Origin of the sequence: Nonomuraea sp. ATR24 (assembly GCF_041950485.1) — a bacterium.
Taxonomy (GTDB): Bacteria; Actinomycetota; Actinomycetes; order Streptosporangiales; family Streptosporangiaceae; genus Nonomuraea; species Nonomuraea ceibae.
In genome coordinates this window covers 1-56404 of sequence record NZ_JBGNUU010000010.1, presented here as the reverse complement: position 1 = coordinate 56404, position 56404 = coordinate 1, and the positions used below count along the sequence as shown (strand labels likewise).

The following is a 56404-nucleotide window of genomic DNA, read 5'->3' as shown; positions in this document are numbered from 1 at the left end:
CAGGTGCTCGTTGTCGCCGTCGATGAGGGTCAGGAAGATGCGGTATTCGTCGTAGAGCCGCCGCATCTCGCCGGCGTCGAGCGTTTCGCCGCTCAGCCGGCACATCGCCACCGTCGACTCGAAGAGCGTGGCGGCGACCCAGGCGCGGGCCTCGGGGTCGGTCGCGTCGTAGGGGCGGCCCTGGGCGTCGGTGCCGGACATGCGGGCGTGGAGGCGGTTGAGCCGGGCCACCTCGCGGTCGCGTACGCGCGGGTCGGGGCTGAGGATGCGCCGCGAGCTGGTCGCGGTGTTGCGCAGCCGCCGCCAGGGGTGGGTGAGGAACGTCGAGTTCTCCATCAGTGCCGCGCCGATCTGCGGATGTGCGGCTTCGAGCAGCGTGGCGCGGGTGACCGCGAGGCCCCAGCGCGCCTCGCCGACCAGGCGGCGCAGGATGGAGTCGGCGCCGAAGACGTCCGTCGTCTCCGCTGTGGTGGTGCGGCTCATCGGTGACCCTCCCCGGTCAAGGTGGTGGACTGGCGTACGTCGCCGAAACGGCGCTGGCGCCGCCGGTAGGTGTCGAGGCATTCCCAGAAGTGGGTGGCGCGGAAGTCGGGCCAGAGCACCTGCGGGAAGACCCATTCGGCGTAGGCGACCTGCCAGAGCATGAAGTTGGAGATGCGCTGCTCCCCGGACGTGCGGATGACGAGGTCGACGTCGGGGGTGTCGGAGTAGGGCAGGTGCTGGGCGAAGCTGTCCTCGGTGACCTGGTCGGCGGGCGTGGCGGAGCGGATCAGCGAGCGGGCCGCGGCCACGATGTCGCGGCGTCCGCCGTGGTCGAAGGCCACGGTCAGCGTCATGCGCCTGTTGTCGCCGGTGAGCGTCATCAGGTCGGTGATGTCGCGGACCAGGGGCTGCGGGATGCGCGGGTCGGCCATGCCGAGGAAGCGGCAGCGGACGCCCCGGGCGTGCAGGGCGGGGGCGTGCTTGCGGATGGCGCGGCGGACGAGCCGCATGAGGATGTCGACCTCGGCGGCCGGGCGCCGCCAGTTCTCCGTGGAGAAGGCGTACAGGCTCAGCCAGGTGACCCCGGCGCTGCGCGCCGCCTCGATGACGTCCATCACGGCGGCCTCGGCGGCCTCGTGGCCGGCGGTGCGCGGCAGTGATCGCTGCGCGGCCCACCGGCCGTTTCCGTCCATCACGCAGGCGACGTGCCGCGGCAAGAGCATGACCACCCCCATGACTCAGGGTAACTGTAGCTTTACCTTACGTGGTGTCAAGGTGGGCCGGTGGGGAGGATTACCTTGGGGACATGCGCCTGACCGCCTTCACCGACATCTCCCTGCGGATCGTGATGCGCCTGGCCGTCGTGAGCGGTGACGAGCTGCTGACCACGCGGGCCGCCGCCGACGTGCTGGCGATCCCCTATACGCACGCGGCCAAGGCGGTCTCGCGGCTGAGCGAGATGGGGCTGGTGGAGACCCGGCGCGGGCGTGGCGGCGGCCTGCAGCTCACGGCGGCGGGGCGGCGGGCGACGGTGGGCTCGATCGTGCGCCGGCTGGAGGGCGAGCACGAGGTGGTGGGGTGCGAGGACGCGCTGCTGCCGTGCCCGCTGCGGGCGGCCTGCCGGTTGCGCGGGGCGCTGCGCCAGGCGCAGGAGGCCTTCTATGCGTCGCTCGACACGCTGACGGTCGATGCGCTGGTCACGGGGCCGACCAGGCCGGTGCTGCTCGGGCTGAGCGTCCCACCCAGATCGGGGACCGGCGAACCGGCTCTTTAATATGCATTCCAGATACCAATTATCTGGAGGTCCCCCATGCTGTCCGCGGAAAGCGCCGCGACTGTCCGCGCCACCCTCCCCGTCGTGGGCGCGTCGCTCGACACGATCACCGCCCGCTTCTACGAGACGATGTTCGCCGAGCGGCCGGAGCTGCTCGACGGCCTGTTCAACCGGGGCAACCAGCGCAGCGGCGAGCAGCGCAGGGCGCTGGCCGGGTCCATCGCCGCGTTCGCCGGCGCCCTGCTCGACAACCCGGACGAGCGGCCCGACGCGCTGCTCACCCGCATCGCGCACAAGCACGCCGCCGTCGGCATCACCGACGACCAGTACGTGATCGTGCACAAGTACCTGTTCGCGGCCATCGCCGAGGTGCTGGGCGAGGCCGTCACGCCCGAGGTGGCCGCCGCCTGGGACGAGGTCTACTGGCTGATGGCCGGCGCCCTGATCGCGATGGAGGCCCGCATCTACGCGCAGGCCGGCGCGAGCGAGGGCCGCACCTGGCGCCCGTGGCGGGTCGTCGAGCGCCGCGAGGAGACCGCCGACGTCATGTCGCTCGTGCTCGCGCCCGTCGGCGACGAGCCGGTCCCGCCCGCGCTGCCCGGTCAGTACGTCAGCGTCCGGGTGCGGATGCCCGACGGGGTGCACCAGCTCCGGCAGTACACGCTGTCCGGCCACGGCGCCGACGGGCTGCGGCGGATCACCGTCAAGCGGGTGCGCGGCGAGGGCGCCCCCGAGGGCGAGGTGTCCAACCTGCTGCACGCCACTGTCGAGCCGGGCGACGAGCTGACGCTGTCGGCCCCGTTCGGCGACGTGACGCTGGCGGGCGGCGACGCGCCGCTCGTGCTGGCCTCCGCCGGCATCGGCTGCACCCCGATCACCGCGATGCTCCAGCACCTGGCCGAGACCGGCAGCGACCGCCGCGTCCTGCTGCTGCACGCCGACCGCTCCGAGCCCGAGCACGCGCTGCGCGAGGACATGGAGGCGCTGACCGCCGTGCTGCCCCGGGGCGAGAGGATCTTCTGGTACGAGGACGGCCGGCGGGGCAGGGCGGGCCGGATCGACCTGGCCGGGGTCGACATCCCGGCGGGCTCGGTGGCCTACCTGTGCGGGCCGCTGCCGTTCATGCGGGAGGCCAGGGCCCAGCTCATCGGCGCGGGCGTGGCGCCCAAGGACATCCACTACGAGGTGTTCGGCCCCGATCTGTGGATCGCCGCGGCCTGAGCGGAGCCGAGAGCGCAGTGGGATCCCCGTACCTGATTTAAGTGCACTTATGTGCCGTTTGGGGGCCACCTGTCATCATGGGGACCATGTTGGAGGCTGCCGGGCTCGACGAGGTGACGGAACGGGCGTACCGCTTACTCGTCCGCGCGGGCGAGGCGGAGGCGGCCGACCTCGCCGAGGAGCTGGGGATCACGGCCGAGGCGGCGGCCGGCGCGCTCGCCACGATGCGGGACCTGGGGCTGGTCCGCGACGCGGGTGGGCGCGGGTTCGCGCCGGTGGCCCCGGACGTCGCGCTCGGGCCGCTGCTGATGCGGCGGCAGGAGAGCATCGACTGGGCCCGCCAGGCGGTCGAGCAGCTCGCCGAGGAATACCGCACCAGCCTGCGCCGCCGCGACGCCGACCGGCTGATCGAGGTGCTGCCGAGCCGCGCCGCGCTGCGTGAGCAGGTGCGCCATCTGCAGAACAGCGCCCGCGAGGAGGTCATGTACTTCTGCCGCGCCGGGCACGTGGTGATGCCGTCCCAGGACAACACCGAGGAGCTGGACGCGCTCGGCCGGGGCGTCGACTACCGGGTGATCTACGAGCGGGCCCTGCTGGAGGAGCCCGGGATGGTGGCCAACGTCGCCTACGGCATCAAGCTCGGCGAGCGCGCCCGCGCCGTGCGGTCCCTGCCGGTGCGGATGATGATCGCGGACCGGGCGACCGCGCTGCTGCCGCTGGTGCAGCACGCGGGCGGGCGGACCGAGACCACCGCCGCGCTGGTACGCGGCAGCAGCCTGCTGGACGCGCTGATCGCGCTGTTCGAGGCCCAGTGGGACCGGGCCACGCCGATCCGGTCGCTGGACGACGGGCAGGTCATCGACGCGGCGGCCGGCTGCCCGCTGGACGCCGACGAGCTCTACCTGCTCTCGCTGCTGGTCGCCGGCGTCCCCGACAAGTCGATCGCGAGCCAGCTCGGGCTCAGCCTGCGTACCGTGCAGCGCCGCGTCTACCACCTCATGCGGCGCGCGGGCGCGCAGACCAGGATGCAGCTTGCCTGGCATGCGGCCCGCGAGCGCTGGCTGTGACTACCGGACCCCGTACGCGCGGGTGACGGTCTGCTCGAACCGCTCTCCGGCGGCGCCCGTCGCGGTCACCCGCAGCGACACCCCGAGGTCGGTCCTGCGGTGCGAGACCAGGGCGACGTGCTGCCCCCGGCCCGCGGGGATCAGCGGCAGCCGCCGCCAGGTCCTGCCGTCGTCGTACGACAGCTCCGCGCTGAGCTTCCTGGCGGCGGGCGCGGTGAAGCCGAGCTTGACCGGGAGCGTCCGGTGGACCCGGCCCTCCAGGTCGGCCGGGATGTCGTAGTCGACGCCGAGCATCGGCAGCGGCCGGGTGTCCTCCGTCCTGGCGGACCTGAACGTCCACGACGTCCGCGTGGCCGTGGCGTGCAGCCACTCGTCGCCGGTGCGTGTGGTGTCCAGCTCCAGCCGGTACTCGGCGTCCTCCGGCACGGCGGGGAAGGCGCCGCGCAGCGTGCTGCGCTCCTCCACCAGCTGCCCGTCCCGGTAGAAGCGGGCCGCGGTGGTGTCCTTGTCGGCGCTGTCCCGCGCGTAGCCCTGGTGCCCGTCGGCGTCCACGAACTCGGGCACCTGCACGGTCAGCACGTCACCCGTCCGGGTCGCCGCCTGGACGGCCGGGCGCACGACCGGGGCGAACCAGTCCTCCTTGACGCGCTCGCCCGGCCGGTAGGTCCGCGGCCGGTCGGTCAGCCCGCCGCGCAGCCGGCTCATCGACTCCCAGGTGAGCGCGTGCTGCACGACGTGCTGCCACTGGGTGTCGCCGGCGCTGACGTACTCGGCCCGGCGCAGCGGCGTGTTGACGATGCGCTGCGTCTCCATCTGCGAGCCCAGGTCGTACGTCTGCCACGGGCGCCAGCCGAAGCGCTGGTCCTTGCCGTAGCGGTCGCCGCCGGACTCGTGGTAGCCGGCCTCGACCAGGGCGGTGTTGCGCCAGTTCACGTCGTGCACGACCCGCTCGGGCACGTGGCCGGAGGAGACCTGCATGACCTCGTACAGGTACGGCGGGGCGAACTGCCCGGTCACCTCGATCACGCCGCCCGAGCGCGCCTTCTCCAGCAGCGCCTGGCCGCGGTCGTGGGTGATCAGCAGGGTGGGCAGCGGGTCGCGCTCGCCCTCCGGCTTCCACGGCTGCCACATGGCCCGGCCGTCGGGGCCGACGACGATCACCGCGGCGGCTCCGGCGTCGGCGATTCCCTGCAGCTTGCTCGTCCAGTCGCCGAACTGCTCGCTGACCAGGACGACCGCCTTGCCCTTCACGTCACCGGCGTCGGCGGTGGCCAGGGGCCAGCGCTTCTTGCCGGCGAACTCCGGTGACCTGATGGCGGGGCGCACCACCAGCGGGTCGCGGCCCAGCTCGGCGGTCACGCGGGGCGCGGCGAGCTGCCAGCGCGAGGCGAACTCGAACGTGCCGTTCGTGACGGGCTTGGTCGGCGTGACCGAGAGCCCGTCGACCGACGGGAAGTTCATGGAGCCCAGGCTGATCTTGCGCGACCCGTACGTGCGGTGGGTGAAGTAGGTGGAGATGCCCTCCTGGATCACCGGCTGCGAGGTTCTGATCTCGACGGGCACGGCGGTCCTGGGGTCGAGCACGATCTCCATGTCACCGGTCACCGGCAGCTCCGGGTTCACCACGAGCGTGTCGACGGGCGTCTCGGAGCTCGTCTCGCCCAGGATCGCCTGCATGTGGTAGGTGCCCTCGGCGACCTCGGCCGTCCAGCCGGACTGCTCGTCGAGGATGTAGCCGTAGACGTCGTCCCTGCTGGAGGCCCCGTACATGGAGATGAAGGGCACGCGGGCGGGGGAGCCGTCGGCGTGCACGGCGGTGAAGCGGACCTTGTGGATCTTGCCCCGGCGGGTGAGGGCGATCGTGGTGTGCGCGACGGCGTCGCCCGCGGTGGCGGTGACGTAGCCCGCGTGCCGGCCGTGCTGGAGCTTGGCCGGGTCCACGGTGACGCGCACGCTCGCGCTCGCGCCCGGCTCGACGGTGAGCGTGGTCGCCGACAGGGTGACCGCGCCCTCGGCCGGGGCCTGGCCGTCGAGGTTGGTGACGGAGGGGGTGAGGGCGAGCGTGACGGGCGCCTGTCCCGTGTTCGTGTAGGTGATCTCGCCGCCGGGGACGCCGGTGTCGCCGTCCTCGTGCACGCCCAGGCTCAGCGTCCCCGTCGCGGTGAGGGTCTGACGGAGGGCGCGCGTCACGTCCAGCCGCCCGCCGCCCTGCTCGTACGGGGTCTGCCCGGCGATGGTCCTCGACGTGGACACCAGCGCGTTCTTGAGCTGCGCGGCGGTCCAGCCGGGGTGGCGCTGGGCCAGGATCGCCGCCGCGCCGGCCACGTGCGGCGTGGCCATCGAGGTGCCGGAGAGCTTGGTGTGGAGCTCGTCGACCGGCGTGCCCAGGCCGGTGCCCGCGGCCCGCGCGGCGACGATGCCGACGCCCGGTGCGGTGATGTCCGGCTTGACGGCCTCGTCCAGGCGGGGGCCGCGGCTGGAGAAGGGAGCGAGGGCGTCGTTGGCGTCCACCGCGCCCACGGTCAGGGCCGAGGTGGCGGCGCCGGGCGAGCCGACGCTGTACTCGCTGCCGTCGTTGCCCGCGGCGATCACGAACAGCGTGCCGGTCTGCTCGGTCAGCACGTCCACGGCGGTGCTGAGCGGGTCGGTGCCGTCGGTGGCGCCGCCGCCGAGGCTCATGTTGACGACGTCGGCGCCGCTCTCCCTGGCCGCCCACTCCATGCCGGCGAGCACCTGCGACTCCGTGCCGCTGCCTCTCGCGTTCAACACCTTGCCGATCACCAGCTCGGCGCCGGGCGCGACGCCCTTGCGCAGGCCGCCCGAGGCCGCGCCGACGCCGGCGACGGTCGCGGCGACGTGGGTCCCGTGCCCGTGCTCGTCCTTGGCCGACGGGTCGTCGGTGAAGTTGCGGGCCTCGACGACCCTGTCCTTGACGTCGGGGTGCGTCTCGTCGATCCCGGTGTCGAGGACCGCGACCTTCACGCCCTTGCCGTCGAAGCCGTCCTGCCACGCCTGCGGCGCGCCCACCTGCGGCACGCTGTGCTCCAGCGTCGCGGTGACCTTGCCGTCCAGCCAGACCTTGGCCAGGCCGTCCCGCAGCTTCGGCTCGCCGCCCGCGCGCTCGGCGGCCCACAGCACGGGCAGTTCGTCCTTGTCGGCCCGCATCGTCCGCGCGTTGACGCTGCGCAGCGTGACGGCCTTCGCGTCGCTGTCGCGGTAGGACAGGATGAGCGGCAGGACCTCGCTGCTCTCGTCGTCGTACCCCTGCTCGATGAGGTCGCTCACGGCGAACAGCCGCTCGTCGACCAGGCCCCGGGACACGTAGGGGACCATGTCGGCGGGAGTGACGGTGAGCTCGCCGTCCTCCTCCTCGGTGAAGAACCTGACGTCCTCCCGGCCCTTGCCCGGCCGCACGGTCGCGGCGCGCTTGCCGCCGGCGACCTCCCTCACGGTGACCACGTCACCGGTGATCAGCGTGACCTCGTGCAGGTCACCGCCGCCGGAGGCGGGCTCCGGCGGCGTCGCCTGCGCCTGCGTGGGCACGGCGAGCATCGCCAGGCCCGCGCCGACGGCGGTGAAGCGGGTGATCCATCCCATGAACGAACCCGATCTGTCGTGCAATGACACATTGCTTTACTCGTTCATGAGGATGCGGGATAAGGACCGGTCAATGGGGGGTATGCGGCTGACCGGATGGCGACATGTCGTGAAAATGCCAGCGGCGGCCTCTCACCCGGCCGCGCAGACCGTGCCGTTGAGCCTGAACACGGACGGAAGCACGTTCGGCCCCGAGTAGTTGCCCACGAAGCCGATCGTGGCCGACGCCCCGGTGGCCAGGGCGCGGTTGCCGGGCTCGCTGACGGCCTTGACCGCCCGCCCGTCCTGCGTCCAGACCGCGCTCCAGCCGCTCCCCAGACTCTGCCAGCTTCTCGGCCAGGCGAAGTCGAGGGTCCACCCGTCGATCGGCGCGCCGGTGTTGGTGACGTCGATCGACCCGACGTAGCCGCTCGACCAGTCGGACTGGACGCTCAGCCGTACCGAGCACGAGCTGGTGGCGGGGGCCTTCGTGGTGAACGTCAGCGGCGGCGAGGCCCAGGAGAGGCCGCCGCCGGCGTCGCGGGCGATCACGTTGACCGTGTAGCGGGTGCCCGGCCGCAGGTTGCCTGCCGTGAACGAGGTGCCCGAGGTCTCGCCGAGCTGCTCGGTGACCGCGCCGTGCTGGCGGTGGATCTCGTACTTGGCGATGGGCCGGTCGCCGGCCGTGGCGCGCGGCCAGGTGATCGTGGCCTTGGTGTCCGTGACGGCCGACGCGACAGGCTGGGCGGGGGCGGCGGGGCTGGACCGGTCGGCGGCCGGCTTGAGGACGATCGTCGTCAGCGACAGCGGCGGCAGCGTCTGGCTGGTGGCGCTGCCGCTGGTCGCGGTGGTGATGGAGGTCGCGCCGTTGGTGTGGGTGAGCACCGTCGGCGCGCCGGCCGCCGGGGTGTAGCCCGCGTAGTCGATCGCCGCCGCGTACGAGGTGTCGCGCGAGGTGTTGATCATCATGACCGCCAGGTCGCCGTTCGGGCGGCGGGCGGCGTGTGCGCTGACGGCGGGCGTGTCGCTCGCCGCCCGGACGAACTGGTCACCCGGCCGGGCGAACCTGCCGACCATCTGCAGCGCGTAGTAGGGCGCGAACGGCGTGTTGAACGCCGGCTCGCAGACCGACCCGTCGGCGGTGCACGTCCCGCTCGACAGCAGGCCGAAGTCGCCGTAGTCGGTGTGCCCCTCGACCTCGGTTACCGTGCCGATGCCGTTGTGGACGTTCCACCACTCGACCGTGAACACGCCGTTCGCCAGCAGCGTCGCGTACGCGTCGGCGGCGGCCAGCGCGCCCGGCTGGGTATTGGTGCCGTTGCTGCTGGAACCGGTGTTGAACTCGGTCATCGCGATGCCGATCCGCTCCGCGCCCGGCCCGGCGAGCCTGGCGATCTGCTCGCGGGTGAGCTGGATCATGTCCGGTACGTGTCCCGTGCGGTCCAGGGCGCCCGGGTACCAGTGCAGGACCACGAAGTCGATCTTCGAGCCGGCGGTGGACAGGACGACCTCGTTCCAGCTTCCCGCGTCGCCCTCCGCCCTGATCGCGTCGGGCCAGTTCGCGGGCGTGGTCAGCACCGCGCCGATCTTGATCGTGGGGTCGACCGCCTTCATCGCGTCCGCGTAGGCGACGACGTGCCTGGCGTACTCGGCCGGGCTCTTGTCCGCGTGGTTGTCGGCCTCCCACGCCGCGCCGTAGTGGCCGTTGCCGTAGTTCTCGTTGCCGATCTCCCAGTACTTCACGCCGTAGCCCTTGGTGACGTTGGCGTAGCGGACCCAGGCGGCGGCCTCCTCGGCCGTGCCCGTGCCGTAGTTGGCGGTCACCATCGGCTGCGCGCCGGTGCGGCGGGCCCCGGCCATGAAGGTGTCGAAGTCGGTGTTCGGCGCGACATAGCCGCCGGGGGCGGTGTGGTCGGCCCAGTGGTAGATGTCGGAGTACGAGCCGCCCGGGTAACGCAGCAGCCGCACGCCCGCGTCCTTGAGCAGGTCCGCGGTCTGGTCGCTGCCCAGTTGCGCATCCCAGATGGCGTGGTTGGTCCCGATGCCGGTCTCGGGCACGCCGGCCAGCGCGGCACGGGTGTTGACGGTGATCTCGACGGGGACGCCGTCGTCGGCATGGGCGGTAGGGGCGTTCAGGGCGGTCAGCGCCAGCAGGATCGCGGACGCGGAGCGCAGCAGGGTTCTCGGCATCGGTGCACCTCGCCGTGGCAGTGGTTCCTCACTCGACGCCTCCTCCTGACCAGGAGACGACATGATCATGAGTGGCGCGCGGCGCACCCGTCAAACGACGCTGAAACTTTCACCCAGGGTTCGGTCCGCTGCTCAGCGCCACAGTTTCCCGGTGGACAGGTCGAGGTTGTAGACCCGTTCGGACCAGGCGGCGCGGACCTGGAAGGCGCCCTTGGCCGACCAGCCGAGCCCGGAGCCGAGGCTGTCGTCGCCGCGGAACACCGGGGTGACCGCGCCCAGGCGCTCGCCGGTCTTCACGTCGTAGGTCGTGACCCGCCCCTCGTCGTCGATGACGACCAGGCGGTGGCCCTTCGGGTGCAGGTGGTAGGCGTCCCCGGCGGGCAGGCTCATGCGGGGCTTCCCCTGGTGGTCGAGGACGAGGGCCCGCGCGGCGGTGGCGGCCACGATGCCGCTCTTGCCGAGGTCGTGGACGCGCCGGACGTCGGGGAGCTCCAGCGTGCGCCAGGTCCGGGTGTCGATGATCCGCGCGCCGTCCCGGACCAGGGCGAGGTACCTGTTCTGGCCGGCGAACGTGACCTTGGGCAGCTCGGTGTCGGCCAGCGCGCCGGTGAGCGGGCGCGCGCCCGCCTCGTCCTCGTACACCAGGCGGCGGTCGTGCCGGTGCAGGTAGACCAGGGCCCTCTTGTCGGGGCTGCGGGTGAACGGGGCCGGCCGGGGCGCCTTGCCGGGGATGACGACGTACGGCGCGGCCTGCGGGAACGGCTGACCGTTGACCAGCCAGCCTCTGCAGTCGGCCGCCACCTGCGTGGTCCACGCGCAGGAGGGCGCCTTGTACGTGCGCACCGTCTCGAAGCTCGGGCGGCTGTCGGAGAACGTCAGGGGCGGCGTGTACGCGGGCGGCTCGGGGAGCACCGGCAGGCCGGGGGTGAGCAGCGCGGCCGACAGCACGATCGCGGTCCCCGCCAGATAGAGGCCGCGCGTGGACCAGCGGCCGATGGCCAGCTCGGCCGGGGCGCTCGCCGGTTCGCGCCGGGCGGCGAACGTCACCGCCACGGCCACGGCGATCAGGATTCCGGTGTGCGCGATCCGGGCCGCGGTGACGTCTCGCAGGAGAAAGGCGGTCGCCGAAACGGCGCCGGCCAATCCGAGGAGCCATGCGCCACGATAAATGCGCGCCTCGTCGTACGCGTTGGAGGCCCTCCGAGAGAACACCACGGAAACCGCGCACCAGCCGAGCACCAAAGAGAACGGGTCATTGGTGAGCCCCGCCACGGGAACGGCGACGACGAGCGCGATCAGACGCCATCGGCGCACGGCCCGGAAATGGCCGACGACCTGTTCGGCGTCGGCCGCGGTGACGGTGAATCCGGTCTGCGCGGCGAACCTGTCGAGCCGTTCCCGGCTGACCGGCGAGGCGGCCGCCAGCACGGTGAGCAGGGCGGCCACCCAGAGAATCAGCGGGGGTATTGTCACGAGATGCCACCATATATGGTTTCACCTCATGGCTTCCGATGAAATTTGGCAGCAATACGGCGTCACCTCTTGGCGTGCCGAACCGGTCCGATTACGGGTGGTGATCTGGACGTCGTTTTCGCTCGTCATGGTGACCGCGTTTCTTTGGGGGACCGGGGCGGTGAGCCCGCATATCAGCTGGAACATCAACTCCTTCTTCGCCGGCGCCTGGGTGGACGAGAAAAGCGGCGCCCTGTCCACCAGGCTTTTCGTGGAAATCGAGAACGAGGGGTCCACCACCTTCACCGTCTCCGGCCTCTCGATGAACATCCCCGGCCTGCGGCTGCTGCCGGCCGAGAACCCCGGGGCGGAGAAGGTCACCGTCGAAGGAGGCGACATGGAGGTGATGGAAAGGCACGTCGCCATCACCGACTGCGCGGCCGTGCCTCACACGCCGCAGCCGGTGCGGTTCACGTACGAGACCTATCTGGGGGCACGGACGGCGGAGGTCACCTGGGACTCCTGGCAGCTGACCGGGCCCGACGGCGCGACGGTCCCGGTCGCCTGGCAGCGCGGCCTGTCCGACAAGGTGTGCAGCGAAGCGGTGAGCGACGAATGGTCCTGACGAACCCCCACCCGCGCGCCGCGTCCGGCGGTCTCATGCCGCCCGTCGCGCTGATCGCCACCGGTCTCGTCATCGTCTACGCCGCCCTCCGGCTCGACGGCTTCGACCTGCTCCTCGACCCGGTCGGCTGGGCCATGTGCGCGGTCGGGCTGTCCCGGCTGCGAGATGCCTCCCTCCACCCGGCCGACCCGGCGGGGGCTGCCGCCACCACGTCGATGGTCTTCCTGTCGATCGTCGACCTCCTGATAATCGGCCCGGCCGCGCCGGACACGTCCCTGGAGCAGGCGCTCGACCTCGCCGAGAAGGCCGGCTCCCTGCTCGCCATCTGGCTGATCGGCGAGATCGTGGCCGGGCGGCTCCGCCTCGGCGGGCACGCGTCCCGCGCCGCGCTCCTCGACGTGCTGCGCTGGACGGTCGCCGCGCTGGGCGTCGCCGGCATGCTGGCCCCGTACGGCTACGCCGGGCTGCCCCTGGCCGTGACCGTCGCCTGGTTCGCGGCGCTGGTGGTGCTCGTCGTCGTCCTCTACCGCTCGGCCAACCTGTCCTGCCTGAACCAGCCGTAAGGCACGCCGGCGTAGCCGCGCCCCCGCCGGGATGTCACGGCCTGCTGTCGGCCCAGCCCGCTTCCAGCACCGTCGTCGTGCCCACCACGGTGCCCGGCTCGTGCCCGGCGTGCGCGTCGCCCGGCTCGATCACCACGCTCTCGCTGGCCAGGCCCCGCCCGGTCTCCTGGTCGAAGATCAGCCGGGTCTCCATGACGCTGTCCCTGACCTTCTCCTCGACCGCCACCGCCGCGCCCTGGCGGCCCTCGGCGTCGGTCACGTTCTCGATGACCTTGACCGAGTCCAGGTCGGCGAGCATCCGGAAGGCGGCGGCCCGCACCTCAGGCGTGACCGGCATGTCCAGGATGAGCCCGGTGCTCACCCGGTACAGCCACGGGTCGGAGGCCATCGGCACGCTCTCCGACTCGGTGTCGTGCCCCTTGTACGAGCGCAGCAGCCACGCCTTGAGCCTGCCCGGATCGGACGGCAGCGCGCGCAGCTCCTTCATGGTCACGTTGCGGCCCAGCCAGAACACCTTGTCACCGTCGACCAGCGGGCTGAAGCCGCCCCACGGCTTGCGCGGCGAGGTGGACAGCGTGATCGCGCGCGGCTTGCCGGGCACCTTGACCTCGAACTCGCGGGGGGAGCCCGCTCGCCGCCAGGCCGCCTCGTCCTCGGGCGTGGCCGGTCGCGCGCCGAGCGACTGGTAGGTGCCGCCCTGCTCGCCGCCGGTCGCGCTGGACGTCCAGCCCTCGCTCCGCTGCCGCTCCACGACCGTGTAGCCGCCCTCGGCGACCTGGTGCAGGGTGCGCTGCATGGTGGACGTGTGCCACCACGCGCCCATCTCGTCGGGCTGGCTGCCGGCCTTCTCGGCGGCGGCCAGCAGCACCTCGCGCGCCGACAGCCGCACCTTCGTGGCGGTCGCGGTGGCGGTGGCGGTGGCGGCGGGCTGGGCGACGGAGTCGGGGGCGCTCGGCGGCGCGCCGCCCGTCCCGGTCACGACGACGGCCGCCGCCGCGACCGCGGCCGTGGCCCCGGCCAGGCTGATGCCCCACACCGGCCGGACGGCCTTCCGGCCGCGCCGCGCCTTGCGCGGGTGGGACATGGCGTACGTGAGCTCCCTGGCCCGGGTGCCCTCGTCCACCGGGGCGTCGCCGAGGTGTGCGGGCCGAGCGGCACGCAGCTCGTCCATCGGGTTCATGACCACTCCTCGCTGAGGTTGTTGCGCACTCGGGGACGGGACGGCCCGGCGGGCTCCATGGCCTGCTTGAGCCGTTTGCGGGCGCGGTGCAGCCGGACCCGGAACGCGGCGGTCGAGCAGCCGACGACCCGCGCGGCCTCCTTCGGCGACAGCCCCTGCCATGCCACCAGGACGAGGATCTCCCGGTCGTCGTCGCCGAGCGCGGCCAGCGCCTGGAGCACGCCGATCCGCTCGGTCACCTGGTCGGCCACGTCCCCTTCGGTCCAGGCGCGCAGCTCCTGCGCGAGCGCCTCGCGCCTGGCCTCGGCGCGGATGGTGTCGCGCAGCACGTTGCGCGCCACGCCGAGCAGCCAGGGCAGCGCCGGGTCGGGCACGTCCTCCAGCCGCCGCCAGGCGATCGCGAACGTCTCGCTCACGACCTCGTCCGCCACCTGACGTCCCGAGCGACTGACCACGTACGCCCACACGCGTTGCCGGCATTCGTCGTACACGCCGGTGAACCGGTGCTGATCATCCGTCACCGCCCCGCCCCTTCGTTCCGGATGTTTCTGACACCCGGTAGTGGTCCGAGCAGTCCCGTTGTTACCGCATGATCGGAAAAATCAGCCCACCAGGCCCAGCAGGTACGCCACCGGCACCAGGCCGACGGTCAGCGCCACGGCCCACCAGCGGGGCGCCGGTCCCGTACGCAACGTGGTGACGCCGAGCGGGACGAGCGCGACGGCCAGCCCGGCGAGGGCGACCAGCGAGACCGGGTCGCTGCTGCCCTTCAGCACGCCCAGCGGCAGCGCGGCCGTCAGGCCCAGCGCCACGCACTGGGCCGCCCCGAGCGCCCGCGCCCGGTACGCGCCCACGGCCAGCACGATCCAGCCCGCCATGATGCACACGTTGACCGCCTTGAACACGTGGAAGGCTTCGTACGTGCCGGCCACCACGCGCTGGGCGGCCTCCAGCCCGAGCACGTCCACGAGCTGGAACGCCAGATGGCTCACCCCGGCGTGGAACACCCGCCCGAACAGCCCGAGCACCACCAGCGTGACGCCCCAGCGCCCCCAGCCGGGCTCCAGCCGACGGGCCAGCCCCGTCACCGCCGGCCACAGCAGCACCACCCCGGCTGCGAACAGCCCGTAGGACAGCGTCATCTCGCCGGGCCGGGCGGCGTGGGCGGCGAGCTGCCCGGTGAAGAAGTCGTCCGCGCCGATCCGGGTCAGCACCCCGGCCAGGAGGAGCAGCGGGCCGAGGATCATGCCGACGCCCTCGACCCAGCGGCCTGGCAGCTCTGTTGATGTCATGCCCGCCATTCAAGTGACGCGGGCGGCCGTTCTCACTGGTGCGCGGAGGAGAGGTGAGGGTAGTCCTGGCACCACCTGGACCCGCCGGCGCCAGGCAGCTTCACCCGCCCCCCGGACTGCTCCGCCGCGCGTTTGACGATCCCGTGGATCGAGCGGCGATCCGTCGTCCCAGGCGCTGCGCCGGAGCCTCCACGAGCCGGTACGTGAGCGCCGAGCAGCCCAGCAGCACCGCCACGACCAGCGCCCCCAGCCCCACCCGGTACGGCCAGGCGACGGCGGCCGGGTCGTCGAGGAAGCCGTCGACGATCTCCAGCAGGATCGGGTGGATCAGGTAGACCGAGTAGCTCACCATCCCCAGCCACGCCCACCACGCGGGCACCCGCCGGTCGGCCAGCAGCATCCCCGCCCCGAACGTCGCCCACGCCGCCAGGACCGCCGCCACCCACGGCAGCGGGTCGCCGTCGTGCCACAGCAGCGCCGCCCCGGTGGCCGCCACCGGCACCCCGCCCGCGACGGCCCAGCCCCGGCCCCGGGAGATCTGCCCCGCCTGCCACCGGTACAGCGCCGTGCCCGCGAACATCGTGGCCAGGATCGTCAGGCTCTGCCAGGCCGGGATGCGGCTGTTGACCGCGATCAGCCCCAGCGGCAGCACCGCCAGCGCCACCGCCCCGGCCCGCCGCAGCGCCGGGCGTGAGCTGAGCACGCCCGCCAGCCCGCCGCCGCCCAGCACGACCGCCGCCAGCGTCGTGACGAGCGTCGGCCCCCGGTGCGTGAGCAGGATCGTCGGCAGCACCCCGCCGGCGACCACGGCCAGCACGCCGAACCCGGCCGCCACCTCCGCGCTGCGCCGGTGCCACCGAGCCACGAACAGCGCCGTGACCAGCAGGTAGAAGGCCATCTCGTACGAGAGCGTCCACAGCACGTTGACGACGTTGGGCGCGTTCAGGAGGTCCTGGAGCATCGTCAGGTGGGCGAGCGTGGCCGTGACCGGATTGTCGGTCAGGTATACGTGGATGCCGTCGATCCCCGTCACCACCAGCAGCAGCGCGGCGCACACCACCACCGCCCACAGCGGGTAGAGCCGGAAGCCCCGGCCGATCCAGAACCCGGCCACGCTGCCCCGCCGCTCCAGCGATGCCGGGATCACGTAGCCGCTGACCAGGAAGAACACGATGACGCCGTACCAGCCGGCGTCGAACCACGGGCCTGTGACGCCGCGCAGCTCGGGGTAGAGCGGGTTCAGCGCGTGCTCGTACACGACCACCAGGGCGGCCAGCCCGCGCAGGGCGTCGAGCCAGCCGAGCCGGGGGCGCACGGGGGCGGCCGTGCTGGGGGAAATCTCGGTGTTTGTCATCGGAAGATCGACAATATCGCTTAGTTGACACTGACTATCCTGTGGCTAATAGTTGATGTCAACTATCAGGAGGGTTTCATGGACACAGGACACGTCACCTCCGCGGACGGCACCGTCATCGGGTTCCACCGGCTCGGCGCCGGGCCCGGCCTGGTCGTGCTGCACGGCCAGATGGAGTCGGCCCGCAGCCACCTGGAGCTCGCCGAGGCGCTGGCCGGCACGTACACGGTCTATCTGCCGGACCGCCGGGGCCGCGGGCTCAGCGGACCCTACGGCCCGCACCACGTGGCGGACCGCGAAGCCGAAGACCTGGAAGCGCTCCTCGCGCACACGGGGGCCTCGCGCGTCTTCGCCGTCAGCGTCGGCGCCCTCGTCGCCCTCCACACCGCCGCTCGCCACCGCGCGGGGAGCACGGGCTCACCGAAAGAGCACGCGGGCGGCTTACGGACGGCGGGCGCGGGACTGATCCGGGAGCTGGCCCTCTACGAGCCCGCGCTGTTCGTGGACGGACCGGCGCCCACGGCGTGGCTGGAGCGGTACGAGCGGGAACTGGCCGCCGGGCGGGACGCGGCGGCGCTGATCACGGCGATGAAGGCCGCCAGGCTCGGCCCGGCGATCTTCGACCTGATGCCGCGCCGGCTGCTCGACGCCCTGTCGGCGCGCATGCTGGCCGCCCAGGACCGCAAGGCGGGCGACGGCGACGTCACGATGCGGATGCTCGCCCCGACCCTGCGTCACGAGACGCGCGTGGTGGCCGAGCTGGCCCGCTCCCAGGCGGCCTACGGCGCGGTCGGCGCGCGGACGCTCCTGCTCGGCGGCAGCCGCAGCCCCGCCTACTTCAAGGCCGCCCTCGACGCCCTGGAGCGGGTCGTCCCCGGCGCCGCCCGCGTCGAGCTCGCCGGGGTCGGCCACAGCGGCTCCGGGAACGCCGACACCGGCGGCAGGCCGGAGCGCGTGGCCGCCGAGCTGCGCCGCTTCTTCGGCTAGCGGCCACGACGGCGCCGATCGCCGGGCAGGCCGTCGGGCTCACATGTTGATCATGTGACCGGACAGGCCGTGGATCGCCTCCTTGACCGCCTCGCCGAGGGTCGGGTGGGCGTGCACGTTGCGGGCGACCTCGTGCACCGTGAGGTCCCACTGCTGGGCCAGCGTGAGCTCCGGAAGCAGCTCGGTGACCTCGGGGCCGATCAGGTGGGCGCCGAGCAGCTCGCCGTACTTCTCGTCGCTGATGATCTTGACGAAGCCGGCCGAGTCGCCCAGGCCGTGCGCCTTGCCGTTCGCGGTGAACGGGAACTTGGCCACCTTGACGTCATAGCCCAGGTCACGGGCCTGCGTCTCGGTGTAGCCGAAGCTGGCCACCTGCGGCTGGCAGTAGGTGGCGCGCGGGATCATCACGTAGTCGAGCTCCATGGTCTCGACCCCGCCGATCGTCTCCGCGGCGATGATGCCCATCGACTCGGCGGCGTGCGCGAGCATGAGCTTGGCCGTGACGTCGCCGATCGCGAAGATGTGCGGCACGCTCGTGCGGCAGCGGCCGTCGACCGCGATGGCGCCCCGGTCGGTGAGCTGCACGCCGGTCTTCTCCAGGCCGTAGCCGTCGACGCGCGGCTGGAAGCCGATCGCCTGGAGCACCTTGTCGGCCTCCAGCACCTGCTGCTGCCCGTCACGCGACACGGTGACCTTGACGGCGGAGCCGGTGTCCTCGATGTTGTCGACGCGGGTGGAGGTGAGCACCTCGATGCCGAGCCGCTTGTAGCGTTTGGCCAGCTCGGCGGAGACCTCTTCGTCCTCCAGCGGCACGATCCGGTCGAGGAACTCGACGATGGTGACCTTGACGCCGTAGTTGTGCAGCACGTACGCGAACTCGACGCCGATGGCGCCCGCGCCCGCGATGATGATGCTGGACGGCAGGTCCTCGGAGAGGATCTGCTCCTCGTACGTCACCACGCGCTCGGAGAGCTGGGTGCCGGGGATCAGCCGGGTGGTGGCGCCGGCGGCGACGATGCAGTGGCGGAAGGTGATGGTCTCGCCGTTGACCTGCAGCGTGTTGGCGTCGAGGAAGGTGCCCCGGCCGTCGTACTCCGTGATGGAGTTCTTCTTCATCAGGTAGTGGACGCCCTTGACCCGGCCGTCGGCCACCTTGCGGCTGCGGGTGAACGCCGCGCCGTAGTCGAAGCTGACCTCGCCGCTGATGCCGAAGGTCTTGGCCTCTTTGGTGAAGATGTGGGCCAGCTCCGCGTTGCGCAGCAGCGCCTTGGACGGGATGCAGCCCACGTTCAGGCAGACGCCTCCCCAGTATTTCTCCTCGACGACCGCGGTGCGGAGCCCGAGCTGGGCGGCTCGGACGGCGGCCGTGTATCCTCCCGGACCGGCGCCGAGAACGACGACGTCATAGTCTGTGCTCATGACTCGGACCATACCGCCCGCCCGCGCACGGTCCTGACGCGCTATACCTCGACCCGGTAGGACAGCGTCAACTCGTCCGCCGGAACGCCCCGGATGCCCCAGTTGACCTGCGGCATCTCGATGATGGTGATCTCCACGTCCTGCTTCGGATACGGCAACGTGTCGTAGATCTCGCGGATCAGCGCGCGCTTGGCCTCGTCACTGCGGCCGGTGAAGCAGACGATCTCGATGATCAGATAACCGTCGCCGCGCTGCGGGCAGATGAAGTCGTCGGCGTCGAGCAGCAGGAACCGGTGGAACCTCTTGTCCTCGGGCAGCCCCCACGCCTTGACCACGCACTGGTGGAGCAGGTCGGAGACCTCCTTCTGGTGTCCGCCCCACACGTCCCTGCGCCCGTAAACCTTCACCTGTGCCATGTCGGCCAATATAGAGCGTGTGATTCGCATACTGCTGGCCGACGACGAGGCCATGATCCGCGCCGGAGTGCGGGCCATCCTCGCCTCCGACCCGGACCTGGAGGTGGTGGCGGAGGCCGGCGACGGCCGCGAGGCGGTGGACCTGGCCATCAGCCACCATCCGGACGTGGCGCTGCTCGACATCCGCATGCCGAGGCTCGACGGGCTCGCGGCGGCGGCGGAGATCCGCAGGGCGGCGCCGGGCACGGCGGTGGTGATGCTCACCACGTTCGGCGAGGACGACTACATCGCCAAGGCGCTGGACGTGGGCGCGAACGGGTTCCTGCTGAAGTCCGGCGACCCGCGCGAGCTGATCGCCGGGGTGCACGCCGTCGCCGACGGCGCCGCGTACCTGTCGCCGAAGGTCGCCCAGCGGGTCATCGAGCAGCTGGCCGGCGGCCGGATGGCGCGCGGCGCCGCCGCCCGCGACCGCATCGCCGGGCTGACCGACCGCGAGCGCGAGGTGCTGGCCCTGCTGGGCGCGGGCCTGTCCAACGCGGAGATCGCCCGCACGCTGCACATCGTGGAGGGCACGGTCAAGGCGTACGTGAGCGCCATCCTCACCCGGCTCGACGTGCGCAACCGCGTACAGGCCGCGATCATCGCCCACGAGGCTGGATTGGTAGCCTGACCCGTGATGTATCGCCTCGTGTTCACGCAGGTCTTGCGGCGGTTCGACGCCGAGGCCGTGCACCATCAGACCGTCAGGGCCCTCGCGATCCTCGCCAGGCTGCCCCTGCTCAAGCGATCCCTGCACCGGGCTCTCGCACCGCACGACCCGGCTCTGCGGGTGAGCGCCTTCGGCGTGCACTTCCCGGGGCCGCTCGGGCTCGCCGCCGGCTTCGACAAGGACGCGGCGTGCGCGGAGGCGGTGGCGGCGCTCGGCTTCTCGCATGTCGAGGTCGGCACCATCACCGCCCACGGCCAGCCGGGCAACCCGCGTCCGCGCCTGTTCCGGCTGGTGCCGGAGCACGCGGTCGTCAACCGGATGGGGTTCAACAACGCGGGCGCCCGCGCCGCCGCCCGCCGCCTGCGCCGCACCCGCGGGGTGCCGGTCGTGGTGGGGGTCAACATCGGCAAGACCAAGGTGGTGCCCGAGTCGGGCGCGGTCGCCGACTACGTGACCAGCGCCAGGACGCTGGCGCCGCTGGCCGACTACCTGGTGGTCAACGTCAGCTCGCCCAACACGCCGGGACTGCGCGACCTTCAGGCCGTCGAGCTGCTGCGTCCGCTGCTCAAGGCGGTCAAGGAGGTGGCCGACGGCACGCCCAGGCGCACCCCGCTGCTCGTCAAGATCGCGCCCGACCTGGCCGACGAGGACGTCGACTCCGTCGCCGATCTCGCGGTCGAGCTGGGCCTCGACGGCATCATCGCGACCAACACCACGATCCGCCACGCGGGCGAGACGGGCGGCCTGTCCGGCCGCCCGCTCAAGGAACGCTCGCTGGAGGTGCTGCGCCGCCTGCGCGCCCGCGTGGGCGACCGCCTGACGCTCGTGTCGGTGGGCGGCGTGGAGGACGCCGACGACGTGTGGGAACGCCTGCTGGCCGGCGCCACGCTGGTGCAGGGCTACACGGGCTGGATCTACGGCGGCCCGCTGTGGGCCTCCCGCATCCACCGCCAGCTCTCCAGACGCGTACGCCGCCACGGCCTGAAGTCGATCACCGAGATCATCGGCCGCACGGCATGACCGGCGTCCCGGGGACGCCCTCGACTGTCGTAGCCGCGGGTTAGTCTCCGGGCGTGAAGGTAGAGGCCTCCGTCGAGCAGCTCGTCTTCGTCGACGACGACCACTACACCGTGGCCCGGATGAGCTCCGACGACGCCGGCTCCTTCGTCGCCGCGGGCCGGCCGCTGGCCGGGGTCCAGCCGGGGGAGCGGCTCCAGCTCGCCGGCGCGTGGGAGTCGCACCCGCGCTTCGGCCGCCGCCTGGCCGTCAAGCAGTGCGAGCGCGTCGCGCCGTCCACCGTCCGCGCCATCACCCTCTACCTGGGCTCCGGCCTGATCCGCGGCGTCGGCCCGCGCCTGGCCCACGCCATCGTCAGCCACTTCGGCGAGCAGACGCTCAAGGTCATCGACACCGAGCCCGAGCGGCTGCGCGAGGTCGTCAACATCGGCGCGATCCGCCAGGCGCAGATCGTCGAGGCGTGGGCCGAGCAGAAGGCCGTGGCCGAGCTCATGGTCGCCCTCCAGGGGTTCGGCGTCAGCCCGCTGCTCGCCGCCAAGCTCTACCAGGCGTACGGGCACGACGCCCTCCACGTGCTGACCAAGGACCCCTACCAGCTCGTCGGCCGGGTGCGCGGCATCGCCTTCCACACGGCCGACCGCATCGCGCTGCGCTCCGGCGTGCCCGAGAGCAGCCCGGCGCGGCTGCGGGCGGCGGTCCTCGACCGGCTGGAGGCGGCGGCCGCGGGCGGTGGCCACTGCTTCCTGTCGCTGCACGCGCTGGTCACCCAGGTGGTGGCGCTGGTCGAGCAGGACGAGCGGCCGGTCAGGCGGGCCGTCGACGCGCTCAGCGCCGAACGGCGCGTCGTCGTCGAGCCGTCGCCGTCCGACCCGGGCCGGCTCGTCGTCTACGGCAAGCAGGAGCACAGCCGCGAGGTGGCGCTGGCCGGACACCTGGCCAGGCTGCTGCGGGCCCGCTCGACGCTGCGGATGCGCCCCTACTCCGAGGACGAGCGGCTGCACGAGGACCAGCGCGCCGCCGTCAACCTGGTGCTGACCAGCACCGTCTCCGTGCTGACCGGCGGGCCGGGCTGCGGCAAGAGCCACACCGTGGCGGCGATCGCCTCGACCGTGCGGGCGATGGGCGGCTCGGTGACGCTGTGCGCGCCGACCGGCAAGGCCGCCAAACGGCTGTCGGAGCTGACCGGGCTGCCCGCGATGACCGTGCACCGGCTGCTGTCCGCCCGCGCCGAGCCCGACGACGGCGCGCTGTTCGCCGACGACCCCGCGCAGGCCGACCTGATCGTGGTGGACGAGGCGTCGATGCTCGACCTGCACCTGGCCACCCGGCTGGCCGCCGCCGTGCCGTCGGGCAGCCACCTGCTGTTCGTCGGCGACAGCGACCAGCTGCCCAGCATCGGCCCCGGCAGGGTGCTGGCCGACCTGCTCGGCGTGCCGGAGGTGCCGCGCGTGCGGCTCACCCACGTGTTCCGGCAGGCTCACGACAGCGGCATCGTCCGGGCCGCCCACCGCATCCGCGCTGGCGAGCTGCCCGACCTGCCCGGCGGGGGCGGCTTCTGGTTCGAGGAGCTGGACGACCCGGTCAAGGTGGCCGATCGGGTCATCGAGCTGGCCACCGAGGCGATCCCCCGCAAACAGGGCGTCGAGCCCGGCCAGGTGCAGGTGCTGTGCCCGATGCGCCGGGGCGAGACCGGCGCCACCGAGCTCGGCCGCCGCCTCCAGGACCGGCTCAACCCGGCCCGCGAGGGCGTCGCCGAACACTGGGCGGGCCCGTCGGTCTTCCGGCCCGGCGACCGGGTGATGCCCATCCGCAACAACTACGACAAGGGCGTCTTCAACGGCGAGACCGCCACCGTGACCGCCGTCGACCCGCGCGAACGGCTCGTCGAGCTGCGCACCGACGACGGCCGCGCCGTCCCCTACACCTTCGACGAGCTCGACGAGCTCACCCACGCCTACGCGATCAGCGTCCACCGGGCCCAGGGCAGCGAATACCCGTTCGTGGTGGCGCCGGTGGTGGCCGAGGCGGGCGGCGTCATGCTCCGCCGCAACCTGCTCTACACGCTGGTCACCCGGGCCAAGGCATGGGTGGTGCTGGTCGGCGGGCGCGACGCGCTGGAGCTGGCCGTGCACCGGCTGGGCGGGCGGCGCAACACCGCCCTGTCCCACCGGCTGGCGCTCCAGCTCGCCGCGCCGTGACCGTCAGACGCTGGGGCGGGTCGACTCCGCGTCGTGCGTCATGCCGTCGATGCGCGCCAGCACCGCCGTCACGTCGACGACGCCCGGCCGGTGCGGGCGGCGGCGCTGCCACGGGCGCGGCCCCGCCTGCGGCCTGTATTCGACGCCGAGCGCGTCCAGCCTGCCCAGGTGCGCCTCCAGCCGCTCGGTGAAGCCCTCGCCGCCGCCCCAGGCGACGTCGGCCAGCGCGCACGTACGGGGCCACAGCCGGTAGTCGAGCACCCGGCCGTCGGGCACCCGCTCGCTCCAGAGCTGCGCCTGCACGCCGATGACGCGCGCCCGCTCCTCCTCCGGCCACTCGGCCGGCGCCGGCTCGAACGCGGCCACGTCCGCGACCGTGATCGTCTCGCCGATCGCCATCGGCTCCTCCGCCGAGGCGGCCTCCGCGTAGTCGAAGTAGAGCGGGAACACCGGCGTGGCCACCACGTCGTGGCCCGCGGCGGCGGCGCGGCGGCCGACGTTCATGCCGCGCCACGGCATCACCACCGTGTCCTGGCGCAGCCGCCCGCTGACGAACGCCTCGTCCCACACCACGGCCCGCGCCCCGCGCTCGGCCAGCGCGTCGGCGAGCTGCCGCAGGAACCACGCCTGAAGGTCGTTGGCGCCCGCCAGGCCCAGCGACTCGCCGTAGGCGGTGATCTCCGCCGAGGCGGCCCACTGGTCGAGCACCACCTCGTCGCCGCCGATGTGCACGTACGGCGTCTCGCCGAGCGCGCCGAGCAGCTCGTCGAAGATCGTCGTCAGGAACTCGACCGTCGGCGGCAGCGGCGACAGGATCGCGGGGGAGATGCCCCACCGGTCCAGCACCTCGTGCGGCTCCCCGGTCGCGCCGAGCTGCGGGTAGGCCGCCAGGATCGCCGAGGCGTGCCCCGGCACGTCGATCTCCGGCACGATCGTGACCGCCCGGGAGCGCGCGTACGCGGCCAGCTCCGCCAGGTCGGCCAGCGTGTAGTAGCCGCCGTGCGGGATGTCGTCGTACGCCTCGGGCTCGCGGTAGAAGTGGGTCGCGGTGCGCGGCCGGTGCGAGGCGACCTCGTGCAGCAGGGGATAGGCCCGGCTCTCCACCCGCCAGCCCTGGTCGTCGGCCAGGTGCAGGTGCAGCCGGTTCAGCTTGTGCACGGCCATCAGGTCCAGCAGCCGCATGACCTCCCGCTTGGGGAAGAAGTGCCGGGCCACGTCCAGGTGCAGGCCGCGCCAGGCGAACCGGGGCGCGTCCTCGATCCGCACGCCGGGCACGTTCCACACCTGGCCGGCGCCGAACCGGTAGGCGTCGGCGGGCAGGAGCTGGCGCAGCGACTGGGCGGCGTAGAAGGCCCCCTCCCGGCCGCCCGCGGCGATCTCGACGCCGCGCGAGCCGACCGACAGCCGGTACGCCTCGGCGCCCAGCGCGGGGTCGAGCCGGGTGGCGACGGCGCCGTCGTCACCGGGCAGCAGGTCCAGTCCGGGAAGCGCGGTCCGTACGGGCTCGATCAGCGGGCCGGAGACGGTGGCCCCGGCGGCGAGCTCATAGGAGCCGGAGAGCGGGTTGTGCAGCGATGGGCGAGGAATCATGTAGTGAGATAGTGCTGCAAACCGTTGGCCAAAGCCAGGGCGATGCGCTGGCGGAACTGGGCGTCACGGAATTTGGCCGCCTCGGCCGCGTTGCGCATGTTGCCGCACTCGACGAAGATCTTCGGCACCGTCGACAGGTTGAGCCCGCCCAGGTCGTTGCGGTAGTCGAGGGCCTTGTTGCCGATGTAGGTGGAGTAGGGCAGCCCGGTGCCCTTGCGGAAGGCGTCACGCACGGCCACGCCCAGGTCGGACGACTGCTTGACCACCGGGTCCACCGGGCCGTTGATCTTCTTCGGCATGATCACGTGGAAGCCGTGGTTGGCCGGGGCGGAGCCGTCGGCGTGCACCGAGATCGCGGCGTCGGCCTTGCTGCGGTTGCCGATGGCGGCCCGCTCGGTGATGCACGGCCCGACGCCGGTGTTGCTGGAGCGGGTGAGCTTGACCGTGGCGCCGCGGTTCTTGAGAATCTTGACGAGCCGCTTGGAGACGTCCCAGGTGAAGGCCGCCTCCGAATAGCCGTCGTTGGTGGCGGTGCCCGTCGTGTCGCACGCCTTCCACTGGGTCAGCACGTTGACCTTGCGGTTGATCGCCTTCGGGTTGCGCGCGTTGCCGCCGTTGTGGCCGGGGTCGATGACGACCGTCTTGCCCTCCAGCGGCTTGGGCGCCGGGGCCCGCTCGGCGGGGGCGGGCGTGCCCGACTCGTCCGTGACGACGGCCGGGGTGCGTGCCTGGGAGCCCGCCTGCGTGGCGGCCGGGTTGGCGGCCTGACCGGCGGCGGTCCCGCCGGAACCGGCGCCGCCGCACGCGGAGACGATCAGGCCGCAGACGGCCAGGACGGAGGCGGGTAGAGCGCGCATGGGCTCCAACTTACGTGAAACCCGCCCCCGGGGAGCCGCGAAACGCCTCACCAGACGTGTTCGCCGACCTCCTGCCGCTGCAGCAGGGCGGCCAGCTCCCGCGCGTCCTCGGCGTCCAGGCCGAGCACGACGCGGGGGCGGCCCCACGGGTGGTCGAGGGAGTGTGCGACGTAGCTGGCCACGGATTCCGCGCCGACGTCCGTCCCCCGCCCGCGCCCGGCCCGCCACTGCGCCCAGGCGCGTTCGAGCTCGGCCGCCGCGCGCTGGGCGCAGGACACCAGTTCCGGATCACGCATGACTGTTCCCCCCGGATCAGATCGTGGCCGGACCGAATCCGGCCACAATTAGCATGACCCTGACGAGTAAACAGCCGGGGGGCGCGGTCACGGGGCGTGTTGACCCAGCTTTGGCCCGCTATTGGGCCGGACCCGTGCTGCGGCGCACGATCAGCTCGGGCGTGATTTCGCGCAACCGGGCGCCCTTGCCCGGCTCGGAGATGCGGTCGCTCAGCAGCGTGGCGGCCGACCGGCCCATGGCGCGGCGCGGCTGGTCCACCGAGGTGAGCGAGACGTGGTTCGAGGCCGACAGGTGGGTGTTGTCGTAGCCGACCACGGAGAGGTCTTCGGGGACGCGCAGGCCCAGCTCGGTGGCGGCGGAGAGCACGCCGAGCGCGAGCACGTCGTTGGCGGCGAAGATCGCCGTGGGCCTGGGGTCCCGGGTCAGGAGGGCGATGGCGGCGTCGTGGCCGCCGTTCTCGGTCGACTCCGCGGCTTCGACCATGATGTACGGGGCGAGGGAGTGCCTGCGCATGGCCACGAGGTAGCCCTCGCAGCGGGAGGGCCGCGGGCCCTCGATGTGCGCGATGCGCTTGTGCCCGGCCTCGACCAGGTGGTCGATGGCCAGCCGGGCGCCGAGCCGGTCGTCGTCGACGACGATGTCGACGCCTTCGAGCTCGATGTCACGTTCCCCGACGACGACCGTCGGGGTGTAGGAGGTCGCCTCGATCAGGGTGGCGCTGGTCGGCGGGATGCCCAGGAGGACCAGCCCGTCGACCCGCAGCTCCAGGAAGGCCTCCACGGCCTCGTCCTCGAAGGCGGGATCCCACTGGCTGTTGCCGATCAGCATGCGTAACCCGTCGCCGTGCAGGCTCTCCTGCAGGCCGTCGAGGAACTCGGCGTAGAAGGGATTGTGCAGGTCGGCGACGAGCGCGCCGACGAGGTGAGTACGGCCTTCGACCAGGCTGCGGGCGACCGCGTTCGGCCGGTAGCCGAGCTCGCGGGCGGCCTGGAGCACTGCCTGGCGCCGGTGCTCGCTCACGTGCGGGGATCCGCGCAGCACGAGGGAGACCAGCGATTTCGAGACGCCGGCTCGTTCGGCGACGTTGCGGATGGTGGGCCTGGGCCGGGGCAGCGTATCTACCTCTCTCATGTCGGTGATGGTCGGAGTCTTGACGGGCGGTCCTGACATGTGTCTCCCCCGCGATGCGAAGTTGGGCACCTGTACCACCAAACGATCGAGTTCGCCGCAGGGTACGGCCTTGTCGCCAACGACCCGATCTCCACTGGTCAGGGCTCGGATACTGTGCAGGGGTGACACCCGAGACGGCGCGTCCGCCCCGGCGCAGGCTGAGCGTCGACCGGCGGCGCGAGGAGCTCATGGCGGCGGCTCTGGAGCTGTTCGGCGCCCGGGACGCCGAGGACGTCACGATCGACGACGTGGCCTCGGCGGCCGGGGCGTCGCGGGCGCTGGTCTATCACTACTTCGGCGGCAAGCAGGAGCTCTACGTGGCGGCGCTGAGAAGCGCGGCCGGCCAGCTGGAGGCGCGGCTGCGGGAGGCGCGGCCTCGCGCGCATGACGGCGCCGGTCTGCTCGGCGAGCTGGCCTCGGGGCTCGGGCGCTACTTCGACTTCGTGGAAGAGCACGCGGCGGGGTTCGCGGCGCTGCTGCGCGGCGGGCCGGCCAACCGGACCGGCGAGGTCGGGGAGATCGTCGACGGGGTCCGGCAGCGGCTCTTCCGGCTCGTCCAGCGGCAGATGCGCGTCGAGGAGCCGACCCCGGTGCTGCGGGCGACGCTGCGCTCGTGGATCGCCTCGGTGGAGACGGCGGGGCTCGACTGGCTGGAGCACCGCGACATCGAGCGGGCCACGCTCGAACGCATGCTCGTCGAGCAGATGGTGGCGTTGCTCGGCGTCGCCGCCCGGCACGACCCCGACGCGCGCCGGCTGCTGGAGCAGCACGGCTGACCGGTGGAGAAATGGCGCCGGGCGGGCGGCGCCAGCTCCCACGTGCGACGTCGTATCGTCACAGGGGTGGACCGGGTCGTGCGGACCTGGCCCACCGTTCAACCCCCCTGAGGTTCGTAACTACTCCGAACGCTGCTGCGGAATCCCCGCGAGCAGTGCGCGGACCTCGGTCTCCCGGTAACGCCGGTGACCGCCGAGGGTGCGAATCGACGTCAACTTGCCCGCCTTGGCCCACCTGGTAACGGTCTTGGGGTCGACCCTGAACATGGTCGCGACCTCGGCGGGCGTGAGCAGCGGCTCGGCCTCGGGTGTACGAGCTGACATTTGTGCGGCCTCTCCTCCGTGTGGACCGGCTTAGCGCGATCCTGTGACTGCTTTTGCGCGTGTCACGGATGTCCCCCTATGGCGCAGAGCGTGCGGCTTTTCTGAGCCATATGCGGCATCACCCGATGTGACCATACCGCCACGCAGAGCGATTGGCGAGCCCTTCTTTGACCCAACTGCCCGCCCCCATGGCGATGTCACGCTCGGTGATTCTAGCGACACGTTTCGTGGTATCGCAGTGAAAACGGCAAACTACTCAGTTCGCAGAAGAGAGCAGCCGCGAGTCGTGACCTACTCATGCAGGTCAGAGCGTCGTATTGGGGTTCAGTTGGCAGATTCCAGAAGTTGCATTGACTTCCAGCGAAGGATGACCCTCTGGTACATGGCATAGGCAAGTTCTTCTTGACCCGTGTCCAGACCCGTCAAAGCGGCCGAAAGCTCCGCAACCGACTGGTCCGCCTGGAGGGCGTCGTCGTCCATCAGATGCACCAGACCGCCGTAGTCGAGCTCGACCAGCGAGTGCGGATGGAACTCCTCCAGCCACCGCGCCACGTCCTCCACGTCGAAGTTGGGCGAGGTGTCGCCCAGATGGCGGCGCAGCACCTGCAGCGCCCGCGCCGCCCGCCTCCGGGCCTGCGCCATGGACGTCACGTAGATGAGGTTGCGCCCCGTCGTGGTGGTCACGTCCTGCCCGGGCGTGGAGGAGCCGAGCACCAGCCAGCGCTCGTTCCCGTCGAAGGGCACGAACCATGACGGCGGCACGTGCCACGCCGTGGTGCGGATGTGGGTACGCAGCGCCGACGAGCCGCCGGCGCGCTTGTAGCGGTCGAAGTCGTCGGCCGTCTGGTCGGCGATCGTCTTGGAGACGATGCGGTCCATCAGCTTGGCCGGAGTGCTCCCGCGCAGCTTCGAGAAGGCCAGCCAGGAGCGCAGCCGGGTCTGCCAGGGGCACACGTACAGCCGGTCCTCCACGCGCCGCAGGTAGGCGTTGGGGCTCTCCTGCGAGGGGACCAGCTCGGGAGGGGCGCCGAGCAGCCGCCTGACGGCCTCGCCGTGCTCGGCCTGGAGCGCGTTGGCGCGGCGCGGGCGGTCGTTGGAGTCGGCATAGTCGGCCCAGACCTTGCGCTCAGACTCGGCGAACGCGGTCAGCGGCTCATAGACGCGGAGGTAGGCGGCATAGGGCAGCACGCACGCATCGTGTCATGAAGCCGTCGGCGCTCGCACTGTGGCGCCCATTACGCTGGTAGGCGATCTCCGCCGCGACGGGGCGGCGGACCGGACAGGGAGTCACTACCGTGACCGACGTCTTCGGCACGTCCCACAAGGACGTCCACGAGCAGGTCGTCTTCTGCGCCGACGAGCAGAGCGGCCTGCGTGCCATCATCGCCATCCACAACACCCAGCTCGGCCCCGCCCTCGGCGGCACCAGGTTCTACCCGTACGAGAGCGAGCAGGCCGCGCTCGCCGACGTGCTGAACCTGGCCAAGGGCATGGCCTACAAGAACGCGCTGGCGGGGCTCGACCTCGGCGGCGGCAAGGCCGTCATCATCGGCGACCCGGCCCGCGACAAGAGCGAGGCGCTGCTGCGCGCCTACGGCCGCTTCGTCGAGACGCTCGGCGGGCGCTACATCACCGCCTGCGACGTCGGCACCTACAGCGAGGACATGGACGTCGTGGCCCGCGAGTCGCGCCACGTGACCGGCCGCACCCTCGCCAACGGCGGCGCCGGCGACTCCTCCATCCTCACCTCCTACGGCGTCTTCCAAGGCATGCGCGCCTCGGCCGAGCGGGTCTTCGGCACGCCGTCGCTGCGCGGCAGGCGCGTCGGCGTCGAGGGCGTCGGCAAGGTCGGCCACCGCCTGGTCGACCTGCTCCGCGAGGACGGCGCCGACGTGGTGATCTGCGACGTCAGCGAGCAGGCCGTCGAGCGGGTGCGGCAGCGCCACCCGGAGGTCGACGTGGTGGCCGACGCGCAGGCCCTCACCGAGGCCGACATCGACGTGTTCGCGCCGTGCGCGCTGGGCGGCGCGCTCGACGACGCCACGGTGGCCAGGCTGCGCGCCAGGATCGTCTGCGGCGCCGCCAACAACCAGCTCGCCCACTCCGGCGTGGAGAAGCAGCTCGACGAGCGCGGCATCCTGTACGCGCCCGACTACGTGGTCAACTCGGGCGGCGTCATCCAGGTGGCCGACGAGATCTCGGGCTTCGACATGGAGCGGGCCAGGGCCAAGGCCGCCCAGATCTACGACACGACTCTGAAGATCTTCGGGATCGCCGCCGACGAGGGCGTTCCTCCGGCGGTCGCAGCGGATAGGCTGGCTGAACGTAGAATGTCGGAAGTCGGGCGCATTAGGGGCATTTGGCTGGGCCGCTGACGCCCCGCGCCCATACGACGTACCGAGCTGGGCACAAAACAGGTACGGTAATAGGCGAACGATAGGCTGACGCCCAAAGTCAGGGCGGCGTCAGTGTGTGGTGCGTTAGCGACGAGGGGTCGGGGACGACCCCACACGAGGGGGTCGAGCCAATGGGGCGCGGCCGAGCAAAGGCCAAGCAGGTCAAGGTTGCTCGCCAGCTGAAGTACAACAGCGGTGGCACGGATCTTGACCGACTTCGCGACGAACTCGGGGTCGGTGACCCCGGCCGCAACGACGACGCCGACGACCTCAACGACGAGCTGGCGGATCGCTATGCCGATTACGCCGACGGCTACGGTGCCGGAGACGACGACGATGATCGTCCCTCCGGCCGTCGATAGCCGTTCCTCCGCGTGACGTGGGTTCGCGTTCCGGCGCGGACCCGCTCAACGAGCGTCGGGCCCCACGGGTGACCGTGGGGCTTTGTCGTGCGCGCCCGTAACGTGTCGACGGTGCCACGTACCATTAGGGCATGGACGTGCTGACAGGCGAGCCGCTGGCCCTGGACCTGGTCAACACGCGGGCCAGCACGCCCGCGGGCGACGTGGACTTCCTCGGCACCGCCGACGGCCTCGGCGTCTGGCTGGCCCGCCAGTCCGACCGGCTGGGCGGCCTCCCGCAGCCGCTCACGGCCGACGGCCTCGCCGCGGTGCACCGGCTCCGCGCGCACGTCGAAGCGGCCGTCACGGCCGTCGTCGCGGGCCAGGCGCCGCCCGCCGCAGCCGTCGCCGCGCTGAACGAGGCGGCCCGCGCCGCCCCCACCCACCTGTTCCTGGGCGGCTCCGGCGTGGAGACCCGCCGCGACGCCGCGCCGCTCGACCGGCTGCTCGCCGAGCTCGCCGAAGCCGCCATCACGCTGCTCGGCACGCCCGGAGCGAGCAGGATCAGGTCCTGCGAGGCCCCGGGCTGCCGGATGCTGTTCCTTCCCGCCCACCCGCGACGCCGCTGGTGCTCGCCCGAGCTGTGCGGCAACCGGGTCCGGGTGGCCCGCCACTACGAGCGGGCCAGGAGCGGTCAGGCGTAGGCCGCCCGGCCCGAGCCGGGCACGATCTCGCCCATCACCCACGCGGGCAGGCCCCGCCCGGCCAGCAGGCGGATCGCCGCGTCGGCGTCGCCGGCCGCCACGATCGCCGCCATGCCGACACCCAGGTTGAAGGTGCGGTCGAGATCCTTCTGCGCGATGCCGCCGTGACCGGCCAGCACCTCGAAGATCGCCGGCGGGGTCCAGGAGGAACGGTCCAGCCGGGCGTCGAGATGCTCCGGCAGCGAGCGCGACAGGTTGCCCTCGACGCCGCCGCCCGTGATGTGCGAGTAGGCGTGCACGTCGACCGCGCGGGCCAGCTCCAGGCAGTCGAGCGAGTAGATGCGCGTCGGCTCCAGCAGCTCCTCACCCAGCGGCCGGCCCAGCTCGGGCAGCTCGCTGTCGAGCGTCAGCGCGGAGTTGGCGATCACGTGGCGGACCAGCGAATAGCCGTTGGAGTGGACGCCCGACGACGCCAGCCCCAGCACCACGTCACCCTCGCGGACCCGGGCCGGGCCCAGCATCCGGTCGGCCTCCACCACGCCCGTGCCCGCGCCCGCCAGGTCGTACTCGTCCGGGCCCATCGCGCCGGGGTGCTCGGCCGTCTCGCCGCCCACCAGCGCCGCCCCGGCCAGCCGGCAGCCCTCGGCGACGCCGCCGACGATCTCCGCCACCCGCTCCGGCAGCACCTTGCCGCACGCGATGTAGTCGGTCATGAACAGCGGCTCGGCCCCGCACACCACCAGGTCGTCCAGCACCATGCCGACCAGGTCGATGCCGATCGTGTCGTGCTTGCCGTACTGCTGGGCGAGCATCACCTTCGTGCCGACCCCGTCGGTGGACGTGGCCAGCAGCGGCCGCTTGTAACGCAGCAGCGCCGAGGCGTCGAACAGCCCGGCGAACCCGCTCGCGTCGTCGACCACCTCCGGCCGCCGCGACCGCGCCACCTTGTCCTTCATCAGCGTGACAGCGCGCTCACCGGCCTCGATGTCGACCCCGGCCGCCTCGTACGTGCTCATGCCTTGCTCTCCAACACGAACTTGCCCACGTTGTCCTGGTCGATGGGGATGGGGTAGGAGCCGTCGAAACAGGCCCGGCACAGCCGCTCCGCCGGGATCGTCGTCGCCTCGGTCAGCCCTTCGAGCGAGATGTAGCCCAGCGAGTCGGCGCCCAGCGAGGCGCGGATCTCCTCGACCGACAGCGAGCCCGCGATCAGCTCCGCCCGCGTGGCGAAGTCGATGCCGTAGAAGCACGGCCACGCCACCGGCGGCGACGAGATCCGCACGTGCACCTCACGGGCGCCCGCCTCGCGCAGCATCCGCACGATCGCCCGCTGCGTGTTGCCGCGCACGATCGAGTCGTCCACCACGACCAGCCGCTTGCCCTCGACGACCTCGCGCAGCGGGTTGAGCTTCAGCCTGATGCCGAGCTGGCGGATCGTCTGCGACGGCTGGATGAAGGTCCGGCCCACGTACGAGTTCTTCACCAGGCCCTGGCCGTACGGGATGCCGCTCTCCTCGGCGTAGCCCACGGCCGCCGGGGTGCCCGACTCGGGCGTGGGGATCACCAGGTCGGCCTCCACCGGGTGCTCGCGGGCCAGCACGCGGCCCACCTCCACCCGGGTCACCTGCACGCCGCGGCCCGCGATCGTCGTGTCGGGGCGGGCCAGGTAGACGTACTCGAACAGGCAGCCCTTGGGCTCGGCCAGCGCGAACCGGCGCGACCTCACCCCGCGCTCGTCGATCGTCAGCAGCTCGCCCGGCTCGATCTCGCGGGTGAACGTGGCGCCCACGATGTCGAGCGCCGCGGTCTCCGAGGCGACCACCCAGCCGCGCTCCAGCCTGCCCAGCACCAGCGGGCGGATGCCCTGCGGGTCACGGGCCGCGTACAGCGTCTTCTCGTCCATGAACACCAGCGAGTAGGCGCCCTTGACCTGCGGCAGCAGCTCGGCGGCCGAATCCTCGATGGAACGGCTGCGATCCTGCGCCAGCAGCGTGGTCAGGACCTCGGTGTCGGTCGTCGCCCGCGTGGCGCCCGGCTCCAGCCGCTCGGCCAGCTCCGGGGTGTTGATCAGGTTGCCGTTGTGGGCCAGCGCGAGACCGCCCACCTCGGTCGAGCTCAGCGTCGGCTGCGCGTTCTCCCACACGCTGGAGCCCGTCGTGGAGTAGCGGCAGTGACCCACCGCGATGTGGCCGCGCAGCGTGCCCAGCACCGACTCGTCGAAGACCTGGGCCACCAGGCCCATGTCCTTGTAGACGAGGATGCGGCTGCCCTCGCTGACCGCGATGCCCGCGGACTCCTGGCCGCGGTGCTGCAACGCGTACAGCCCGTAGTAGGTGAGTTTGGAAACTTCCTCGCCTGGCGCCCAGACGCCGAAGACACCACAGGCATCCTTCGGAGCGCGGTCTTGGGGGTCCAGGTCATGGCCGAGCCGGCCGTCGCCCTTCAGCACATGCTTCAGTCTAGGTTGCGGCCTTCCGTGCTCGCACACCCGGGTTGTTTGAGCCAAGGATGACCCCTGTCTTACCGTGTCGGATGGTTTCGAAGGGCGCTCCCGCGAAAAGGTGAAGTATCCGGCATTCGACTCGTCGGGGGAGACGCAGACGTGACCACACCTGGGGACCCGAACCAGCCTCGCCCGCGCGAGAACCGTCCCGGCCCGGACGAGCCCGCCCACGAGCCTCCCGTCCAGGAGCCCGGCCAGACGGCCGCGCACGCCTGGTGGGCCGAGGGCGCCGCCGAGGAGCCCGCCCCTGACCGGCCAGCCCGCGAGCGGGGGGAGTCCGCCGGGTCGGGTCAGTCCGGTCGCGAGCAGGGGGAGTCGCCCGCGTCGGAGCCGTCCGGGACGGAGGAGCCCGGGGAGGGTCCCGGGGAGGGGGAGGAGCCGATCGCCCCGGCGCCGCCCGTCGTCCCCCAGCCCGGCACGCCCGCCCCGCCGCAACCCGGCCCCGGCCCCGAACCCCGCCCCGGCCCTGAGCCGCGTCCTGGCCCCGAGCCCGGCCCCGGCCCTGAGCCGCGGCCCAGTCCTGAGCCCCGGCATCCCGATCTGCCCACGGCGCCCGAGACGCCGCCGCCCGCGACGGCCCCCGACGAGGCGGACGCGGAGCGCACGGCGGTGTTCGGCACGCCCGACTGGAACCGTTCCGGCGACACGCAGTCCTACCCGATGCCCGGCTCCACCCCGTCGTACCCCGGCTGGGAAGGCGCCGCCTCGGACGACGAGCCCGGCCCCTCGGGCCCCCGCACCCCGTCCCGCTACGACCCGGCCCCCTCGGACCGCCCCTCCTTCGAGCCGCCGACCCCCGAGACCCCGGACGAGACCAGGGCCCAGGGGACCCCGTACAGCCCGCTGGCCCCTCAGGGAGAGACCCCCCAGGGGCACGAGACAGGCGCCGCGCACCCGTACGGGAGCGGGGCCGCGCAGGAGGGCCCCACGTACGGGACAGGCGCCTCCCAGCCGGAGGGCGCCCCCTACGGCGAGGGCGCGCCGCACGGGGAGGGGCAGGAGCCCGCGGTGCCGGGGACGGCGCCGTCGAGTCCGTACGGGGGAGCGCCGGGGGCGGGCCCGGTGTACGGGGCGCCTCCCGGCGGGGCGTACACGCCGCCGCCCGGCGGGGCGGGGCAGTATCCCCCGGACTGGCGGCCGCCGGGTCAGCCGGGCAGCGGGCTGGCGACGGCGTCGCTGGTGCTGGGCGTGGCGAGCCCGTTCCTGGTGTTCGTCTGCTTCATCGGCCTGCTGACGGCGATCCTGTCGATCGTGTTCGGCATCGTGGCGCTGACCAAGCGGGTGGGGAAGGGCCGGGCGATCACCGGCATCGTGCTGAGCGTCGTGGCGCTGGTGCTGTTCGCGGCGGTGGCGATCTGGTTCTGGAACGTGGTGCAGGAGTGCGCCCAGCTCCCGGGCGGCCTGGCCGACCGGTGCTTCGAGGCGCGGATCCCGTGGATGGGCAGCACGCCGTCCTGACGACGCCGACGTAGCCTTCCGGCGCGTTATAGCGGCAAATATTCGGACAGGTCGGCTCGGGATCCGCTGGCCGCCACCGCCCCCTTCCCCCTGGCCTCCTCCCACGTCATCCGCCCCACCGCCAGCTCGATCCACGTGCGCGCGTCCATCTCGACCACGTTCGGCGGCGTTCCCCGCGTGTGGCGCGGCCCCTCGATCGCCTGTACGGCCGCGTACGGCGGCACGCGCACCTCGACGGTCCGCCCGGGCGCGGCCGTCACCAGCCGGTCCAGCAGATGGCGTACGGCCTGCCGCGCGGCCTCGCGCTCGGGCCGCACCCCGCGGTCGTAGGCGGTGAGCACGGCGGTGACGAGGGCGTCGGCCAGCGCGCCGGCGGGCCCGTCGTAAGCCGGTTGGTCGAGGGCGACGAGCTGGGCGTCGAGTGCCTCGCGGAGCTTCGCTGGATCGAGTTTGCGTGGTGGCACGCCACCATTGTGCTCCCTGGAAGCGTTCACCGCGCCGGAGGGCCTCGTTCACCTGCGGTTTCTCCGGTGACCGTAATGTCCGGCTCGAACGATTGCGCACTACCTTGGAGGACCCTGTGGCGAATCTCTCGCCGCGCCGGCTGCTGCCGCTGCTTTCCACCCCGCACAAGGGTGGCCGATCCGCGATGACCTGCCAGTTCCGGTGCGGCAACGCGTGCGCGCATGACGTGGCCAACACGAGCGGCAACCCGTACTTCGGCGAGGTGGTCGAGCAGGCGCTGTCGCGTCGTGGCGCGCTGCGCGCCGGCGCGCTGGGCGTGCTGGTGGCGGGGGCCGGGCTGGCCGGGGCCGCGCCGGCGTTCGCCGACCCGGGCAGGCCGGAGGCGGCCGGTCACCGGGGCGGCGGCCTGGACTTCACGCCCGTTCCTCCGAACACCGACGACAAGCTGACCGTGCCCGACGGCTACCGGTCCTCGGTCGTGGTGCGCTGGGGCGACCCGGTGCTGCCGGACGCGCCCGCGTTCGACTTCGCCAACCAGACGGCCGACGCGCAGGCCAAGCAGTTCGGCTACAACTGCGACTTCGTCACCCTCTTCCCGATGGGCCGCGACCGTGGCCTGCTCTGGGTGAACCACGAGTACAGCGACGAGAACCTGATGTTCCGCGGCTACACCGGCGGCGCCGCCGCGACCGAGGAGCAGATCAAGATCGCGCTGGCCGCGCACGGCGGCTCGGTGGTCGAGGTGGAGCGCGAGCACCGCAGCGGCGAGTGGAAGCTGGTGACCCGGGGCCGCCGCCGCTACAACCGGCGGATCACCGCGACGACGCCGATGCGCTTCACCGGCCCGGCCGCCGGCAGCGACCTGCTGAAGACCGCGGCCGACCCGGCCGGACTCAAGCCGCTGGGCATGCTGAACAACTGCGCCGGCGGCACCACCCCGTGGGACACGGTGCTGACCGCCGAGGAGAACTTCGACCAGTACTTCGTCAACGGCGACAAGGTCCCCGCCGAGCAGAAGCCGTACGTCCAGCGCTACACGCTCACCACGGGCACGCCGGCCGACAACCGCCGCTTCGACCGGGTCGAGGAGCGGTTCGACCTGGCCAAGCACCCGAACGAGGCCAACCGGTTCGGGTGGATCGTGGAGATCGACCCGTTCGACCCGGACGCGACGCCGATCAAGCGGACCGCGCTGGGCCGCTTCAAGCACGAGGCCGCCACGACGACGCTGGCCAAGGACGGCCGCCTGGTCGTCTACATGGGTGACGACTCCCGGTTCGAGTACGTCTACAAGTTCGTCTCGAAGGAGCGCTACCGCCGGGGCAACGACCGGCACAACCGGAGCCTGCTGGACGAGGGCACGCTCTACGTGGCGCGGTTCACCGGCGACAGCCCGGCGGAGGAGATCGACGGCTCGGGCAAGCTGCCGTCCGACGGCGCCTTCGACGGCGCCGGCGAGTGGATCCCGCTGGTCAGCGGCAACGAGTCGCACGTCGAGGGCATGACCGCGGCCGAGGTGCTGGTCTACACGCGCGTGGCGGCCGACAAGGTCGGGGCCACGAAGATGGACCGCCCCGAGGACGTGGAGCGCAACCCGGTCACCGGCGCCGTCTACGTCGCGCTGACCAACAACACCAACCGCACCCCGGCGCAGGCCGACGAGGCCAACCCGCGCGCGAACAACAAGCACGGCCACGTGCTGGAGCTGGTCGAGCGGCGCGGTGACGCGGCGGAGACGACGTTCGCCTGGTCGGTGCCGCTGGTCTGCGGCGACCCGAACGACTCCGGCACCTACTTCGCCGGGTTCGACAAGACCAAGGTGTCGCCGATCTCCTGCCCGGACAACCTGGCCTTCGACCGTGACGGCAACCTGTGGATCTCCACGGACGGCAACAAGCTCGGCAGCCACGACGGCCTGTTCGTCATGCCGGTGCGCGGCCGGGACCGGGGTCACGTGCGGCAGTTCCTCACGGTGCCGGTCGGCGCGGAGACCTGCGGCCCTATGATCACGGAGGACCAGCGCAGCGTGTTCGTCGCGGTGCAGCATCCGGGCGAGGTCGACGGCGCGAGCCCGGACAAGCCCGCCAGCCGCTGGCCCGACGGCGACCAGCCGCGCCCGGCCGTCGCGGTGGTGTGGCACGCCAGGAACAAGAAGATCGGCAGTTGACGTCAAGTTAACTTGAGGTCCTAGGCTCCTCTCCATGAGCATGGAGATGACGGCCTGGCACCAGGTGTACTCGCTGAACAACCGCCCGGAGCGTCGCCAGATATCGAAGGCGACGCTCCGTCGCGTCTGGGGGTTCGCCCGGCCGCATCGCCGCAGGATCACGTTCTTCCTGGCGCTGAGCGTGGTGATGGCGGCCCTGGCGGTCGCCCCGCCGGTGCTGGCGGGCCGGGTGCTGGACGCGATCGGCGCGGGCAAGCCGATGAGCGTGGTGCTCGGGCTGGCGGGCCTGATCGCGGGCCTGGCGGTGGCCGAGGCCGGGCTCGGGCTGCTGACCCGCTGGCTGTCGTCGGGGCTGGGCGAGAACCTGATCCTGGACCTGCGCACGGCCGTCTTCGACCACGTGCAGAAGATGCCGATCGCGTTCTTCACCAGGACGCGCACCGGCGCCCTGGTCAGCCGGCTCAACAACGACGTGATCGGCGCGCAGCGGGCGTTCACCGACACGCTGTCCAGCGTGGCCGGCAACGTGGTGACGCTGGTGCTGGCGCTGACCGTGATGATCGGCATCTCCTGGCAGATCACGCTGCTGGCGTTGCTGCTGCTGCCGGTGTTCGTGCTGCCCGCGCGCCGGATGGGCGTGCGGATCGCCCGGCTGCGCCGCGAGGCCGCCGACCACAACGCGGCGATGGGCACCCAGATGACCGAGCGGTTCTCGGCGCCGGGCGCGACGCTGGTCAAGCTGTTCGGCCGGCCGCGTGCCGAGTCGGCCGAGTTCGCCGCCAGGGCCAGGCGGGTGCGCGACATCGGGGTGCGCACGGCCATGACGCAGTCGGTGTTCGTCACCGCGCTGACGCTGGTCTCCGCGCTGGCGCTGGCCCTGGTGTACGGGCTCGGCGGCTTCTACGCGCTGCGCGACCAGCTCGACCCGGGCTCGGTCGTGGCGCTCGCGCTGCTGATCACCCGCCTCTACTCGCCGCTGACCGCGCTGGCCAGCGCCCGGGTGGACGTGATGAGCGCGCTGGTCAGCTTCGAGCGCGTCTTCGAGGTGCTCGACCTCGAACCGCTCATCAAGGACCGGCCCGGCGCCGGCCAGGTGCCCGACGGACCGGTCGGGGTCGAGTTCGACAACGTGCGCTTCGCCTACCCGTCGGCCGACAAGGTGTCGCTGGCCTCCCTGGAGGAGGTGGCCGCGCTCGACAGCCGGGGCGGCGTCGAGGTGCTGCACGGCGTCTCGTTCCGGGCCGAGCCCGGCCAGATGGTCGCCCTGGTGGGCTCGTCGGGCGCGGGCAAGTCCACCATCGCCCAGCTCCTGCCCCGCCTGTACGACGTGGACGAGGGCGCGGTGCGGATCGGCGGCGTGGACGTGCGTGACCTGACGGCCGACTCCATCCGCGACACGCTCGGCATGGTCACCCAGGACGGGCACCTGTTCCACGACTCGATCCGGGCCAACCTGCTGCTCGCCCGCCCCGAGGCGGACGAGGAGGAGCTGTGGGAGGTGCTGCGCCGGGCCAGGCTCGCCACGCTGATCGAGTCGCTGCCCGACGGCCTCGACACGGTGGTGGGCGAGCGCGGCTACCGGCTGTCGGGCGGCGAGCGCCAGCGGCTGACGATCGCCCGCCTGCTGCTCGCCAGGCCCCGCGTGGTCATCCTGGACGAGGCCACGGCCGCGCTCGACTCCACCTCCGAGGCCGCCGTGCAGGAGGCGCTGGCCGAGGCGCTCGACGGGCGGACCGCCGTGGTGATCGCGCACCGGCTGTCCACGATCCGCGCCGCCGACGTCATCCTGGTGATCGAGGACGGCCGGGTCGCCGAGCGCGGCACGCACGCCGAGCTGCTGGCCGCCGGGGGCCGCTACGAGGAGCTCTACCGCACTCAGTTCGCCGACCCGGCCATCGCCGCCGCCTGAGGCTCCCCGGTCGTACGGTCCGCGCGCAGCGTGCGGAGCGCGACCGGGATGCCCGCCAGCACCACGACGGCCGCGATCACCAGCGTGAACCGGTAGGCGTCGAGGAAGGCGGCGAGCGGCGGCCCGTCGCCCGCCGCCTGCCGGGAGGTCAGGATCGCGCCCAGCACGGTGATGCCGAGCAGCCCGAACACCTCTCTCGACACGTTGAGCACCCCGGACGCCACCCCGGACCGGCCGGTGGGCATCCCGCTGAGCACGGCCGCGGTCAGGGGCACCAGCAGGCCGCCGCCGAGCCCGTACAGGACGAACCACGGCAGCACGTCCGCGTAGCCGCCGTCGGCGCCGACGCCGGAGATCAGGTAGATCGCGGCCGCCATCAGCGCCAGCCCGAGCGCCACGGTCCTGCCGATGCCCAGCGCCGCGCCGATCCGCTGCGACAGCACCGCGACGACGCCCATGACCAGCGCCATCGGCACGAACGCGGCCCCGGCCTCGGTCGGGCTGAAGCCGAGCACGTTCTGCAGCCAGAGCGCGCTGAAGAAGTAGATGCCGAACACGCCGAACGACCAGATGCCGCTGGTGATCACGCCGCCGGTGAACCGCCTGGCCCGGAAGAGCGACAGGTCGATCATCGGCTCCGCCGCCCGCGCCTCGACCAGCAGGAACGCCACCGCCGACACCGCCGTGACGGCGAACGCGGCGAGGATCTCCGGCGAGGTCCAGCCGGCCGCCTCGCCCTCGATGAGCGCGTAGGTCAGCGCGAACAGCGCGATCGCGGAGGTGGCCAGGCCCGGCAGGTCGAGGCTGTGCCGTACCCGGGTGAAGGCCGGCCGCACCGCCCACAGCGCCAGCCCGAGCGTGGCGACGCCGATCGGCACGTTGATCAGGTAGATCCAGCCCCAGTGCCAGTTCTCGCTGATGAAGCCGCCGGTCACCGGGCCGAGGGCCATGGACAGCGCCCCGGCCGCGCTCCAGATGCCGACCGCGCGGCCGCGCTCGGTCCCATCGGGGAAGATCTGCGTGATCAGTGACAGCGCGGTCGGGGTGAGCAGGGCCGCGCCGACGCCCTGCACCGCGCGGGCGGCGATCAGCGAGCCGCCGTCGGTGGCGAGCCCGGCGGCCAGCGAGGCCAGTGTGAAGACGCCGAGCCCGGCGGCGAACACCCGGCGCGCGCCGAACACGTCGGCCAGCCTGCCCCCGGCCAGCATCAGCCCGGCGAACACCAGGATGTAGCCGCTGACGATCCACTCCAGCCCGGCCAGCGTCAGCCCGAGCTCCCGCTGGATCGTCGGCAGGGCGACGTTGCCGACGTTGTTGTCGAGATACGTCATGAACGTGCCGAGCGTCACCGCGCCCAGCGCCCACCATCTGCGCTCCACGAACCCTCCTATACGACGTACTTGTACGACGTATAGGGAAACTCGTACGGCGTATAGTTGTCAACCGTGATGGGAAAGCTCACCGCGGACGCGATCGTCGAGCGGGCCCTGCGGATCGGCGACGCCGAAGGGCTCGACGCCGTGACCATCAGGCGGCTCGCGACCGACCTCGGTGTCACGCCGATGGCCCTCTACTGGCACTTCAAGAACAAGGACCGGCTCCTGGAGGGCATGGCCGACCACCTCGTCGCCGGGTTCGCCCCCGCGCGCGACGACGAGCGGCCGTGGCAGCAGCGGCTGCGCGAGGTCCTGACCGGCCTGGTCCGCGTGCTGCGCACCCACCCGTGCGCCAAGAGCGTGCTGGAGCAGGTCGACCAGAGCGCGGTGCCGAGCTTCCTGGCCGTGTGGGACGACGCGCTGGGCCTGGCCAGGTCCGCCGGGTTCTCCATGGAGGAGAGCTGCCTGATCTCCAAATACCTGCTGCAGAGCGCCATCTCCATCGCCGACGCCCCGGTGCACTTCACCGCGAGCAATACCCCGGAGGAGGTCGCCGAGCTGGTCCGGGTCAAGCGCCTCGGCCTGCAGTCGCTGCCCGCCGCGACCTACCCGAACCTGGTGGAGATGGCCGGCCCCCTCGTCCAGCCCGACCCCGAGCTCTACGACACGTTCGGCGTCGACCTCGTCCTCGCGGGCATAGAAGCCCTGGCGGCCAGACGCTAGGGTCCTGGCCATGACCTTCGAGCTGGTATGCGAAATCGAGCCGCCCACCACGCCCGACCTCAAGCGCGTCCGCCACCAGATCGGCACGCTGAGCACGATCGCCCACTCGTTCCTGATCCCCGACAACCACATCGGCCGCGCGACCGTCTCCAGCGTCGCCGTGGCGCACGAGGTCGAGGCGATGGGCGGGCGCAGCATCGCCTGCCTCAACTCGCGCGACCGCAACCTGCTCGGCTTCCGCCGCGACCTGCTCACCGCCGCCGCCTACGGGGTGGACCAGTTCCTGTTCGTCTACGGCGACAAGCCGACCAGCGGCAACCGCACCAGCGACCTGACCGTGCGCTCGATGATCGACGAGGCCCGCGCGTTCTCGCCCGGCCTGCGCGTCGGCGCCGCCGCCGGGCTGCGCCCGCTCCCGGCCTGGAAGCGGGCCGCCGACTTCCTGTTCCTCCAGGCCGGCTTCTCGCTGGAGGCGCTGCTGCGCTGGCGTGAGGCCAACCCGGTCGACGTCCCGGTCTACGCCGGCGTGCTGGTCGTGGCCAGCGCCGGTCACGCCCGCGCCCTGTCGGTCGCCATCCCCGACATCGCGATCCCGGACGAGCTGGTCGCCCGGCTGGCCGACGACCGCATGGCCGGCGTCGAGGCCGCCTGCGCCCAGGTCCTGGCCGTCCGCGACAGCGGCGCCTTCGCCGGGGTGCACCTGATCCCCGTCAGCCGCTACCGCGACGTCGAGTCCCGCCTGTCGGCCGCCCTCAGGTGACCTTGCGCGAGCGGGCCAGGGCGGCCAGCACAGCCCCGGCGACCGCGACCGCGAACAGCACCGCGTACGTGCGCTGGAAGCCCTGCATGAGCTGGTCCACCGCGACCGGCGAGAGCGTCGACAGGGTGCCCGCGTAGACCTGCGCGCGCACCTCGGGCCCGACGGCGCTGCCCAGGACGCTGAGCGACAGGCCGATGCTGAGCACCACGCCCACGTTCATCACCATGAGCCGGAAGCCGTTCACCACGCCCAGGCTGCCGCTGGGCAGGGCGGCCATGACCTGCGTGGTGTTGCCGGTCAGGAAGGCGCCGCTGCCGCACCCGGCCACGAACAGGCCGATCCCGATGATCCAGTACGGGGTGCCGGGGTCGGCCGTCAGCATCAGCACGCCCAGGCCGGTGGAGCTCATCAGCGCGCCGCCGATCGACAGCGCGTACGGGGAGACGCGGCGGCCGAGCGCGCCCACGACGGGGGAGGCCACCGCCATGCCCACCGGCACCGGCAACACGCTGAGCCCGGCCGCGAACGGGTCCACGCCCCGGGCCGCCTGGAAGTACAGCGCCACCACGAGGATCAGCGCGGCCCGGGCGATCGCGTTGCAGAACGACGCCAGGTTGGCGCACGCCAGCATCCGCCCGCCGAACAGCCGCACGTCCAGCACGGGGTGCGAGGCCCGCCGCTCGACCAGCACGATGACCGGGACCAGGACGACGAACACCGCTGCGCCGGCCAGCACGACCGGGCTGGTCAGCCCGCCGGAGCCGGCTTCGGAGAGCGCGAGCAGGATGGCCGACAGCGCGGCGAACACCAGCGCGTTGCCCAGCGCGTCCACCGGCTGCTTGGGCCCGCGCGGCATCTTGCGCAGCGTGACCGCCCCCCAGACCACGGCGATCACCCCTGCGGGCACGTTCACCCAGAAGATCCACTGCCATCCGGCCGTGGAGGCGATCAGGCCGCCCAGCGTGGGTCCGGCGAGCTGGGCCACCGACAGCGTGCCGATGTAGACGCCCATGCCCTGGCTGAGCTTCTCGGGCGGGAACGCGTCGGTGATGATCACGGTCCCGTTCGCCAGGATCATCGCCGCCCCGACGGCCTGCACCACCCGCATCGCAACCAGGAACCACACGTCGGGCGAGAGCCCGGCGAGCAGCGACGCCACCGTGAACAGCGCGAACCCGGCCAGGTAGACCTCCCGCCGGCCCAGCAGGTCGGCCACCCGCCCGAAGAACACCAGGCTCGCGGTGTTGACCAGCAGGAACGCCAGCAGGATCCATCCCGACTCGAACGGCGTGGCCTGGAAGTGCCGGACGACCGCGGGGAGCGCCACGTTGAGCGTGCTGCCCGCGATGCCGATGAGGACGAGCCCCAGGCTGGTGACCGAGCAGACGCGCCACGCGTAGCGCATCCTGGCATGTTGATCGGGGGAGATCGCGACCATGCCTTCAACTATGACGTACGACGTACGTCCACTTCGCGGCGGGGTGAGGGAAATTCTAGAAAACAGTTCAGCGGGCCCGCCGGCGCAGCCCGTCCAGGTCGTGGACGACCACGCGCCGCCGTCCGGTCTCGATCAGCCCCCGGTCGCGCAGCGAGCGCAACGCCTTGCTGACGGCCTCGCGCGACGCCCCCGTCCAGCCCGCCAGCTCGTCCTGCGACAGCGGCAGCGCCACGCGCAGCCCGCCCGGCGTCTGCTCGCCGTAGCGCTCGGCCAGCTCGATCAGCCGCGTCGCCACCCGTCCCGTCGTGTCGAACGCGCCGTACTCGATCCGCTTGCGGTCGGAGTCGCGCAGCCGCTCGGTGACCAGCCGCAGCAGCAGGACGGCCACCCGCCCGTGATCCTGGAGGAAACCGGTGAAGTCGCGGATCACCACCCCCGAGACCGGCTCCAGCGCGGTCACCGTGGCCGAGCGCGGCGAGCCGTCGATGGCCGACATCTCGCCCAGCAGCGCGCCGGGACCGCGCACCGCGAGCACCACCTCGGTGCCGCCGCTCGTATGGGACGAGACCTTGACCCGGCCCGCGGTCAGCACGAGCACCCAGTCGGAGGTGTCGCCCTCGGTCATCACCGTCGTCCCGCGCTCCCACCGTCGCGGCCGCCCCGCGGCGAGCACCGCCTGGACCTCGTCGGGAGTGAGCGTGGACAGGAACTCGCCGGCCTCTGGCGTCATGCGCCCGATTATGTCCGTACGGAGCGGCGGGCAGCTATGCCATTTCTGTGAGAACGTACGCCTCCACGGGCTCCTCCTTGCCCTTGAGGCTCAGCCTGCCGAGCGGATCGACCCGGGCCCCCGCGCCGAGCTGCTTGAGCGTGGTCGCGCCGATCACCACCGTGCCCGGCTCGGCCAGCGACTGGAGCCGGGCCGCCACGTTCACGCAGTCGCCCATCGCGTTGAAGCCGCGCAGCTCGGGGCTGCCGATGTTGCCGACGAGCGCGGGCCCGGTGTTGACCCCGACGCGGAACGTCGGCCACTCCACGGCCGCCCCCGCCACCTCCCGCGCAACCTCGGCGGCGGCCCGCTGCATGGCGAGCGCCGCCCGGCACGCCGCCCTGGCGTGGCCCGCCTGCGCCGCCGGGGCGTTGAACACCGCCAGCAGCGCGTCACCGACGAACTGCACGATCGTGCCGCCGTTGGCCAGGATGCACGGCACCGCCGCCGTGTGATAGCGGTTCAGCATCTCCACGATCTCGCCCGGCGTCACCCGCTCCGAGAACGTGGTGAACCCCTTCAGATCGGCGAACAGCGAGGTCAGCTCCTGCAACCGGCCGCCCAGCGCCGCCTGGCCCGGATCGGCGAGCAGGGCGTTGGCCACGTCCGGCGACATGTACTGGCGGAAGAGCGTGTTGAGCTCCCGGTAGAGGCGGGCGTTCTCCAGCGAGATCGACAGCTGCCCGGCCAGCGTGGCGGCCAGCGCCTCGTCGTGCGCGCCCCGCCCGGCGGGCACCTCCAGCACCCCGGCCAGCCGGTTCTTCACCGTCAGGGGGTAGGCGACCAGCTCGTCGCGGCGGATCGGCGCATTCGTGGTGAAGTGATACTCGCGCGACCCGATCCGGGTGCGGCCCTCGGAGACCAGCCCGATCCGCACGTCCCCGTACGCCTGCCTGACCCGGTCCAGGGCCGTGGCCAGCAGCTCGGTCTCGGGCAGGCCGACGCGGGTCCTGGCGCCCACGTCAACCAGCGCGGCCAGCCGTTCCGACAGCGCCCGCTCGTCGGCCAGCGCCCGGCCGGCCCGGTCGAGCACCGCCGCCTGGCCCTCGTTCAGCCGGAACTTGCCCGACAGCCGGGTCGCTGCCAGCGGCTCGCCCCGCCGCACGTGCTCGACGAGCTCCTCCAGCGCCCGGTCGTAGTCCTGCTGGATGCGCCGCACCGTCGCCGAGAGCGTCACCGAGTCGAACAGCCCGGCGCCCGACCCCTCCCGCCTGAACTGCAGGTAGGCGCTGTAGGCGACGAACCCGAACGCGAACGTCAGCAGGACGTGCCACTCCCACCACGTCAGATGCCAGTTGAGCTGCGACATCCCGGCGACCATCGACTCGGCCAGCAGCGCGTAGGCGGTGATGAGGCTGATCAGCATGGCCGACGGCCGCCGCCGGTGCAGCAGGAACATCATCACCCCGGCCGCCGCGAACAGCGCCAGCCCCGGCAGCGACCCCCACGCCACCCACCCGGCGGGCGACCCCTCCGGCGGGCGGCTCAGCGGCGTCCAGCCCGGCAGCAGCGAGGCCAGCCCCCACAGCACCATGAACCCGAACAGCGCCCCGCGCACCGCGTGCTGCGCCTTCAGCACCGCCCGCGCCGCCCGCTCGCCCAGCGGCAGCGCCGAGGCGAACGCGAACCCCGAGGCCACCGTGAGCCCGGCCATCTGCCCCAGGTCGAACCCGAGCGACCCCTTGGGCAGGATGATCTGCGGCGTCGCCAGCCCGTGCATGAAGAAGAACCCGGCACTGCTGACGAACACCATCGAGACCAGGAACAGCCGGGCGTCCCGCCGTCGCCGCGACGCCTCGCTGATCAGCGTGCCCAGCACCACGTTCAGCCCGGCCACGGCGACGATCAGCCAGAAGTGGCTGGGATTGTGGTGCCACATGACGTTCAGGTCCGGCTGGGCGAGCAGCAGCCACAGCCCGAGCATGGGCAGCGCCAGATGGATGACCCAGACGACTCCGCGCACGGGTTGCGTGGCGGGCGGCAGGTAGGGGGCTGACACGCCCCTGATTATCCACGGGCGGGGCCGGGGGCCACTGTGTTGTTTTACGGGTTCGACACTTCTTGACCCGTCAAGTGACGTCAGCCCGTTCTGTCACGCTGTGTTTCGTGATAGATACGTTATGTCACTTCTGCCATCCGATGGAACGGTTGAAACGTGAATCTCATGTTCAACATGAACATCACCTGTTCTTCGGAAGGAAAGCCGTGGCTCTCAAGGTTCGGGGTGGGCGCTCGCTCGCCCTCGTCTCCGCCGGCGCGCTCGCCGCTTCGCTGCTCACCGTGGGTGGCGTCGCGACCGCCTCGTCCGTCTCCTCCGCGGCCGGTGAGGTGACCGCCTGCGTGCACAAGAAGTCCCGCTACGCGCGCATCGTCAACCCGACGGCCAAGTGCCGGACGACCGAGATCCGCATGATCATCGGCGGCGGCGAGACCCAGCCCGCCCTCTCCTCGGGCACCCGCGGCCAGGCCGGCCCCCGCGGCCCCCAGGGACTCCAGGGCCCGAAGGGCGACGCCGGCCCCGTCGGCCCCCGCGGCCCCCAGGGCAAGCAGGGGCTCCCCGGCAAGGACGGCGCCCCCGGCAAGGACGGCCAGCAGGGTCCGGCAGGCAAGGACGGCCAGGACGGCAAGCCGGGCCTTCCCGGCAAGGACGGGCAGCCTGGGCCGAAGGGCGACACCGGCCCCCGCGGCCCCCAGGGCCCGAAGGGTGACCCGGGCGGCGCGGCCAACCTCTCCACCTACGTGGAGACGGCCTCCATCAAGAACGGCTCCGGCACGGCCACCTGCAAGAGCGGCGACCTGGCGACCGGCGGCGGCTTCTCCGTCGACTGGCGCTACCAGGTGACCGCCAGCATGCCCAGCGGCGGCAACGGCTGGACGGTCCGGGCGAGCAAGGGCAACGACAACGACTACGACGTCAACAGCAAGAGCGCCCAGCCCGAGGTCTCGACCCAGGGCGGCAACCACGGCTCCGCGGGCTCGGTCTACGTCGTCTGCCTGAAGTCCTAGGCACCACACGAAAGTCCCAGGCACAACACGAAGGGCCGGTACGGCATCCCGTACCGGCCCCTTTGGCGTGGATCAGCCGAAGATGGCCGGCAGCGCGCCCGTGTGGGTGTCGCGCAGCTCCGAGACCGGAACCTCAAGCACGTCCTGCACCACCAGCGACTCCCCGCCGGTGACGCCGAGCCCGTAGCACGGGACCTCGTGCTCGGCGCAGAGGGCGGCGAACTCGTCGAACGCCTCCGGCCGGACCGCGACGAGCGCGCGGGCGGCCGACTCGCTGAACAGGTCGGTGAACGGCTCGCCGCTCAGCGACACGGTGGCGCCGATGCCGCGCGCCAGGCACGCCTCGGCCAGCGCGATGGCCAGCCCGCCGTCGGACAGGTCGTGGGAGCCCTCCAGGAGCCCGCGCCGGGCGGCCTCGACGAGCACGGTGGCGAGCGAACGCTCGGCCTCCAGGTCGGCCTCCGGCGGCAGCCCGCCGAGGTGGCCGTGGGCGACGTGCGCCCACTCCGACCCGCCGAACTCGGCGGCCGTGTCGCCCAGCAGCGCGACGCGCAGCCCTTCGGCGACGAACCCGGTGGGCACCCGCTTGGCCACGTCGTCGATGACGCCGAGCACGCCGACGACCGGCGTGGGGTGGATGGCGGTGGAGCCCGTCTGGTTGTAGAAGGACACGTTGCCGCCGGTCACCGGCACGCCGAGGGTGCGGCAGGCGTCGGCCAGGCCGCGTACGGCCTCGGCGAACTGCCACATGACCTCGGGGTCCTCGGGGGAGCCGAAGTTGAGGCAGTTGGTGACGGCCAGCGGCTTGGCGCCGGTGACGGCCACGTTGCGGTAGGCCTCGGCGAGCGCGAGCTGGGCTCCGGCGTACGGGTCGAGCTTGGCGTAGCGGCCGTTGCCGTCGGTGGACAGCGCGATGCCCCGGGTGGTGGGCTCGGCCCCGGCGATGGCCTCGGAGATGCGCAGCATCCCGGCGTCGGCCGGCTGGGCGAGCACGGTGTTGGAGCGCACGTAGCGGTCGTACTGGTCGGTCACCCACGCCTTGGACGCCAGGTTGGGCGAGCCGAGGAGCTGGAGCAGCGTGGCGCGCAGGTCGGCGGGCCGCTCCAGCGCGTCGGGGGTGTCGGCGTTGAGCGCGGCCTGCCCGGCGGGCTCGTGGAAGGGCCGCTCGTAGACGGGGCCGTCGTCGGCGGCGGTGCCGGGCGGGATGTCGACGATGGTCTCGCCGTGCCAGGTCATGACGAGGCGGCCGGTGTCGGTGACCTCGCCGATGACGGTGGCGGGAACGTCCCACTTGGCGCAGATCGCCATGAACGCCGGGATGTCGGAGGGCCGGACGACGGCCATCATCCGCTCCTGCGACTCGCTCATCAGGATCTCCTCGGGGCGCAGCGAGGGATCGCGGAGCGGGACCTGGTTGAGGTCGACGTGCATGCCGCCGGTGCCCTTGGCGGCCAGCTCGGTGGTGGCGCAGGAGACGCCGGCCGCGCCGAGGTCCTGGATGCCGACGACGACGTCGGCCGCGTAGAGCTCCAGGCAGCACTCGATGAGCAGCTTCTCCATGAACGGGTCGCCGACCTGCACCGCGGGGCGCTTGGCCTGCGACTCGTCCTCGAACGTGGCCGAGGCCAGCACGGAGGCGCCGCCGATGCCGTCGGGGCCGGTCGAGGCGCCGAACAGGACGACCTTGTTGCCGGGCCCGGGGGCGGTGGCGAGCTTGATCTGGTCCTTGCGCAGCAGGCCCACGCAGAGGGCGTTGACCAGCGGGTTGCCGATGTAGCAGGGGTCGAAGGCGACCTCGCCGCCGATGTTGGGCAGGCCGAGGCAGTTGCCGTAGTGGCTGATGCCCTCGACCACGCCGGGCAGCACGCGCCGGGTGTCGTCCTGGTGGGCGCCGCCGAACCGGAGGGCGTCCATGACCGCGATCGGGCGGGCGCCCATCGACATGATGTCGCGCACGATGCCGCCGACGCCGGTGGCGGCGCCCTGGTGCGGCTCGACGTAGGACGGGTGGTTGTGCGACTCGATCTTGAAGGTGGCGGCCCAGCCGTCGCCGATGTCGACCACGCCGGCGTTCTCGCCCATGCCGACGAGCAGCGCGTCGGACTTGGGTGCCTTGGTGGCGAACTGCTTGAGATGCACCTTGGACGACTTGTAGGAGCAGTGCTCGGACCACATGACGCTGTAGATGGCCAGCTCGGAGCCCGTGGGCCGGCGGCCCAGGATCTCCTTGACGCGGTCGTACTCGTCCTGCTTCATCCCGAGCTCGGCGAAGGGCATCGGCTCGTCGGGCGTGCTCTCCGCTCGCTTGACGGAGTCGGTGGTCATGCGTTCACCAGCTTCTTGAGGATGGAGGTGAAGAAGCCGAGGCCGTCGGTGCTCGGGGCGCCGACCAGCTCCTCGACCGCGTGCTCGGGGTGCGGCATGAGGCCGACGATGTTGCCCGCCTCGTTGCGGATGCCCGCGATGTCGTTCATGGCGCCGTTGGGGTTGCCGCCGACGTAGCGGAACACGACCTGGCCGTTGGCCTCGATCTCGGCCAGCGTCTCGGCGGAGGCCACGTAGCGGCCCTCGCCGTGCTTGACCGGCAGCGTGATCTCCTGGCCCTGTTCGAAGGCGTTGGTCCAGGCCGTGTCGGTCGACTCGACGCGCACGCGCTGGTCGCGGCAGACGTAGTGCAGGGAGGCGTTGCGGGTCAGCGCGCCGGGCAGCAGGTGCGCCTCGCACAGGATCTGGAAGCCGTTGCAGGTGCCCAGCACGGGAAGGCCCGCGCGGGCGGCCGGGATGAGCTCCTCCATCAGCGGCGCGAACCGGGAGATGGCTCCGCACCGCAGGTAGTCGCCGTAGGAGAAGCCGCCGGGCAGGAAGACCGCGTCGACCCCCTTCAGGTCGTGGTCGGCGTGCCACAGCGGCACCGCCTCGGCGCCCACGAGGCGCACGGCCCTGGCGGCGTCCTGGTCGTCGAGTGTGCCGGGAAACGTGACTACGCCCACACGGGCAGCGCTCATGACTGTCGTCCCCTCCGAGGAAATGAGCACACGCCACCGTCTCTTCGGGGCGGACGGCGGGCGGCGCTCCCTAGGGTAGCCGGTGCTTTCGTGTGTTCCTCGTCACGCCCCGCACCAGCGGAGACGTCAGACGGCGGCGAGCTGGCGGGAGCGGGCCTCGGCCGCGTCGTCCCAGGCGAGCAGCTTGCGCAGATGGACCGTGGTGCCACGGCCGGGCGTGATGCCGAAGGAGATCTCGTCGACGACCGAGCGCATGATCAGCAGGCCGCGGCCGTTCTCGGTGTCGGCGGGCGGGAAGTGGAGCGGCACGGAGGGCAGGCCGCCGCCGCTGTCGGCGACGCGCACGTCGCAGCGGCCGTAGCCGATGGCGGCCGTGACCTCGTAGCGGTTGGCGGGACCGCCGTGACGCACGGCGTTGGAGCAGGCCTCGGAGACCGCGAGCAGCATGTCGGCAATGCAGGGCTCGCTCACATGCAAGGATCGCATGGCATCGCCAAGCACCCGCCTGACCATCGGGATGCCGATCGCATCCCGGGGCAGTGCCAACGAGAACTCAATGTCCACCGGACTCCTCCGGGCTCCGGAATGTCACCTGGAGTAGGTTTCCCCGTGAAATCGGGGCTAACCGCAAAATCACGCTGTTGTTATTTGGGCTTGGCGAACCCGTGGCATTGTGGCACGCCGGAATGCGGCTTTAGCCGTACAAGGCCATTTGAGGTGTGAAATATGCCGTTCTACGCCTCGACGCGGACCGTGTAGTCCTCGATCACGGTGTTCGCCAGCAGAGTCTCCGCCATCTTTCGGACGTCCGCAATAGCGGCGTCGTCGGCGGGACCCTCCAGCTCGATCTCGAAGCGCTTGCCCTGCCGCACGGCGGACACACCCGAGAAACCCAGCCGGGGCAGCGCACGGGCGATGGCCTGGCCCTGCGGGTCGAGAATCTCGGGCTTCAGCATGACGTCTACGATGACGCGCGCCACTGCGTTCCTCCTGGGTACGGCGGGGTTGGCAAAGGACAGCCTACCGGCGCGTGTTTGCGTGCGGCACAACGGGAACGGGGACATCATGGGGCTTGCGCGGAGGGCTGTGACGTCTGCCACGATGGCCCCAAGCGCGTACGAACCACCACCAAATGGTCCGGACGCTCAGAAGGCCGGCCACCGGTGGCAACCCCGTCCGGACCGGCCCCGACCGCACAGGAGTGGCACGTGACCGTCGACGCCTCTCGTGGTGCCGAAGCACCCCCGGAGCTCGTCCAACTCCTCACGCCGGAAGGAGAGCGGGTCCAGCATCCCGACTACGACATCGACCTGACCCCAGAAGAGGTCAGGTCCCTCTACCGCGACCTGGTGCTCGTCCGGCGCGTGGACCTGGAGGCCGTGGCCCTGCAACGGCAGGGCGAGCTCGGCATCTGGGCCTCGCTCCTCGGCCAGGAGGCCGCGCAGATCGGCTCCGGCCGCGCGCTCACCGACGCTGACATGGCCTTCCCCACCTACCGCGAGCACGGCGTGGCCTGGTGCCGCGACGTCGACCCGCTCAAGCTGCTCGGCCTGTTCCGCGGCGTCAACCACGGCGGGTGGGACCCCAAGGAGCACAACTTCCACCTCTACACGATCGTCATCGGCAGCCAGACGCTGCACGCCGTCGGCTACGCCATGGGCATCCAGCGCGACGACGCCACCGCCGCCACCATCGCCTACTTCGGCGACGGCGCCACCTCCCAGGGCGACGTCAACGAGTCGTTCATCTGGGCCAGCGTGTTCAACGCGCCGATCGTGTTCTTCTGCCAGAACAACCAGTGGGCCATCTCCGAGCCGCTGGAGAAGCAGACCCGCATCCCGCTCTACCGCAGGGCGTCCGGGTTCGGCTTCCCCGGCGTGCGCGTCGACGGCAACGACGTCTTCGCCTGCCTCGCCGTCACCCGGGCCGCGCTCAAGAACGCCCGCGAGGGCCAGGGCCCGACCATGATCGAGGCGTTCACGTACCGGATGGGCGCCCACACCAGCGCCGACGACCCGACCCGCTACCGCGTGGCCAGCGAGCTGGAGGCGTGGAAGCTGAAGGACCCGATCGAGCGGGTCAAGTCCTACATGTTCAAGAACGAGCTGGCCGACCAGGCGTTCATCGACGAGATCGAGGCCGAGGCCGAGCAGCTCGGCGCCGACCTGAGGGCCCGCTGCCTGGCGATGCCCGACCCGGAGCCGCTCGCCATGTTCGAGCACGTCTACTCCGAGCCGCACGCGCTGATCGACGAGGAACGAGCCCAGTACGCCGCCTATCTGGAGGGGTTCGAGAGATGACCGTGCTGAGCCTTTCCAAGGCGCTCAACGAGGGCATGCGCAAGGCCATGGAGGACGACCCCAAGGTCCTCATCATGGGCGAGGACGTGGGCAAGCTCGGCGGCGTGTTCCGCGTCACCGACGGGCTGCAGAAGGACTTCGGCGAGGACCGGGTCATCGACACGCCGCTGGCCGAGTCGGGCATCATCGGCACCGCGATCGGCCTGGCGCTGCGCGGCTACAGGCCGGTGTGCGAGATCCAGTTCGACGGCTTCGTCTTCCCGGCCGCCGACCAGATCATCACCCAGCTCGCCAAGATGCCCATGCGCTCGCTCGGCGCGATCAAGCTCCCTGTCGTCGTACGCATCCCGTGCGGCGGCGGCATCGGCGCGGTCGAGCACCACAGCGAGTCGCCCGAGGCGTACTTCACCCACACCGCCGGGCTGCGCGTCGTGGCGTGCGCCAACCCGGCCGACGCCTATTCGATGATCCAGCAGGCGATCCAGAGTGACGACCCGGTCATCTTCTTCGAGCCCAAGCGCCGCTACTGGGAGAAGGGTGAGGTCGACACCACCAGCACCGACTGGTGGACGCCCCTGGACCGGGCCCGCGTGGTGCGCCCCGGCGCCGACGCGACGCTGCTCTGCTACGGGCCCATGGTCAAGACCTGTCTGGAGGCCGCCAAGGCCGCCGAGGAGGACGGGCGCGACCTGGAGGTCGTGGACCTGCGCTCGCTCAACCCGCTCGACACGCCGGTGGTCCTCGACTCCGCGCGCCGCACCGGCCGCGTCGTCGTCGTCCACGAGGCCCCGGTCAACAACGGGTTCGGCGCGGAGCTGGCGGCCCGCGTCACCGAGCAGTGCTTCTACCACCTGGAGTCGCCGGTGCTGCGCGTCGGCGGCTTCTCCACCCCCTACCCGCCGTCCAAGCTGGAGGAGCACTACCTCCCCGACCTGGACCGGGTGCTCGACGCCGTCGACCGCGCCTTCGGCTACTGAGGGGGATCCCGCACTGATGCGACGCGAATTCAAGCTCCCGGACGTCGGCGAGGGGCTGACGGAGGCCGAGATCGTCCGCTGGCACGTCAGGCCGGGCGACGAGGTCAAGGTCAACCAGATCATCGTCGAGATCGAGACCGCCAAGTCCATCGTCGAGCTGCCCATCCCGTGGAACGGCCAGGTGGCGGACCTGCTCGCGGACGAGGGCCAGACGGTGGACGTCGGCGGGCCGATCATCGCCGTCGAGACCGGCGAACCGGGCGAACCGGGCGGTCCCGGCGGCTCCGCGGGCGCCGCCGGCCAGCAGGCGGCCGCCCTGGCCGAGGACCTGGTGCCCACCCCGCCGGCGGAGGGCGCCGTCGAGCCGGGCGCCCACGGCAGCCCCGCGCCCAAGGAGGAGCGCCAGGCCGTCCTGGTCGGCTACGGCGTCAAGACCGGCGCGGCCCGCCGCCGCACCCGCAGAGCGCCGTCGACGATCCCCGCCGACCCGGTCGCCAACCCGTCCCGCGTGGAGCTGGAGGGCCCGCCTTCCACGGCCCCCCAGCCCCCGTCCGAGCAGCCCCCGGCGTCTACGGACCCGGCCAGAGTGGCGGCGCTGGCCAAGCCGCCGGTCCGGAAGCTGGCCAAGGACCTGGGCGTGGACCTGACCACCCTCACGGGCACGGGCCCCCACGGCTCGATCACCCGCGAGGACGTCCACGCTGCGACCGCCCGGCCGCCGCAGCCGCAGCAGCAGGCTGCGACGGCCAGGCCGCAGGCGGGCGAGGAGCGCATCCCCGTCAAGGGCGTGCGCAAGATGACCGCCCAGGCGATGGTCGCCAGCGCGTTCACCGCCCCGCACGTCACCGAGTTCCTCCAGGTGGACGTCACCGAGACGATGGACGCGGTCAAGCGGCTGCGCGCGCTGCCCGACTTCGCCGAGGTCAAGGTGTCGCCGCTGCTGCTGGTGGCCAAGGCCGTGCTCACGGCGGCCCGCCGCCACCCGATGATCAACTCGTCCTGGGACGAGGCCGCCCAGGAGATCGTCGTCAAGCACTACGTCAACCTGGGCATCGCCGCCGCCACCCCGAGGGGCCTGGTGGTGCCCAACGTCAAGAACGCCCACGAGCTGACCCTGCCCGGCCTGGCCGCCGAGCTGGGCAAGCTCACCGAGACCGCCAGGGCGGGCCGCACCCAGCCGGCGGAGATGGCGGGCGGCACCATCACGATCACCAACGTCGGCGTCTTCGGCGTCGACGCCGGCACCCCGATCCTGAACCCGGGCGAGTCCGCCATCCTCGCCTTCGGCCAGGTACGGGACATGCCCTGGGTGGTCGACGGCGCGCTCGCCGTACGGAAGGTGACGACCCTGGCCCTGTCGTTCGACCACCGGGTGGTCGACGGCGAGCTGGGCTCGCTGTTCCTGCGCGACGTGGGCGCGATGCTGGAGGACCCGCTGCGGATGCTGGCCTGGAGCTGATCGCGGGCCGGGAGGGGACGCCCCCTCCCGGCCTCTGTAGGGTGGCGCCATGATCCGCCACATCGTGCTGTTCACCTGGACCGAAGACGCCACGCTCGCCCAGAAGGCGGGGGTGCTGGCCGCGCTGCGCGGGCTGCCGGGCGTCATCCCGCAGATCCGCTCCTACACGGTTGGCATGGACGCGGGCATCAACCAGGGCAACCACGAGTTCGCCGTCGTCGCCGACTTCGACTCCGAGGACGACTACGTGACCTACCGCGACCACCCGGAGCACCAGAAGGTGATCGCCCATCACGTCAAGCCGATCCTGGCCTCGCGCGCCGCGGTGCAGCTGGAGCTCTAGAGCCAACGCCGTTCAGTTAAGGGAGAGGGCTGTTCGTCAAGACCGGTGAACAAAGCAGCGGAGCCGCTGTAAGAGGTCTGTCACTCCAAGACATCCTCACCACAGGAGCTCCGCTGTTGGAACAGGTTGCCACACATCGAACGGCCGGGGTAGCGCCAGGGGTGTTCGCGCCGGGACATCTGGGTGAACTGACCCGGATCATTCCGTTCGAGATGGTCGATGATGTGCTGGCGCAGACCCGTGCGCATGAGCGCAGGGTCCGCCTGGTG

Annotated in this window: 52 protein-coding genes (1 of these 52 cut by a window edge); 24 read left to right on the top strand and 28 right to left on the bottom strand. The window is 72.0% G+C overall.

Features of this window, described 5'->3' with window-relative positions; all coding sequences use genetic code 11:
* Both ACBI99_RS24040 and uppS read right to left on the bottom strand, forming a co-directional pair.
* Positions 1 to 483: the start of an oxygenase MpaB family protein gene (locus ACBI99_RS24040; protein ID WP_357583626.1), read on the bottom strand. Its footprint begins 930 nt before the window's first position; only the first 483 of its 1413 coding nucleotides appear in the window; it begins with the start codon at positions 481 to 483; its stop codon lies off the left edge, out of view.
* Positions 480 to 1205 carry a polyprenyl diphosphate synthase gene (uppS, locus tag ACBI99_RS24035; protein ID WP_246645113.1) on the bottom strand — a complete coding sequence of 242 codons (726 nt, stop codon included), beginning with the start codon at positions 1203 to 1205 and terminating at the stop codon, positions 480 to 482. The genes ACBI99_RS24040 and uppS overlap by 4 nt, the downstream gene beginning before the upstream one ends.
* 83 nt (positions 1206 to 1288) lie before the next feature.
* On the opposite strand from uppS, the gene ACBI99_RS24030 reads away from it, so the two are divergent.
* The 3 genes from ACBI99_RS24030 (at position 1289) to ACBI99_RS24020 (ending at position 4044) form a co-directional block, all read left to right on the top strand.
* Entirely contained in the window at positions 1289 to 1756 is a 468-nt protein-coding gene (locus ACBI99_RS24030) for an RrF2 family transcriptional regulator (protein ID WP_375073517.1), read from the top strand.
* Positions 1757 to 1792: 36 nt separating this feature from the next.
* Positions 1793 to 2977, top strand: coding sequence for a globin domain-containing protein (locus ACBI99_RS24025; protein WP_375073516.1), 1185 nt, complete (start codon positions 1793 to 1795; stop codon positions 2975 to 2977).
* 86 nt (positions 2978 to 3063) lie between these two features.
* Entirely contained in the window at positions 3064 to 4044 is a 981-nt protein-coding gene (locus tag ACBI99_RS24020; RefSeq protein ID WP_219506570.1) for a helix-turn-helix transcriptional regulator, read from the top strand.
* On the opposite strand, the gene ACBI99_RS24015 is transcribed toward ACBI99_RS24020, so the two are convergent.
* From ACBI99_RS24015 to ACBI99_RS24005, 3 genes are all read right to left on the bottom strand, one after another.
* Complete coding sequence (locus ACBI99_RS24015; RefSeq protein ID WP_375073515.1) at positions 4045 to 7641, bottom strand: S8 family serine peptidase; 3597 nt, start codon at positions 7639 to 7641, stop codon at positions 4045 to 4047. It lies immediately after the preceding gene.
* A 132-nt stretch (positions 7642 to 7773) separates the two neighbouring features.
* Positions 7774 to 9810 (bottom strand): cellulose binding domain-containing protein, encoded by a 2037-nt coding sequence (locus ACBI99_RS24010; protein ID WP_375073514.1) that lies wholly within the window; start codon positions 9808 to 9810, stop codon positions 7774 to 7776.
* Between the two features lie 132 nt (positions 9811 to 9942).
* Entirely contained in the window at positions 9943 to 11283 is a 1341-nt protein-coding gene (locus tag ACBI99_RS24005) for a hypothetical protein (RefSeq protein WP_375073513.1), read from the bottom strand.
* A 28-nt stretch (positions 11284 to 11311) separates the two neighbouring features.
* On the opposite strand from ACBI99_RS24005, the gene ACBI99_RS24000 reads away from it, so the two are divergent.
* Positions 11312 to 11887, top strand: a complete 576-nt coding sequence (locus ACBI99_RS24000; protein ID WP_375073512.1) for a hypothetical protein — start codon at positions 11312 to 11314, stop codon at positions 11885 to 11887.
* Entirely contained in the window at positions 11878 to 12450 is a 573-nt protein-coding gene (locus tag ACBI99_RS23995) for a hypothetical protein (protein ID WP_375073511.1), read from the top strand. The genes ACBI99_RS24000 and ACBI99_RS23995 overlap by 10 nt, the downstream gene beginning before the upstream one ends.
* A gap of 34 nt (positions 12451 to 12484) precedes the next feature.
* On the opposite strand, the gene ACBI99_RS23990 is transcribed toward ACBI99_RS23995, so the two are convergent.
* From ACBI99_RS23990 to ACBI99_RS23975, 4 genes are all read right to left on the bottom strand, one after another.
* Entirely contained in the window at positions 12485 to 13630 is a 1146-nt protein-coding gene (locus tag ACBI99_RS23990; protein ID WP_375073510.1) for a CU044_5270 family protein, read from the bottom strand.
* Positions 13627 to 14151, bottom strand: a complete 525-nt coding sequence (locus tag ACBI99_RS23985) for a sigma-70 family RNA polymerase sigma factor (protein WP_308125807.1) — start codon at positions 14149 to 14151, stop codon at positions 13627 to 13629. Before ACBI99_RS23985 ends, ACBI99_RS23990 begins: the two co-directional genes overlap by 4 nt.
* An 81-nt stretch (positions 14152 to 14232) precedes the next feature.
* Entirely contained in the window at positions 14233 to 14922 is a 690-nt protein-coding gene (locus ACBI99_RS23980) for a hypothetical protein (protein ID WP_375073509.1), read from the bottom strand.
* Positions 14923 to 15022: 100 nt separating this feature from the next.
* On the bottom strand, positions 15023 to 16276 hold the full coding sequence (locus tag ACBI99_RS23975; RefSeq protein WP_357583648.1) for an acyltransferase: 1254 nt from the start codon (positions 16274 to 16276) through the stop codon (positions 15023 to 15025).
* A 78-nt stretch (positions 16277 to 16354) separates the two neighbouring features.
* On the opposite strand from ACBI99_RS23975, the gene ACBI99_RS23970 reads away from it, so the two are divergent.
* Positions 16355 to 17263, top strand: a complete 909-nt coding sequence (locus ACBI99_RS23970; protein WP_357583650.1) for an alpha/beta hydrolase — start codon at positions 16355 to 16357, stop codon at positions 17261 to 17263.
* Between the two features lie 39 nt (positions 17264 to 17302).
* Here the strand turns inward: ACBI99_RS23970 and lpdA are convergent, their stop codons facing one another.
* Positions 17303 to 18682 (bottom strand): dihydrolipoyl dehydrogenase, encoded by a 1380-nt coding sequence (lpdA, locus tag ACBI99_RS23965; protein WP_219506551.1) that lies wholly within the window; start codon positions 18680 to 18682, stop codon positions 17303 to 17305.
* Positions 18683 to 18723: 41 nt separating this feature from the next.
* On the bottom strand, positions 18724 to 19098 hold the full coding sequence (locus ACBI99_RS23960) for a tautomerase family protein (protein WP_219506548.1): 375 nt from the start codon (positions 19096 to 19098) through the stop codon (positions 18724 to 18726).
* A 19-nt stretch (positions 19099 to 19117) separates the two neighbouring features.
* Between ACBI99_RS23960 and ACBI99_RS23955 the strand changes: the two genes are divergently transcribed.
* Genes ACBI99_RS23955 through ACBI99_RS23945 form a run of 3 tightly spaced genes read left to right on the top strand, consistent with a single transcriptional unit; the run spans position 19118 to position 23022 of the window.
* Positions 19118 to 19768 (top strand): response regulator transcription factor, encoded by a 651-nt coding sequence (locus ACBI99_RS23955; protein ID WP_357583652.1) that lies wholly within the window; start codon positions 19118 to 19120, stop codon positions 19766 to 19768.
* Positions 19769 to 19774: 6 nt separating this feature from the next.
* Positions 19775 to 20827 carry a quinone-dependent dihydroorotate dehydrogenase gene (locus ACBI99_RS23950; protein WP_357583654.1) on the top strand — a complete coding sequence of 351 codons (1053 nt, stop codon included), beginning with the start codon at positions 19775 to 19777 and terminating at the stop codon, positions 20825 to 20827.
* Positions 20828 to 20880: 53 nt separating this feature from the next.
* Complete coding sequence (locus tag ACBI99_RS23945; RefSeq protein WP_219506541.1) at positions 20881 to 23022, top strand: ATP-dependent RecD-like DNA helicase; 2142 nt, start codon at positions 20881 to 20883, stop codon at positions 23020 to 23022.
* Positions 23023 to 23025: 3 nt separating this feature from the next.
* On the opposite strand, the gene ACBI99_RS23940 is transcribed toward ACBI99_RS23945, so the two are convergent.
* The 4 genes from ACBI99_RS23940 to ACBI99_RS23925 all read right to left on the bottom strand — a co-directional run bounded on the left by ACBI99_RS23940 (position 23026) and on the right by ACBI99_RS23925 (position 26897).
* Positions 23026 to 24612 carry a beta-N-acetylhexosaminidase gene (locus ACBI99_RS23940; protein ID WP_219506540.1) on the bottom strand — a complete coding sequence of 529 codons (1587 nt, stop codon included), beginning with the start codon at positions 24610 to 24612 and terminating at the stop codon, positions 23026 to 23028.
* Positions 24609 to 25469, bottom strand: coding sequence for an N-acetylmuramoyl-L-alanine amidase (locus tag ACBI99_RS23935; protein WP_375073508.1), 861 nt, complete (start codon positions 25467 to 25469; stop codon positions 24609 to 24611). The genes ACBI99_RS23940 and ACBI99_RS23935 overlap by 4 nt, the downstream gene beginning before the upstream one ends.
* 47 nt (positions 25470 to 25516) lie before the next feature.
* Positions 25517 to 25765, bottom strand: a complete 249-nt coding sequence (locus tag ACBI99_RS23930; RefSeq protein ID WP_049572779.1) for a hypothetical protein — start codon at positions 25763 to 25765, stop codon at positions 25517 to 25519.
* A 118-nt stretch (positions 25766 to 25883) separates the two neighbouring features.
* Entirely contained in the window at positions 25884 to 26897 is a 1014-nt protein-coding gene (locus ACBI99_RS23925; RefSeq protein WP_219506537.1) for a LacI family DNA-binding transcriptional regulator, read from the bottom strand.
* Between the two features lie 161 nt (positions 26898 to 27058).
* On the opposite strand from ACBI99_RS23925, the gene ACBI99_RS23920 reads away from it, so the two are divergent.
* On the top strand, positions 27059 to 27712 hold the full coding sequence (locus ACBI99_RS23920) for a helix-turn-helix domain-containing protein (protein WP_308125806.1): 654 nt from the start codon (positions 27059 to 27061) through the stop codon (positions 27710 to 27712).
* A gap of 120 nt (positions 27713 to 27832) precedes the next feature.
* Here ACBI99_RS23920 and bldC read toward each other — a convergent pair whose 3' ends face one another.
* Entirely contained in the window at positions 27833 to 28036 is a 204-nt protein-coding gene (gene bldC / locus ACBI99_RS23915) for a developmental transcriptional regulator BldC (RefSeq protein ID WP_013133571.1), read from the bottom strand.
* 324 nt (positions 28037 to 28360) lie between these two features.
* Positions 28361 to 29224: a hypothetical protein gene (locus ACBI99_RS23910; RefSeq protein ID WP_357583658.1), complete on the bottom strand. Its 864-nt coding sequence runs from the start codon at positions 29222 to 29224 to the stop codon at positions 28361 to 28363.
* 107 nt (positions 29225 to 29331) lie between these two features.
* Between ACBI99_RS23910 and ACBI99_RS23905 the strand changes: the two genes are divergently transcribed.
* The 3 genes from ACBI99_RS23905 to ACBI99_RS23895 all read left to right on the top strand — a co-directional run bounded on the left by ACBI99_RS23905 (position 29332) and on the right by ACBI99_RS23895 (position 31477).
* Positions 29332 to 30411: a Glu/Leu/Phe/Val dehydrogenase dimerization domain-containing protein gene (locus ACBI99_RS23905; protein WP_219506535.1), complete on the top strand. Its 1080-nt coding sequence runs from the start codon at positions 29332 to 29334 to the stop codon at positions 30409 to 30411.
* Positions 30412 to 30563: 152 nt separating this feature from the next.
* Positions 30564 to 30794, top strand: a complete 231-nt coding sequence (locus ACBI99_RS23900; protein ID WP_219506533.1) for a DUF3073 domain-containing protein — start codon at positions 30564 to 30566, stop codon at positions 30792 to 30794.
* Positions 30795 to 30925: 131 nt separating this feature from the next.
* Entirely contained in the window at positions 30926 to 31477 is a 552-nt protein-coding gene (locus ACBI99_RS23895; protein WP_219506532.1) for an ABATE domain-containing protein, read from the top strand.
* Here ACBI99_RS23895 and purM read toward each other — a convergent pair.
* Positions 31468 to 32493, bottom strand: coding sequence for a phosphoribosylformylglycinamidine cyclo-ligase (gene purM, locus ACBI99_RS23890; RefSeq protein ID WP_375073507.1), 1026 nt, complete (start codon positions 32491 to 32493; stop codon positions 31468 to 31470). The genes ACBI99_RS23895 and purM overlap by 10 nt on opposite strands.
* Entirely contained in the window at positions 32490 to 33926 is a 1437-nt protein-coding gene (gene purF / locus ACBI99_RS23885) for an amidophosphoribosyltransferase (protein ID WP_219506526.1), read from the bottom strand. Before purF ends, purM begins: the two co-directional genes overlap by 4 nt.
* 153 nt (positions 33927 to 34079) lie before the next feature.
* Between purF and ACBI99_RS23880 the strand changes: the two genes are divergently transcribed.
* On the top strand, positions 34080 to 35438 hold the full coding sequence (locus ACBI99_RS23880; RefSeq protein WP_375073506.1) for a hypothetical protein: 1359 nt from the start codon (positions 34080 to 34082) through the stop codon (positions 35436 to 35438).
* A gap of 26 nt (positions 35439 to 35464) precedes the next feature.
* Here ACBI99_RS23880 and ACBI99_RS23875 read toward each other — a convergent pair whose 3' ends face one another.
* Complete coding sequence (locus ACBI99_RS23875) at positions 35465 to 35902, bottom strand: sterol carrier family protein (protein WP_357583665.1); 438 nt, start codon at positions 35900 to 35902, stop codon at positions 35465 to 35467.
* A gap of 116 nt (positions 35903 to 36018) precedes the next feature.
* On the opposite strand from ACBI99_RS23875, the gene ACBI99_RS23870 reads away from it, so the two are divergent.
* Together ACBI99_RS23870 and ACBI99_RS23865 are read left to right on the top strand one after the other, a co-directional pair.
* On the top strand, positions 36019 to 38070 hold the full coding sequence (locus ACBI99_RS23870; RefSeq protein WP_357583666.1) for a PhoX family phosphatase: 2052 nt from the start codon (positions 36019 to 36021) through the stop codon (positions 38068 to 38070).
* Between the two features lie 34 nt (positions 38071 to 38104).
* Positions 38105 to 39979 (top strand): ABC transporter ATP-binding protein, encoded by a 1875-nt coding sequence (locus ACBI99_RS23865; RefSeq protein WP_219506518.1) that lies wholly within the window; start codon positions 38105 to 38107, stop codon positions 39977 to 39979.
* Here ACBI99_RS23865 and ACBI99_RS23860 read toward each other — a convergent pair.
* A complete protein-coding gene (locus ACBI99_RS23860) occupies positions 39946 to 41358 on the bottom strand; it encodes a DHA2 family efflux MFS transporter permease subunit (protein ID WP_357583670.1) in 1413 nt (470 codons plus the stop codon). The two genes, ACBI99_RS23865 and ACBI99_RS23860, sit on opposite strands and share 34 nt — an antisense overlap.
* Before the next feature lie 69 nt (positions 41359 to 41427).
* Between ACBI99_RS23860 and ACBI99_RS23855 the strand changes: the two genes are divergently transcribed.
* Complete coding sequence (locus ACBI99_RS23855; protein ID WP_375073646.1) at positions 41428 to 42078, top strand: TetR/AcrR family transcriptional regulator; 651 nt, start codon at positions 41428 to 41430, stop codon at positions 42076 to 42078.
* A gap of 10 nt (positions 42079 to 42088) precedes the next feature.
* Positions 42089 to 42838, top strand: a complete 750-nt coding sequence (locus tag ACBI99_RS23850) for a methylenetetrahydrofolate reductase (protein WP_375073505.1) — start codon at positions 42089 to 42091, stop codon at positions 42836 to 42838.
* On the opposite strand, the gene ACBI99_RS23845 is transcribed toward ACBI99_RS23850, so the two are convergent.
* The 3 genes from ACBI99_RS23845 to ACBI99_RS23835 form a co-directional block, all read right to left on the bottom strand.
* Positions 42831 to 44276 carry an MFS transporter gene (locus ACBI99_RS23845; RefSeq protein ID WP_219506515.1) on the bottom strand — a complete coding sequence of 482 codons (1446 nt, stop codon included), beginning with the start codon at positions 44274 to 44276 and terminating at the stop codon, positions 42831 to 42833. The genes ACBI99_RS23850 and ACBI99_RS23845 overlap by 8 nt on opposite strands.
* A gap of 67 nt (positions 44277 to 44343) precedes the next feature.
* Positions 44344 to 45006 (bottom strand): Crp/Fnr family transcriptional regulator, encoded by a 663-nt coding sequence (locus ACBI99_RS23840; protein WP_219506514.1) that lies wholly within the window; start codon positions 45004 to 45006, stop codon positions 44344 to 44346.
* Positions 45007 to 45040: 34 nt separating this feature from the next.
* Entirely contained in the window at positions 45041 to 47044 is a 2004-nt protein-coding gene (locus ACBI99_RS23835; protein ID WP_357583676.1) for an adenylate/guanylate cyclase domain-containing protein, read from the bottom strand.
* A 206-nt stretch (positions 47045 to 47250) separates the two neighbouring features.
* On the opposite strand from ACBI99_RS23835, the gene ACBI99_RS23830 reads away from it, so the two are divergent.
* A complete protein-coding gene (locus tag ACBI99_RS23830; RefSeq protein WP_375073504.1) occupies positions 47251 to 48051 on the top strand; it encodes a hypothetical protein in 801 nt (266 codons plus the stop codon).
* Positions 48052 to 48123: 72 nt separating this feature from the next.
* Here the strand turns inward: ACBI99_RS23830 and purL are convergent, their stop codons facing one another.
* The 4 genes from purL to purS form a co-directional block, all read right to left on the bottom strand.
* Positions 48124 to 50376, bottom strand: a complete 2253-nt coding sequence (gene purL / locus ACBI99_RS23825) for a phosphoribosylformylglycinamidine synthase subunit PurL (protein WP_375073503.1) — start codon at positions 50374 to 50376, stop codon at positions 48124 to 48126.
* Entirely contained in the window at positions 50373 to 51056 is a 684-nt protein-coding gene (gene purQ / locus ACBI99_RS23820; protein ID WP_219506511.1) for a phosphoribosylformylglycinamidine synthase subunit PurQ, read from the bottom strand. The genes purL and purQ overlap by 4 nt, the downstream gene beginning before the upstream one ends.
* Before the next feature lie 126 nt (positions 51057 to 51182).
* Positions 51183 to 51569, bottom strand: coding sequence for an ATP-binding protein (locus ACBI99_RS23815; RefSeq protein WP_219506592.1), 387 nt, complete (start codon positions 51567 to 51569; stop codon positions 51183 to 51185).
* 221 nt (positions 51570 to 51790) lie between these two features.
* The gene (gene purS, locus ACBI99_RS23810) at positions 51791 to 52036 is read right to left on the bottom strand and encodes a phosphoribosylformylglycinamidine synthase subunit PurS (protein ID WP_219506510.1); all 246 of its coding nucleotides are present in this window, start codon (positions 52034 to 52036) and stop codon (positions 51791 to 51793) included.
* A gap of 228 nt (positions 52037 to 52264) precedes the next feature.
* Between purS and pdhA the strand changes: the two genes are divergently transcribed.
* The 5 genes from pdhA to ACBI99_RS23785 form a co-directional block, all read left to right on the top strand.
* Complete coding sequence (gene pdhA, locus ACBI99_RS23805) at positions 52265 to 53356, top strand: pyruvate dehydrogenase (acetyl-transferring) E1 component subunit alpha (RefSeq protein WP_219506509.1); 1092 nt, start codon at positions 52265 to 52267, stop codon at positions 53354 to 53356.
* On the top strand, positions 53353 to 54333 hold the full coding sequence (locus ACBI99_RS23800) for an alpha-ketoacid dehydrogenase subunit beta (RefSeq protein ID WP_375073502.1): 981 nt from the start codon (positions 53353 to 53355) through the stop codon (positions 54331 to 54333). Before pdhA ends, ACBI99_RS23800 begins: the two co-directional genes overlap by 4 nt.
* 16 nt (positions 54334 to 54349) lie before the next feature.
* Positions 54350 to 55792 carry a dihydrolipoamide acetyltransferase family protein gene (locus ACBI99_RS23795; RefSeq protein ID WP_357583683.1) on the top strand — a complete coding sequence of 481 codons (1443 nt, stop codon included), beginning with the start codon at positions 54350 to 54352 and terminating at the stop codon, positions 55790 to 55792.
* A gap of 49 nt (positions 55793 to 55841) precedes the next feature.
* Positions 55842 to 56135 (top strand): Dabb family protein, encoded by a 294-nt coding sequence (locus tag ACBI99_RS23790; RefSeq protein WP_219506504.1) that lies wholly within the window; start codon positions 55842 to 55844, stop codon positions 56133 to 56135.
* A 113-nt stretch (positions 56136 to 56248) separates the two neighbouring features.
* Positions 56249 to 56404 (top strand): transposase domain-containing protein (locus tag ACBI99_RS23785; RefSeq protein ID WP_375073645.1); only part of this gene is annotated, 156 nt, incomplete at its 3' end.

Coding starts and splice junctions, on each gene's coding strand:
- uppS (WP_246645113.1), bottom strand. CDS start 1,205: ATGCTCTTGCCGCGGCACGTCGCCTGCGTGATGGACGGAAACGGCCGG.
- ACBI99_RS24030 (WP_375073517.1), top strand. CDS start 1,289: ATGCGCCTGACCGCCTTCACCGACATCTCCCTGCGGATCGTGATGCGC.
- ACBI99_RS24025 (WP_375073516.1), top strand. CDS start 1,793: ATGCTGTCCGCGGAAAGCGCCGCGACTGTCCGCGCCACCCTCCCCGTC.
- ACBI99_RS24020 (WP_219506570.1), top strand. CDS start 3,064: ATGTTGGAGGCTGCCGGGCTCGACGAGGTGACGGAACGGGCGTACCGC.
- ACBI99_RS24015 (WP_375073515.1), bottom strand. CDS start 7,641: ATGGGATGGATCACCCGCTTCACCGCCGTCGGCGCGGGCCTGGCGATG.
- ACBI99_RS24010 (WP_375073514.1), bottom strand. CDS start 9,810: ATGCCGAGAACCCTGCTGCGCTCCGCGTCCGCGATCCTGCTGGCGCTG.
- ACBI99_RS24000 (WP_375073512.1), top strand. CDS start 11,312: ATGGCTTCCGATGAAATTTGGCAGCAATACGGCGTCACCTCTTGGCGT.
- ACBI99_RS23995 (WP_375073511.1), top strand. CDS start 11,878: ATGGTCCTGACGAACCCCCACCCGCGCGCCGCGTCCGGCGGTCTCATG.
- ACBI99_RS23990 (WP_375073510.1), bottom strand. CDS start 13,630: ATGAACCCGATGGACGAGCTGCGTGCCGCTCGGCCCGCACACCTCGGC.
- ACBI99_RS23980 (WP_375073509.1), bottom strand. CDS start 14,922: ATGACATCAACAGAGCTGCCAGGCCGCTGGGTCGAGGGCGTCGGCATG.
- ACBI99_RS23975 (WP_357583648.1), bottom strand. CDS start 16,276: ATGACAAACACCGAGATTTCCCCCAGCACGGCCGCCCCCGTGCGCCCC.
- ACBI99_RS23970 (WP_357583650.1), top strand. CDS start 16,355: ATGGACACAGGACACGTCACCTCCGCGGACGGCACCGTCATCGGGTTC.
- lpdA (WP_219506551.1), bottom strand. CDS start 18,682: ATGAGCACAGACTATGACGTCGTCGTTCTCGGCGCCGGTCCGGGAGGA.
- ACBI99_RS23960 (WP_219506548.1), bottom strand. CDS start 19,098: ATGGCACAGGTGAAGGTTTACGGGCGCAGGGACGTGTGGGGCGGACAC.
- ACBI99_RS23950 (WP_357583654.1), top strand. CDS start 19,775: ATGTATCGCCTCGTGTTCACGCAGGTCTTGCGGCGGTTCGACGCCGAG.
- ACBI99_RS23940 (WP_219506540.1), bottom strand. CDS start 24,612: ATGATTCCTCGCCCATCGCTGCACAACCCGCTCTCCGGCTCCTATGAG.
- ACBI99_RS23935 (WP_375073508.1), bottom strand. CDS start 25,469: ATGCGCGCTCTACCCGCCTCCGTCCTGGCCGTCTGCGGCCTGATCGTC.
- ACBI99_RS23930 (WP_049572779.1), bottom strand. CDS start 25,765: ATGCGTGATCCGGAACTGGTGTCCTGCGCCCAGCGCGCGGCGGCCGAG.
- ACBI99_RS23925 (WP_219506537.1), bottom strand. CDS start 26,897: ATGAGAGAGGTAGATACGCTGCCCCGGCCCAGGCCCACCATCCGCAAC.
- bldC (WP_013133571.1), bottom strand. CDS start 28,036: ATGTCAGCTCGTACACCCGAGGCCGAGCCGCTGCTCACGCCCGCCGAG.
- ACBI99_RS23900 (WP_219506533.1), top strand. CDS start 30,564: ATGGGGCGCGGCCGAGCAAAGGCCAAGCAGGTCAAGGTTGCTCGCCAG.
- ACBI99_RS23895 (WP_219506532.1), top strand. CDS start 30,926: ATGGACGTGCTGACAGGCGAGCCGCTGGCCCTGGACCTGGTCAACACG.
- purM (WP_375073507.1), bottom strand. CDS start 32,493: ATGAGCACGTACGAGGCGGCCGGGGTCGACATCGAGGCCGGTGAGCGC.
- ACBI99_RS23865 (WP_219506518.1), top strand. CDS start 38,105: ATGAGCATGGAGATGACGGCCTGGCACCAGGTGTACTCGCTGAACAAC.
- ACBI99_RS23855 (WP_375073646.1), top strand. CDS start 41,428: ATGGGAAAGCTCACCGCGGACGCGATCGTCGAGCGGGCCCTGCGGATC.
- ACBI99_RS23850 (WP_375073505.1), top strand. CDS start 42,089: ATGACCTTCGAGCTGGTATGCGAAATCGAGCCGCCCACCACGCCCGAC.
- ACBI99_RS23845 (WP_219506515.1), bottom strand. CDS start 44,276: ATGGTCGCGATCTCCCCCGATCAACATGCCAGGATGCGCTACGCGTGG.
- ACBI99_RS23840 (WP_219506514.1), bottom strand. CDS start 45,006: ATGACGCCAGAGGCCGGCGAGTTCCTGTCCACGCTCACTCCCGACGAG.
- purL (WP_375073503.1), bottom strand. CDS start 50,376: ATGACCACCGACTCCGTCAAGCGAGCGGAGAGCACGCCCGACGAGCCG.
- purQ (WP_219506511.1), bottom strand. CDS start 51,056: ATGAGCGCTGCCCGTGTGGGCGTAGTCACGTTTCCCGGCACACTCGAC.
- ACBI99_RS23815 (WP_219506592.1), bottom strand. CDS start 51,569: ATGGTCAGGCGGGTGCTTGGCGATGCCATGCGATCCTTGCATGTGAGC.
- ACBI99_RS23800 (WP_375073502.1), top strand. CDS start 53,353: ATGACCGTGCTGAGCCTTTCCAAGGCGCTCAACGAGGGCATGCGCAAG.
- ACBI99_RS23795 (WP_357583683.1), top strand. CDS start 54,350: ATGCGACGCGAATTCAAGCTCCCGGACGTCGGCGAGGGGCTGACGGAG.
- ACBI99_RS23790 (WP_219506504.1), top strand. CDS start 55,842: ATGATCCGCCACATCGTGCTGTTCACCTGGACCGAAGACGCCACGCTC.